42 protein-coding genes and 1 pseudogene (1 of these 43 only partly in view) are annotated in these 41,588 nt (G+C 72.0%); 15 read left to right on the top strand and 28 right to left on the bottom strand.

From position 1 onward, the window contains the following. Positions 1–84: 84 nt before the first annotated feature. The 6 genes from AB0A65_RS11445 to AB0A65_RS11420 form a co-directional block, all read right to left on the bottom strand. A complete protein-coding gene (locus tag AB0A65_RS11445; protein ID WP_359950048.1) occupies positions 85–1,269 on the bottom strand; it encodes a Dyp-type peroxidase in 1,185 nt (394 codons plus the stop codon). 9 nt (positions 1,270–1,278) lie between these two features. After that, on the bottom strand, positions 1,279–1,818 hold the full coding sequence (locus AB0A65_RS11440; protein ID WP_359950046.1) for a copper chaperone PCu(A)C: 540 nt from the start codon (positions 1,816–1,818) through the stop codon (positions 1,279–1,281). Between the two features lie 117 nt (positions 1,819–1,935). Further along, positions 1,936–2,475 carry a hypothetical protein gene (locus AB0A65_RS11435; RefSeq protein WP_359950043.1) on the bottom strand — a complete coding sequence of 180 codons (540 nt, stop codon included), beginning with the start codon at positions 2,473–2,475 and terminating at the stop codon, positions 1,936–1,938. 147 nt (positions 2,476–2,622) lie between these two features. After that, a complete protein-coding gene (locus tag AB0A65_RS11430; RefSeq protein ID WP_359950040.1) occupies positions 2,623–3,267 on the bottom strand; it encodes an ADP-ribosyltransferase in 645 nt (214 codons plus the stop codon). Beyond that, positions 3,260–3,754: a hypothetical protein gene (locus AB0A65_RS11425; RefSeq protein ID WP_359950037.1), complete on the bottom strand. Its 495-nt coding sequence runs from the start codon at positions 3,752–3,754 to the stop codon at positions 3,260–3,262. The genes AB0A65_RS11430 and AB0A65_RS11425 overlap by 8 nt, the downstream gene beginning before the upstream one ends. An 86-nt stretch (positions 3,755–3,840) precedes the next feature. After that, positions 3,841–4,182, bottom strand: coding sequence for a hypothetical protein (locus AB0A65_RS11420; protein ID WP_359950034.1), 342 nt, complete (start codon positions 4,180–4,182; stop codon positions 3,841–3,843). A 241-nt stretch (positions 4,183–4,423) separates the two neighbouring features. Between AB0A65_RS11420 and AB0A65_RS11415 the strand changes: the two are divergent. Further along, positions 4,424–4,879, top strand: a pseudogene (locus tag AB0A65_RS11415) (LysR family transcriptional regulator); the annotation flags it as partial. 152 nt (positions 4,880–5,031) lie between these two features. Here the strand turns inward: AB0A65_RS11415 and AB0A65_RS11410 are convergent. Continuing rightward, a complete protein-coding gene (locus AB0A65_RS11410) occupies positions 5,032–5,475 on the bottom strand; it encodes a hypothetical protein (RefSeq protein ID WP_359950031.1) in 444 nt (147 codons plus the stop codon). A 351-nt stretch (positions 5,476–5,826) separates the two neighbouring features. On the opposite strand from AB0A65_RS11410, the gene AB0A65_RS11405 reads away from it, so the two are divergent. From AB0A65_RS11405 to AB0A65_RS11385, 5 genes are all read left to right on the top strand, one after another. Beyond that, entirely contained in the window at positions 5,827–5,973 is a 147-nt protein-coding gene (locus AB0A65_RS11405) for a hypothetical protein (protein WP_359950028.1), read from the top strand. A 40-nt stretch (positions 5,974–6,013) separates the two neighbouring features. Further along, positions 6,014–6,160: a hypothetical protein gene (locus tag AB0A65_RS11400; RefSeq protein ID WP_359950025.1), complete on the top strand. Its 147-nt coding sequence runs from the start codon at positions 6,014–6,016 to the stop codon at positions 6,158–6,160. A 480-nt stretch (positions 6,161–6,640) separates the two neighbouring features. Next, positions 6,641–8,686, top strand: coding sequence for an AfsR/SARP family transcriptional regulator (locus AB0A65_RS11395; protein ID WP_359950022.1), 2,046 nt, complete (start codon positions 6,641–6,643; stop codon positions 8,684–8,686). 152 nt (positions 8,687–8,838) lie between these two features. Beyond that, positions 8,839–8,982 carry a hypothetical protein gene (locus AB0A65_RS11390; protein ID WP_359950019.1) on the top strand — a complete coding sequence of 48 codons (144 nt, stop codon included), beginning with the start codon at positions 8,839–8,841 and terminating at the stop codon, positions 8,980–8,982. A 177-nt stretch (positions 8,983–9,159) separates the two neighbouring features. Then, on the top strand, positions 9,160–9,537 hold the full coding sequence (locus AB0A65_RS11385) for a hypothetical protein (RefSeq protein WP_359950016.1): 378 nt from the start codon (positions 9,160–9,162) through the stop codon (positions 9,535–9,537). Here the strand turns inward: AB0A65_RS11385 and AB0A65_RS11380 are convergent. Beyond that, a complete protein-coding gene (locus AB0A65_RS11380) occupies positions 9,429–11,936 on the bottom strand; it encodes a glycosyl hydrolase (protein ID WP_359950013.1) in 2,508 nt (835 codons plus the stop codon). The two genes, AB0A65_RS11385 and AB0A65_RS11380, sit on opposite strands and share 109 nt — an antisense overlap. A 91-nt stretch (positions 11,937–12,027) precedes the next feature. Beyond that, on the bottom strand, positions 12,028–12,384 hold the full coding sequence (locus AB0A65_RS11375) for a DoxX family protein (protein WP_359950010.1): 357 nt from the start codon (positions 12,382–12,384) through the stop codon (positions 12,028–12,030). 37 nt (positions 12,385–12,421) lie between these two features. Here AB0A65_RS11375 and AB0A65_RS11370 point away from each other — a divergent pair, with 37 nt between their 5' ends. Continuing rightward, the gene (locus AB0A65_RS11370) at positions 12,422–12,958 is read left to right on the top strand and encodes a TetR/AcrR family transcriptional regulator (RefSeq protein ID WP_359950007.1); all 537 of its coding nucleotides are present in this window, start codon (positions 12,422–12,424) and stop codon (positions 12,956–12,958) included. A gap of 20 nt (positions 12,959–12,978) precedes the next feature. Here the strand turns inward: AB0A65_RS11370 and AB0A65_RS11365 are convergent, their stop codons facing one another. Beyond that, positions 12,979–13,929, bottom strand: coding sequence for a YafY family protein (locus tag AB0A65_RS11365; protein ID WP_359950004.1), 951 nt, complete (start codon positions 13,927–13,929; stop codon positions 12,979–12,981). A 62-nt stretch (positions 13,930–13,991) separates the two neighbouring features. Between AB0A65_RS11365 and AB0A65_RS11360 the strand changes: the two genes are divergently transcribed. After that, the gene (locus tag AB0A65_RS11360) at positions 13,992–16,223 is read left to right on the top strand and encodes an excinuclease ABC subunit UvrA (protein ID WP_359950001.1); all 2,232 of its coding nucleotides are present in this window, start codon (positions 13,992–13,994) and stop codon (positions 16,221–16,223) included. 67 nt (positions 16,224–16,290) lie between these two features. Here the strand turns inward: AB0A65_RS11360 and AB0A65_RS11355 are convergent, their stop codons facing one another. Further along, positions 16,291–17,829, bottom strand: a complete 1,539-nt coding sequence (locus AB0A65_RS11355; RefSeq protein ID WP_359949998.1) for an AraC family transcriptional regulator — start codon at positions 17,827–17,829, stop codon at positions 16,291–16,293. Positions 17,830–18,011: 182 nt separating this feature from the next. Between AB0A65_RS11355 and AB0A65_RS11350 the strand changes: the two genes are divergently transcribed. The 4 genes from AB0A65_RS11350 (at position 18,012) to AB0A65_RS11335 (ending at position 22,998) form a co-directional block, all read left to right on the top strand. Then, a complete protein-coding gene (locus AB0A65_RS11350) occupies positions 18,012–19,883 on the top strand; it encodes a siderophore-interacting protein (protein WP_359949995.1) in 1,872 nt (623 codons plus the stop codon). A gap of 18 nt (positions 19,884–19,901) precedes the next feature. Continuing rightward, on the top strand, positions 19,902–20,888 hold the full coding sequence (locus AB0A65_RS11345) for an ABC transporter substrate-binding protein (RefSeq protein ID WP_359949992.1): 987 nt from the start codon (positions 19,902–19,904) through the stop codon (positions 20,886–20,888). Next, positions 20,885–21,928, top strand: coding sequence for an iron chelate uptake ABC transporter family permease subunit (locus tag AB0A65_RS11340; RefSeq protein ID WP_359949989.1), 1,044 nt, complete (start codon positions 20,885–20,887; stop codon positions 21,926–21,928). Before AB0A65_RS11345 ends, AB0A65_RS11340 begins: the two co-directional genes overlap by 4 nt. 92 nt (positions 21,929–22,020) lie before the next feature. Continuing rightward, positions 22,021–22,998: an iron chelate uptake ABC transporter family permease subunit gene (locus AB0A65_RS11335; protein WP_359949986.1), complete on the top strand. Its 978-nt coding sequence runs from the start codon at positions 22,021–22,023 to the stop codon at positions 22,996–22,998. A gap of 38 nt (positions 22,999–23,036) precedes the next feature. Here AB0A65_RS11335 and AB0A65_RS11330 read toward each other — a convergent pair whose 3' ends face one another. The 6 genes from AB0A65_RS11330 to AB0A65_RS11305 form a co-directional block, all read right to left on the bottom strand. Then, the gene (locus AB0A65_RS11330; protein ID WP_359949983.1) at positions 23,037–24,170 is read right to left on the bottom strand and encodes a hypothetical protein; all 1,134 of its coding nucleotides are present in this window, start codon (positions 24,168–24,170) and stop codon (positions 23,037–23,039) included. 109 nt (positions 24,171–24,279) lie between these two features. Further along, complete coding sequence (locus AB0A65_RS11325) at positions 24,280–25,002, bottom strand: helix-turn-helix domain-containing protein (protein WP_359949980.1); 723 nt, start codon at positions 25,000–25,002, stop codon at positions 24,280–24,282. A gap of 74 nt (positions 25,003–25,076) precedes the next feature. Next, positions 25,077–26,297, bottom strand: coding sequence for an FAD-dependent monooxygenase (locus tag AB0A65_RS11320; protein WP_359949977.1), 1,221 nt, complete (start codon positions 26,295–26,297; stop codon positions 25,077–25,079). A gap of 407 nt (positions 26,298–26,704) precedes the next feature. Beyond that, positions 26,705–27,289: a TIGR03086 family metal-binding protein gene (locus tag AB0A65_RS11315; protein ID WP_359949975.1), complete on the bottom strand. Its 585-nt coding sequence runs from the start codon at positions 27,287–27,289 to the stop codon at positions 26,705–26,707. Between the two features lie 4 nt (positions 27,290–27,293). Further along, complete coding sequence (locus AB0A65_RS11310) at positions 27,294–27,776, bottom strand: SRPBCC family protein (RefSeq protein WP_359949972.1); 483 nt, start codon at positions 27,774–27,776, stop codon at positions 27,294–27,296. Next, positions 27,773–28,141 (bottom strand): metalloregulator ArsR/SmtB family transcription factor, encoded by a 369-nt coding sequence (locus AB0A65_RS11305; RefSeq protein WP_359949969.1) that lies wholly within the window; start codon positions 28,139–28,141, stop codon positions 27,773–27,775. Before AB0A65_RS11305 ends, AB0A65_RS11310 begins: the two co-directional genes overlap by 4 nt. A gap of 205 nt (positions 28,142–28,346) precedes the next feature. On the opposite strand from AB0A65_RS11305, the gene AB0A65_RS11300 reads away from it, so the two are divergent. Next, positions 28,347–29,333 carry an aldo/keto reductase gene (locus tag AB0A65_RS11300; protein ID WP_359949966.1) on the top strand — a complete coding sequence of 329 codons (987 nt, stop codon included), beginning with the start codon at positions 28,347–28,349 and terminating at the stop codon, positions 29,331–29,333. 189 nt (positions 29,334–29,522) lie between these two features. Further along, positions 29,523–30,764, top strand: coding sequence for a DUF418 domain-containing protein (locus tag AB0A65_RS11295; RefSeq protein ID WP_359949963.1), 1,242 nt, complete (start codon positions 29,523–29,525; stop codon positions 30,762–30,764). Between the two features lie 27 nt (positions 30,765–30,791). On the opposite strand, the gene AB0A65_RS11290 is transcribed toward AB0A65_RS11295, so the two are convergent. The 11 genes from AB0A65_RS11290 to AB0A65_RS11240 all read right to left on the bottom strand — a co-directional run bounded on the left by AB0A65_RS11290 (position 30,792) and on the right by AB0A65_RS11240 (position 40,287). After that, complete coding sequence (locus AB0A65_RS11290; protein ID WP_359949960.1) at positions 30,792–31,943, bottom strand: MFS transporter; 1,152 nt, start codon at positions 31,941–31,943, stop codon at positions 30,792–30,794. Positions 31,944–32,024: 81 nt separating this feature from the next. Further along, positions 32,025–33,371 (bottom strand): S41 family peptidase, encoded by a 1,347-nt coding sequence (locus tag AB0A65_RS11285; protein WP_359949957.1) that lies wholly within the window; start codon positions 33,369–33,371, stop codon positions 32,025–32,027. Between the two features lie 158 nt (positions 33,372–33,529). Then, positions 33,530–33,946, bottom strand: a complete 417-nt coding sequence (locus AB0A65_RS11280) for a hypothetical protein (RefSeq protein ID WP_359949954.1) — start codon at positions 33,944–33,946, stop codon at positions 33,530–33,532. 56 nt (positions 33,947–34,002) lie between these two features. Then, positions 34,003–34,902, bottom strand: coding sequence for a hypothetical protein (locus AB0A65_RS11275; protein WP_359949951.1), 900 nt, complete (start codon positions 34,900–34,902; stop codon positions 34,003–34,005). A gap of 193 nt (positions 34,903–35,095) precedes the next feature. Then, on the bottom strand, positions 35,096–36,670 hold the full coding sequence (locus AB0A65_RS11270; RefSeq protein ID WP_359949948.1) for a carboxylesterase family protein: 1,575 nt from the start codon (positions 36,668–36,670) through the stop codon (positions 35,096–35,098). Between the two features lie 69 nt (positions 36,671–36,739). Next, entirely contained in the window at positions 36,740–37,495 is a 756-nt protein-coding gene (locus tag AB0A65_RS11265) for an ABC transporter permease (RefSeq protein WP_359949946.1), read from the bottom strand. Between the two features lie 16 nt (positions 37,496–37,511). Next, a complete protein-coding gene (locus tag AB0A65_RS11260) occupies positions 37,512–38,291 on the bottom strand; it encodes a class I SAM-dependent methyltransferase (protein WP_359949943.1) in 780 nt (259 codons plus the stop codon). A gap of 49 nt (positions 38,292–38,340) precedes the next feature. Next, on the bottom strand, positions 38,341–38,658 hold the full coding sequence (locus AB0A65_RS11255) for an SMR family transporter (RefSeq protein ID WP_359949940.1): 318 nt from the start codon (positions 38,656–38,658) through the stop codon (positions 38,341–38,343). Continuing rightward, positions 38,658–39,014, bottom strand: a complete 357-nt coding sequence (locus AB0A65_RS11250; RefSeq protein WP_359949937.1) for an SMR family transporter — start codon at positions 39,012–39,014, stop codon at positions 38,658–38,660. The genes AB0A65_RS11255 and AB0A65_RS11250 overlap by 1 nt, the downstream gene beginning before the upstream one ends. Next, positions 39,011–39,541 (bottom strand): TetR family transcriptional regulator, encoded by a 531-nt coding sequence (locus tag AB0A65_RS11245; RefSeq protein WP_359949934.1) that lies wholly within the window; start codon positions 39,539–39,541, stop codon positions 39,011–39,013. Before AB0A65_RS11245 ends, AB0A65_RS11250 begins: the two co-directional genes overlap by 4 nt. Positions 39,542–39,654: 113 nt before the next feature. After that, the gene (locus tag AB0A65_RS11240; protein WP_359949931.1) at positions 39,655–40,287 is read right to left on the bottom strand and encodes a TetR family transcriptional regulator; all 633 of its coding nucleotides are present in this window, start codon (positions 40,285–40,287) and stop codon (positions 39,655–39,657) included. Between the two features lie 53 nt (positions 40,288–40,340). Here AB0A65_RS11240 and AB0A65_RS11235 point away from each other — a divergent pair, with 53 nt between their 5' ends. Beyond that, a protein-coding gene (locus AB0A65_RS11235; protein ID WP_359949928.1) for a DHA2 family efflux MFS transporter permease subunit crosses the window boundary here: on the top strand, positions 40,341–41,588 show its 5' portion. The gene runs 201 nt beyond the window's last position; 1,248 of the gene's 1,449 nt are visible here — the first part of the coding sequence; it begins with the start codon at positions 40,341–40,343; the stop codon falls past the right edge of the window.

Genomic DNA, 41,588 nt, shown 5'->3' with positions numbered 1-41,588 from the left:
TTTTTTTGTTGTTTTGTGTTTGTTGTTGGGGTGGGGGGGGGGGGGCGCCCCGGCGGGTGGCGGCGCGCCCCCCCGCCGCCGGGGTCAGGCGATCAGGCCCTGGCCGATCCAGCCGGTCTCGTCGCACCCGGGCGGGAGGACGAACACGGCCGAGCCGATCGGCACGGCGTAGTCGTTGAGCAGGTCGGCCTCGGCGAGGCGCTCCTGGATCGCGGTGAACCGGCCGGTGTCGGCCTGGTAGGAGACGAACACCAGCCCGGTGTCCGACTCCCCTTGCGGCCCCGGCCCGTCGTCGTAGTTGTAGGAGCGGCGCAGGATCGTCGTCCCGGCCTCTTTGGCGCGGCGGACGTGGGCGCCGGTCGGGATGACCAGGAGCCCCGAGTCCTCCCGCGCCTCCAGGTCGGGCTCGTCCGCCTCGCGCTCGCCGGTGAGCGGCGAGCCGTCGGCGAGGCGACGCCCGATGACGCGGTCCTTGCCGGTCTCGTCGAGCTTGTCCCACTGGTCGAGGTCGGTGCGCATCCGGCGCACCACCATGACCGTGCCGCCCTCCAGGGCCCCGGCGTCCGGGCCGAACCAGACCGCCTCGGCGCCTTCGGCGGTGGACGGGTCGGGGTTGCCGGTGCCGTCCATCTGCCCGAGCACGTTCCGGGGCGTGCCCCCTGCGGCCGGGCGCTGCTGGAAGCCGCGCTGCGTCCACCGGACGGCGGCGAAGGACCGGGTGTCCTTGACCAGCATCCGGATCGCGTGGCTCACGGCCAGGTCGCCGTCGCCGCACACCTGGATGAGCAGGTCGCCGCCGGACCAGGCGTCGTCGAGCCGGTCCACGGTGAACTCCGGCAGCGGTGCGGCGCCGTCGGGCACCGCCAGGCCGAGGCGTTCGAGGAGGTCGAGCCCGAACCCGAACGTGACGGTGAGCCTCGCGGGCTCGGCCGCCAGTTGCGGGTCGGCGTCCGCGAGGGCCGCCTCGCCCCGGGTCAGTCTCGCGGCGTCGTCGGTGAGCAGCCGCATGACTGCGGCGAGGCGGTCGGTGCCGACATCGGCATTGACGTCCAGGGCCAGCAGGACGGTGCGGGACTGGGCTTCGCCGGTGATCCCGGCCTGGTGGGGGCCGTGGAAGGCCACGGTGGTCGCGGCCGGGGCCTCGGGTCCGGGGGTGCCGGAGTCCCTGGCGAGGGCCGCCGCCCCGGCGCCGACGGCGCCGAGTGCGGCGACTCCGCCTGCGGCCCCGAGCAGTCCGCGCCGGTTCAGGCGCTTGCGTTTCGGTTCCATCGCAGGGGCCTACATGTCTTCCATACCGCCGGGGACGTACTCCTCGTCGCCGCCCTCGAAGTCCTTCGCGACGGCGGTGACGTCGAGGTCGGAGCCGTCCTCGAAGTGGAGGGTCACGGTGACCTCGTCACCGGCGACGATCGGGGCCGTCAGGCCCATGAGCATGATGTGGTCGCCGCCCGGGGCGAGCTCGTGATCGCCTCCGGCCGGGACGGAGAAGCCGTCTGCCACCGGCTGCATGATCATCTCGCCGCCGGACTCGACGGTCTCGTGCAGCTCGACCGTGCCCAGTTCGGTCTCGGCCGAGACGAGGTGGGCGTCGGTCCCGGAGGCGTTCTCCATGACGCCGAACAGGGCGCTCATGTCCTCCTCGGTGGACAGGACCCAGGCGTCGGTGATCGTCACCGACTCAGCGGCGGTGGCCTCGGCCGTCTCGGCGGCCGCGTCGGTGTCGGGTTCGCTGCCGCAGGCGGCGAGCGCGGCGGCGCTCAGCAGGGCGGCAACGGCGGTACGGGTGGCAACGGGAAGGGTGCGTGGGGACTGGTGCATGTTCGCTCTCTTTTCCAGGTGCGAGCGCACGCGCGCGTCGACGCCGAACGGCGCCTTGCGATGACGGGTGCACGGGCTCGCGGCGCGCGCGTCGAGGGCGCGGCCGACGTCAGAAGGTCAGTGGGAGAAAGCGAACGCGGGCGGACCGCGCCGGACCGCGCTGGAGGCGAGGAGCCGCAGGACCGGCGGCGCGAGCACGCGCTCGGCGCGCGCCCGAACCGTGCGGACGACGGGGGCGGGGCGTGACAGCAGCACCAGGATCGCGGCGGCCGACCACAGGACCAGCAGGTCGAGGAAGGCGGCGAGCGCGGCGTCGCCGCGGGCGAGCCAGATCGCGCTGACGACCATCGCCAGCGCGTGCACCAGGAGCATCACCGGGCCGGGCACGAGGTGCTCGAAGTGTCCGGCGCTGGCGGTGAACCAGACGTGCAGACCGCCTTGGGCGAGCGCGCACGCGGGCAGCAGGACCGCCCAATGCCGTTGCGCGCCACCGAGAAGATAGGCGAACGGGGCGACGGCCAACGCCGCGGCGGCGAAGTGGCCCAAGGAGATCAGCGCTCCCCCGGCGGCGAAGTGCAGACCGACCGAGACGCCGGTGCAGGCGACCGCGAACACGAGGGCGCGGAACCCTCGGATGATCGGTCGGCCGATGTGCACGGAGCGATTCTCGCATGACCGGCCGCCTCCGCGATGTCGGGCATCCGACTCATTTCAGGTGCGCGACCCGGTCGACGGCTCCTCATTCGTCCAGGGCCGTGCGGTATCCCGACGGTTCGAGGCCGTCGGCGCCGAGAACGGCCGGCCTCACCCCAGCTGCGTCATATCGATGTAGGTCGTGTCGCCTTCCTGGCGTCGGTCCGTGATCTTGAAGAGCGCGCCCCGGTCGAAGAGGACTTCCTTCTGATGCGACATGCTCGAATCGCGGCCGACGTCGCGTCCGGTGATCCCGTCGACCTTGAAGATGGCGCCGGGGCGGCGGTCGCCGGAGAAGCCCCCGGTGGCGATGGTCTTGAACCGGTTCGCGACCCCCTCGCTCGTGGAGGTGCTCATGAACGCGGGGTCGGAGTACAGGTCGCCCTTCTTGTACTTGTCGAGCCACGCTCCCCCGGGCAGCCCGCGCCAGGTCGTCCGCTCATCGGGCACCGGACGCTTCTTCAGCGCCTCCGCGACGTCGTTCGCCTGCTTGTCGAGCCTGGCCTTGTCCTCCGCGCTGTACTTCGACTTGTCCGTCGCCCGCAGGTACCGGTTCAGCTCGTCGCTGTCGTCCGTGTAGCGACGGAGCGGGTCGACGGTGCCGTCCTTGTCGTCGCCCTTGCCGCTGTCGCCCCGTTCACGGGTCTTGGGCGACGGCGGCGAGAACCCGCCGTCGTCGAGTGCCTTGGTGAGGATCCTCGCTCCCGCGCCGGAGCCCTCACCGTCGCTGCTGTTGCCGTCTCTGCTCTTACCCATTCATGATCCTGTTGGTAGCCATGCCCATCAGCTGGTCGATGACGATGCCTGCGATGGTCTTGAAGATGGGGATCTGCGCCAGCGAGGCGCCGAACGTGACGGGCGCGGTCGCCAGCGCCCACGCGATCTGCGCCGCCAGGAGCGCCAGCTGCACGATGACCTGGATCTTGAGGGCCAGGATGATCCCGGCCATGATCGTCAGGCCGAGGTTGAGCTGGTTGGCCGGGTCCGCGGCCTTCGCCAGGGCGGCGGGCGACGACTCCTCGGCCTCCCACTCGCTCTGGAAGGCGTCGATGTGGGCGCCGGAGTTGTTCTCCAGGAGCGTCCGCGCCGCGGACTGGAGCCCCTCGACCCGCTCGGCGACCCTGTCGGCCATGCCGGTCCACTCCCCGGCCAGGTTGAACATGGACTCCTCATCGGACTCGGGCCAGTCGTAGCCGAGCATGCCCAGCAGGCTGATGAGCTCTCCGGGCAGTTGCATACCCATCGGGTGCGTTCTCCTTGCAGGGGAATCGATTGCGGTGGTTCAACGTGCGGGGCGCCGCGGCGGCGGCCGGTCCGCGGGTCCGGCGGTCAGCCGGTCGCCCGTCTGGAGCCGAGTTCGGACTGGAGCATGGTGAACGACTGGACGACTTCCTCTTCGGTCGCCTCATGGTCGTCCGCCATGGCGCGCACCGCTTCAGAGAGGCCGGTCAGATCCTCGACGATGCCGGTGAAGCAGTCGGAGACCGCTCCCATGCAGACCTCGTGCGCGATGCCGCCCAAGGTGCCGATGGTGTCGCCGCCGAAGGCGTCCGCGTACTGCCCGACCGCCGCGGTGAACTCGTCCAGCAGCGACTGCACGTCGTCCCTCGCCGCGTCGAGTTCGTCCGCGGACCGGCGCATCGTCGCCGGGTCGACATCGAAGCCCGTCATGGTCATCGGCCTCCGCAGATCACGACGTCCGCGCGAGGCGGAGCGGACCCCTGTGCAGGATTCACAAGGGCTTTCGACAGCTGCAGCGCGATCTGGTCTTCTCGGAACATGCGGACCTCCCGCGCCGCACTTTACCCGAAGAATGCTACCTGCACGTTTCATGCCCGATGGCCGGGTTCCTTGCACCCATTGCACTCTGCCCTCGGACGAGCTGCGCCGGCGGAGGGCCGACGGCCCTCAGGACGAGTCGCTCCAACTCCTCACCGGCCCCGAACACGATCTGGCGGGCGCGAAGTCGGTGGCAATGGCCGAGCTGGCCGGGCACCGGATCTGGATGCCCGGCATCGCCCCCGGCACCGAGTAGGGCGCCTACTACCGCGACCTCGTCGCCGAGTTCGGGCTCACCATCGAGGCGACCGGCCCCAACTTCGGCTCCGACGCACTCCTCGACGCCATCGCCGACACCCCGGCCCTGGCGACCTTCATGAGCGAGCAGACCCGCCTCGTCTGGCCCGTCGGCCACGGCCTGCGACGCATCCCGGTGACCGACTCGGCGCCCGTCTACCCGCAATCGCTCCTGTGGCACCGCGACAACCCCCACCCGGCCCTGACCACCCTCCTCGCCCACCTCGCCACCGCCACGCCCGGCCACGACACCCCCGGCACCTGGACACCAAACTGGGCGACCCCGCACTGACCGACGCCGCACCTCCGAGCCTCACGCGGCGACGTCAAACTGGTACTCGCACACCTCCGGTTCGAGACCGGCATGGCGCCGCGGTGAAGGCGCCTGCCGACGCAGGTCCACCGCGCTGCTGCGCGCCATGCGCGGCGGCCGGGCGGGGTGACTCAGCCGCCGGGGCACTCGGAGTCGCCGCCGCTGCGCGGGATGCACTGGTTCGGATCGAGTTCGTAGGTCGGCGGATCGTCGTGCAGGATTTCACCCGCGATCTCGCGGGCGAAGTCGAGCCGCGACAGGCAGACCACGAACGCGACGGCAATGACCGCGTAGACCAGGCCCGTTTTCAGCATGCCGAGGACGAACGGGAGCAGCACGAGCACGGCGAGCGTGGACAGCACCACGATGAAGACGATCTGCGTCCGCCGTCCCCCGTCGTCGACTTCCTGGCAGGTCTCGTTGTCGAGGCAGAAGCTCGCGAAGAAGTACCACACGAGCAGGCCGAGCGAGAGCACGAACCAGCCGACCGTGCTCAGGACGACGGCGAGGATCTTGCCGCCCTTGCGGTCGGGCCGGTGAGTGAAGCGGGGGGCCTCGGGGAGTCGCGGTTCCATAGGTCGAGTGTCGGGGCGGTGTCAAATCGGCAATGGGACGAAACGGACGTGATCTGTGGAGTCTCCACAATCACGCGTCCGATTCGTGCCGGATCGGGCGGCGGGATTTCGGGGTTCTCTCCAGTCGGACCGGGAGCCGGTCCCGCGGCCCCGCCGCGGTACCGGGGCCGGGGTTAAACGCAGGGCCGTTCAGTACGCCATGCCAGAACGAGTGCCCCTGCGGGGATCGGGGAGGTCCGAGGGCCGCGGGCAGTGATGCACGATCCGTGCAGCTTCCGTGCAACCTGTCGCCACACTCGGATCAAGCCGCCACCAGCGGCGCCACCAGATCCGAACAACCAGGAGACCCCAATGCACCGCACCCGCACCACCGCACTCGCCCTGATCGCCGCCGCCTTCATCGCCGCACTCGCAGCCACACCCGCCAGCGCCAACACCACGACCGCCGCCGACTACACCACCACCGGCGACGAGCCCTGGCCGAAGGGCTCGGGCTGAGCCTGAGTCCATCCAAGTCTTCGAGGGGAGGTGACACTGTATGTACATCAAGCGGATCACGGCGCTCGCGCTGATCGTGGGCGCCCTGCTGGCCGGACTTGCGGCCGCGCCCGCCACGGCCGGCTCGTCCTCGGCCGCCGACTCCACCACCGCCGGGGAAGAACCCTGGCCGCGGGGCTCGGGCTGAGGGCCTCTGCCGGGAGCCGGGGTGCCGGCTGCTGCACCGCACGGACACCGCAGCGGTGCAGCAGCATCCTCGCCATCACAACTCGGACATCACCTCCGGTCTCAATCCGGGGTACACACGCAGGGAGTCAGGATGAACCGTTCGAAGCCCCTTCGTCGGGCAGCGTTCACCACCGCGGTCCTCGCCGCAGCCGTCGCTGCGGCCTCGCTCGCCCTGGCGGGCCCCGCCGCTCCCGCTGGGCCGGAGAGGCACTGCACCCACAGCACCGCTCCGGCGCCGGACTCGTACTCGGGCACCACCACACCCGCGACCTGACCGGCACCTCACCCCGCCGCTCGCGGACCCGCAAGTGGAGCGAACTTCGATATCCTGGATGCGCAATCCGTTGCGCCCCAGACGATCGGAGCGGGCACTGTGGAGTTTCACATTCTGGGGGTACTCCAGGTCCGCCATAACGGCGAGGTAGTACCGATCCGCGGTGTGCATCAGCGCAAAGCCCTGGCCGTACTGCTGCTGGAGGCGGGACGCACGGTGTCGGTGCAGCAGCTGATCGATGCGCTCTGGGAGGGCGAGCCCCCGGCCACGGCCCGACGGCAGGTGCAGAACACCGTCGCGGCGCTGCGCCGGAGCATGGGAGCGGCGGACCCGATCGTGCGGTCCGGAGACGGCTACCAGGTCAACACGGACGCACTCGACTGGCAGGACTTCCGTGCCGAGGTCGCCAAAGCCAAGGTCGCACTCGACCCCGAGGCGTCCTTCGCCCTGCTGCACCAGGCGCTCCAACGGTGGCAGGGCCCGGTCCTGGCCGGGCTCGAATGCCGAGCGATCGACGCCGCGGTGGCGCGCATGGAACAGGAGCGGCTCAGCGCTTTCGAGGACTACGTCGACGCGGCCCTGGCCCTGGGAATCCACGAGCAGGTGCTCGGCGAGCTTCGGGCGCTCGCTGCCGGGCATCCGTTCCGGCCCCGTCTGACCGGGCAGCTCATGCTCGCGCTCTACCGCTCGGGCGACGGCGCTGGCGCCTTGGGGGTGTACAACGATCTGGGCGAGCATCTGGGCGAAGAACTCGGCATCGAACCCGACCGGCGCCTGCGGGACCTGTACGTCGCCATCCTCCGCGAGGACCCCAGCCTCGACCCCCGACCCCAGCCCTCCCCCACGACCACACCCCCCGACACCGGCACCCTCCCACCCGCACCGAACGCGGTCCCGGCGCTTCCGGCCGTCACCGGCCCGACCCGGCGGCCCTGGGCGCGCCCGCTCGCACTCGCGCTCACCGCGCTCCTGATCCTCCTTACGTCCGTCCACAACAGACCTGAAGTAAGTGCGCCCCTGGACCCGCTATGGACCTTGCCCGCCCAGGAAGCGGGCGCCGCCGTGATGCGCGTCGATACTGGATTCCTCATCTGGGACACCAGCGGGATTCGCCTCGAAGTCGACGGCGAGGTGATCTGGTCCATGCCGGTGCACCAGTCGACCGTCGCTGACGTGTTCGTCACCGATGACACCATCGTCCTCGCCTCCCACGCGCCTGGCGAGTCGCCCCAAGACGGATTCCTGTCCGTGATCGACCTGCAAACCGGGGCCGACCTCTGGTGGGACCGTGACCGGCGGCCTGCGATCGTCGACGGGGACACCCTCATCTCCGTCCGCTGCCAGCCTCCCCACGACGACCCGCCGGACCAGTGCACACTGGAGTCGACGCTGCTTCGCAGCGCGACACCGCAATGGTCGGTCCCCATCGAAGCGGGAACCTTCCCGGTCGCGGCCGAATCCGGCCCCTACGACAACCCCTGGGGCCCGAGCACCATCCCCGACCTGCTGACCCTCCAACCCTCGGGATACCGCGACAGCACCGGATTCCGTTTCACCGTCCACGACGCCGCGACCGGCGAAGTCATCAACACGTTCACGCTCCCCAGCGCCCGAGTCTGGCTCAACGAGGGGATGCTGATCGTCTTCGAGGGCGGCAGCCTGGTACTCCAGGGCCCGTGCCCTACGAAGACCTGGGCCTACGAGGTGTACTCCGGGGAGGAACGGTGGTATCAGGTCGACCATTTCACCTCAGACCGCGACGGCTACTGCCGATCACTGCCTCTCCAGGGCACCGACAACCGGCTCGCCACGGTAGAAAGCGGGACGGCGTCGGTCGTGGACCTGCAAAGCGGTGAAACCGAGTGGACGGTGCCCGACCCCTCAACGCCCCTCCTGCTCACCGGTGACATGCTGGTCGCCGCCCATCCCAAAACCGGCAGCATCACCGTGTGGGACGTGGAGAAGCACGAGCAACGATGGACCACCGACATGGGCGAACTGATCGGGGCGCGGGGCTCGACCCTGTGGGTGCTCGACCAGTCCGCCATCGACCCCGACTGTGGCGGCCTCATCGGCTACAACCTCGCCACCGGCGACAACCACTGCCTGCCCGGAACCCTGCAATACCTCACCGACACCGAAGTCGTCACCGCAGACGACGGCACATGGAACGCATGGCCCGCCGACCCCTGGAGCCATCCCGTTCCCTGACCCCTGGCATCGACCGAGCGCGAGATGAGGGCGGCGGCCCCGCGCAGCACGCCGTGATGCAGGATCCGTGCGGCTTCCGTGCAACCCGTCGCCACACTCGGATCAGCCCGCCACCAGCGGCGCCACCAGATCCGAACAACCAGGAGACCCCAATGCACCGCACCCGCATCACCGCACTCGCCCTGATCGCCGCCGCCTTCATCGCCGCCCTCGCAGCCACACCCGCCAGCGCCAACACCACAACCGCCGCCGACTACACCACCGCCGACCAGTTCTGGCCGAAGGGCTCTGGCTGAGCCGGGCCGCCGCGGGGCAGGCCGATGGCGGGCCGGAGGGGAATCGGGGGTGTTGCCCCCCGGTTCGCCTCATGGCGTCCTCCGCCAAGGTTCGAGCGCGTCCGGCGGTTCCGGCGCGAGCGCTGCGGGGGCGGCGAGCATGGCCGCCCCCGAATCACCCAGAGCAGATGAAGCACATTGAGCGACAACAGATTCGACGTCGACATCGAAGCCGTCCTCGATGCGGCGGCCCACCTGCGCAGTGTGCGAGGCGATTTCGACGAGGTCGCCGGCTACACCGCTGACGCCGACCCCGACTGGTGGATGTTGGGCGTCCAGGGGCTCGCCTGGGCGCAGCAGTACGAGCTGTCGGCCGACCGGATCAGGACGATCCTGAACAAGTACGGCCCCGCCACCGGAGTCGAGAAGGACACCGATGGTGACCTGTGGGCCTCGGCCGGGTCGGGTCAGTGGAGTTCGGGGGTGGTGAAGAGGCCGGTTCTGGTGGGTTGGTGGACGAGGTCGAGCTCCTGCATGGTGAAGCGGTGTCCGTGCGCGGTGGCGGCGGCGGTGTAGACGCGCTGCCATGATTCGGAGCGCATGGCGGGTACGGAGGTGCCGCTGATGTGGAGTTCGATGCGGTTCGGTCCCGGGCGGAGGCGGTCGGTGAGGTCGAGTTCGCAGGGGAGGTCCCACAGGACGCCGGCCTCGGTGCCGTTGACGTGGACGACGGCGATCGCGGCGAGCGGTTCGGCGGCCCGGGCCTGGTACGACTGCGGTTGGCGGGCAGTGCGTTCGGGGAGCGGCAGGCCGGCGGTGCCGAGGACGAGCCGGCTGGGGAGGGGGTGGTGGAGGTCGACCGTGGCCGTGTAGACGCCGGTGCCGGTCAGGTCGGCGGGGTCGTGCTCCTCCCAGACGTGCGGGAGCGTGACGGGCGCGGAAACGCCGCCGGGGCCGGTGAACCGCCAGTCGGAGAGGCGGATCGGGTCGGCGGGGCGGGCCGGGGGCGGGGCCGCCGGGCCGGTGCGGGGCGAGGTCGCGACGATCAGGGCCGCGTACGGTGCGAGCGCGATCCGGATGGGGCCGTGGCCGGGGAGGGTGGAGCCGTCGTGGGCGTCCCAGGTCTCCCACGACGCGTAGGGCGTCCGCGGGGTGAGCTCCACTGTGCATGGTTCGGGGCCGGTGTTCGCGGCGAGGTAGAGCTCGGTGCCGCCGAGGCGGCGGTGGACGACGCCGACCTCGGGGCGGTCCACCGCGGCGTCGGGCGGGACGATGCCGTGCAGTGCGGGGATCAGGTCCGCGGCCGTGGTGTGGAGTGCGTCGGGCAGGACGTCGGCGTCGACGACGAGGATCGGGAGGCCCGCGGCGGCCAGGCCGTTCAGGAAGGATTCGTCCTCTTCGGACAGGATCGTGGTCCCCGTGATGACGAGCGCCCGGTGGCGGCGGAGGACCGACTCGGCCGGGGTGCGGGCGTCGACCGCGTCGAAGTCGTAGCCCGCGGCGCGCAGTGCCTTGGGGGTCTCGGTACCGAGGAGGGCAGTGCTGCGGCGGAACAGGTCGAGCTCCTCGCCGGGGCCGAAGGAGGCGTAGGCGTCCTCATAGGGCAGCCAGAGCGCGAGGTCGGCGACGTGCTCGCCCTGGCGCATCGCCCACGACATGCGCTGGAGGTAGCGGAAGAGCGCGGGCGCGGCGGGCCACCAGGCGTTGCGGTCGGTGATCGCGCCCGAGGCGTAGAACGCCCAGCCCGGTTCGGCCGCATCGCGGGGCGAGGAGGGCCAGCCGTGGCCGATGAAGTGGTTGACGCCCGCGAGCAGGTGGTCGTGGGCCTCGCCCTTGAAGTCGATGGGGCGGGCGCGGAACGAGGGCGAGTTGATCCACGTCCAGGTCTCGGAGGAGACGACGGGCGCGCCGAGATGGTGGGCCGCGGAGGAGGCCCATTTCGTGCGCGGCAGGCCGTTCCAGCCCCACCCTTCGCCTTCGATCAGGTCGGCGTGCCGGTAGCCGCTGACGCGGGCGGGCGGCGCGCCGTAGTTCTGGACCCGGAACCGCACGCCGCGCTCGCGCGCCCACGCGTGGACGGGGGCGAGGAACCGGTCTTCGAGGAGCTCGGAGAGGGTCCGGTGGAAGTCGGCGCGGAAGCGCGCCCCGGCGGGGCGGGTGGAGCGCAGGTGGAACAGGCGCGGGAGGGGGTCGTAGCCGCGGCGGGCGCGGAACTCCTCGGCCAGGTCGGGGGTCCAGTCGGCGTGGTAGACCTCAAGGCTGTCGCAGAACACGGCGGTGACGTGCTCGGCACCGGCGGCATCCAGGAGCGGTTCGGCGACCGCGGCCAGATGGTGCTCGATCGCGTTGCGCGAGTAGTGGTCGAGGACGGGGCCCTCGGCGCCGTTCGAGGAGCGCTTCACCTGCTGGCCGGTGCCGCCGGCGGTCGCGACGAGGAGCGTGCGCGGGCCCCGGCCCGGCGGGACGGGGACGGTGCCGCCGTCGAGTCCGAGCGGCGCGAACGCGTCGCCGTGCTCCCCGGGCGCCCCTTCGGCGAGGAAGGCCGCGACGGTCCGGTCGCCCGGCCAGCGGCCCGGCAGGGGGAGGCGGTCCGCGTGCGGGCCGATCGGGCGCTCCTCCCAGCGGAGCCGCTGCGCCGCATGGTCGGGGGTGATGTGGGCGCCGCCGTAGGACCAGCCGCTGCCCAGGGTCAGGTCGAAGCGCAGCCCGAGCGCGCGGGCGCGGCGGGCGGCGTGGCCGACGAGGGCGAGGAACCCGGGTGAGCCGAAATCGTGCGGCTGCTCGGGCGCGAGCGGGTACACGAACGCGGCCTCGACGCCGCCGATCCCGGCGCGCGCCATGGACTCCAGCTGCTCGTCGATGTCGGCCGCGGTGGTCGAGGCGCCGAACCACCACCACCGCACCATGGCCTTGGCCTCGGCCGGGGGTTCGCGGAAGCCCGCCGCGAGGTCGGGTCGGATGCGGTTGACGGTCAAGGGGACTCCTCCGCTCGCTCCAGGGTCCCGGCGCCTGCCGCACCGGGCCCGGTACGACTCTATGCGTTCCGCGTGAGAGCGGTTGCCGGGGTCAGGCGAAGGAGTACAGGAGCGTGAACACGCTCAGCGCGAGCATCCCGGTGGCGTTGAGGAAGAGGTTGCGGCCGAAGTCGCGCGCCCGCACGTGCATGGCGATGGCGACGAGGAAGTAGAGGACCACCGCGGCCGAGGTCAGCGCGCCGAGGTACGGCACCCAGATCCCGGCGACGAGGCCCGCGGCCGCGGCCAGCTTGATCGGGGCGGCGGCCCGCCACCAGCGCCGGGGGAAGCCGACGTCCTCGAAGCACTTGGCCACGAAGGGGACCGGCTTGATGCACAGCAGGGCGTCGCCGAAGGAGACGGCGGCCAGCACGAGGACCGGCCAGAGGGGGTCGGGGAAGGCGTTCACGAAATCACCGTACCATACGGTATGGTACGGTGCCGGTATGACGACTCGCGACCGCTGGATCGACGAAGGACTCGCCGTGCTCGCCGAGCAGGGCGCGGGCGGACTGCGCATCGACCGGATCGCCGCCCGCCTCGGTCTCACCAAAGGCTCCTTCCACCACCACTTCGCGGGCGCGGACGACTACCGGGCGGCACTGCTGGAGCGGCACGAGCACGAGCAGTCCGACGCGCTCGCCGACCTCGCCTCGGCCGCCGCGGACGCGCCGCCCGAGGCCGCCTTCGCGCTCCTCGCCGACCGGGTGGCCGACGTCCTCGACACCGACCGCGAACGCGCGGTCCGCGCCTGGAGCGCCACCGACCCGGCCGCACGCGCCGCCCAGGAGCGCCTCGACACCGCGCGCCTGCGACTCCTCGAACAGTTGTGGGCCAGGCACATCGGCGAGAGCGACCGCTCCCGGTCCGCCGCGCTCCTCCCCCACCTGGTGGTCGCGGGCATCGGCACGGTCCACCCGCGCCCCACCCGGGAGCAGATCCGCGGCGTCTTCGCCCTCCTCGCCGAGCTCGCCCCGGGCTAGCGCCAAGGACCCACACACGTTCACCCGGCCGCGTCGCGCAGGCGCGCGGCGAAGCGCCGGAAGCCCTCCAGGAGCGCGGGCGGGGCCTCGATCGTGAAGTCCGCGTCGAGGAGCGCCAGCGCGGCCAGGGGCCATTCCCAGGAGTCGACGCGCATGGCGACGCGGGTGCGGCCGTCGGCGAGGGCGGTGAGGTCGACGGTGTCGTGCCGGAACGCCTCGGCGACCGGTTCGGCCGGCGCATGAATCGTGAACGCGACCGGTTCGCGGCTGCGGCCGATGCCCTCGGTGAGGTACTCGACGCCGGGCGGCGCGGGCCGGGGCTCGAAGGCGTCGTTGGTGATCCGCAGGTCGGAGATGCGGTCGGTGCGGAAGACCCGCCAGTCGCCGCGGGCGGGGTCCCACGCGAGGAGGTACCAGCGCTGGAGGTGGTGGAGCTGGCGGTGGGGGTGGACGCGGCGGGAGGTGGCCTCGCCGTCCTTGCGGCGGTAGTCGAAGGCGACGGCCAGGCGGCGGGCGATGGCGTCGGCGAGTTCGGCGAGGCTCCCGGCGCTCGTGGCCGGGGCGGAGCTGTCGCCGGTCTCCAGGCTGGCGCGCAGGTGCGCGATGCGGTGGCGCAGGCGCTTGGGCAGGTACTGCTCCACTTTGCCGTAGGCGCGGGTCGCCGCTTCGTCCACGGAGCCTTCGGTGGCGCTGCGGGGCGCGGCGATCGCGGCGAGGCCCAGGAGGACGGCGACGGCCTCGTCGTCTTCAAGCATGAGCGGCGGCATCGCGGCTCCGGCGGTGAGCCGGTAGTGGCCGCCGGGGCCGGGGCGGGTCTCCACGGGGTAGCCGTACTCGCGGAGGCGGTCCACGTCGCGCCGCAGCGTGCGGGGGCTGACGCCGAGCCGGGCGGCGAGGTCGCCGCCGCCGAACGAGCGGCCGGTCTGGAGCGTCGCCAGCAGTGAGAGCATACGGCGGGTGACATCGGGCATGCCTCCATTCTGCCGCGAATCGCGGTCAGGAACCGGCCGCATCTGCGCATAGCGTCGAGGGCATGAACGAGCGAATGATCCGAATCCGCGGTGCCCGGTCGAACAACCTCAAGTCACTGGACCTGGACGTGCCGCGCGGGACGCTGACCGTGTTCGCGGGCGTCTCGGGCTCCGGGAAGTCCTCCCTGGTGTTCGACACGATCGCGGCCGAGGCCGGGCACCAGGTCAACGAGACGTACCCGCCGTTCCTGCGCAACCGGCTCCCGAAGTGGACGAAGCCGGAGGCCGACGAGATCGCGGGGCTGTCGCCGGTGGTCGTGATCGACCAGCGGCGCCTCGGCGGCAACGCCAGGTCCACGGTCGGCACGATCACGGACACGTGGACGTACCTGCGGCTGCTGTACTCGCGGATCGGCTCGCCGCACCTGGGCGAGTCGAACCGGTTCTCCTTCAACGACCCCGCGGGCATGTGCCCGGTGTGCTCGGGCCTCGGCGAGGTCATCGAGTGCGACGTCTCGCTGTTCCTGGACCTCGGGAAGTCGCTGCGCGGGAACGCGATCCTGCTGCCGGGCTTCGTGGAGGACGGCTACTGGCGGTCCAAGTACACCGAGATCGGGTCGTTCGACGCCGATGCGCCGCTGCAGGACTGGTCCGAGGACGAGCGGAACGCGCTGCTGTACGGCGGCGAGTGGGCCGACCGGCTCGCGGTGAAGCCGCCGCCGGAGTACGAGAGCCTCGTGGCGTGGTTCGAGCGGATCTACCTGCGGACCGCCGACAACATCTCCGACCACAAGCAGAAGGCCATCGACACGTTCACGCACTCCGCGGTGTGCCACGAGTGCGGCGGCGAGCGGCTGAACGCGGAGGCGCGGGAGGTCACGGTGCGCGGGCGCACCATCGGCGAGCTGGCGCTGACGGAGGTCGCCGAACTCGCGGACTTCGTCGCGGGCGTGGAGGACGCGTCGGTGGCGCCGGTCGCGGCGGCGCTGGTGGAGCGGCTGCGCGCGATGGACGCGATCGGACTGGGATACCTGCACCTGGGCCGGGCCACGACGAGCCTGTCGGGCGGGGAGTCGCAGCGGGTGAAGACCGTGAAGCACCTGGGCTCCAGCCTGATCGAGATGCTGTACATCTTCGACGAGCCCACGGTGGGGCTCCACCCGCACGACGTGCACGCCATGACCGGGCTGCTGCAACGCCTGCGCGACAAGGGGAACACGGTGCTCGTCGTCGAGCACGACCCGGCCGTGATGGCGGTGGCCGACCAGATCGTGGAGATCGGACCGGACGCGGGCGACCGCGGCGGGCGCGTGGTGTTCCAGGGGCCGTTCACGAAGCTGCGCGAGGCGCGGACGCCCACGGCGCTGGCGCTCGCGACGCGGGCCCCGGCCGCCGCGGCGCCGCGCGAGGCCACCGGGGCGCTCACCGTGGCGAAGGCCGAGCGGAACAACCTCCTAAGTGTCACTGTGGACGTCCCGACGGGGGTGCTGACCGTGCTCACCGGCGTGGCCGGATCGGGCAAGTCGAGCCTCGCGGCCGAACTGGTCGAGCAGCACGGCGCGATCGTGGTCGACCAGCGGCCGGTCGGCGCGAACCGCCGGTCGACGCCGATCACGTACACCGGGATCGCCGCGCCGCTGCGGCGCCTGTTCGCGAAGGCGAGCGGCCTGCCCGCCAAGTACTTCAGCGCGAACTCCGAAGGCGCGTGCCCCGACTGCAAGGGCCTGGGGATCGTGTACACGGACCTGGCGTTCATGGACGGGCAGGAGACCGTGTGCGAGACGTGCGGCGGGCGCCGGTTCACCGAGGAGGCGCTGCGGCACCGCGTCGGCGGGCTCACCATCGCCGACGTGGACGGCCTCACCATCTCGGAGGCGCTGGAGCGGCTCGCGGACCCCGCGATCCGCAAGGGCCTGCACCACCTCGACCGGGTCGGCCTCGGCTACCTGCGGCTGGGCCAGCCGCTGACGACGCTCTCGGGCGGGGAGTGCCAGCGCGTGAAGATCGCGCGGGAGCTGAAGGAGGCGACCGAGCCGTCGCTGTACGTCCTCGACGAGCCGACCACCGGACTGCACCTGCGCGACATCGACACCCTTGCGGCCGTGCTGGACCGGCTCGTGGACGGCGGGCACACCGTGGTCGTCATCGAGCACAACCTCGACGTGATCCGCCGCGCCGACTGGGTCGTGGACCTGGGACCGGGCGCGGGCCGCCACGGCGGACGCGTGCTGTACGAGGGCCCGGTGAAGGGCCTGCGGGGCACGGCGACGGCCGAGGCGCTCGGGCAGGGATAGGCCCTGGTGGGCACCGGCGGCCGCCGGTGCCCACGGGGGCTGGTGACCGGACCCCGGAGCCGCAGGATCAGTGGCGCGTGTCGGCTTGGCGGTCCCGGTACTCCCGCGGCGACATGCCGTGGAAGCGGCTGAAGGCGGCGCTGAACGTGGGCAGGTGGGCGTAGCCGACGCGGCGGGCGACCGCGCTGGGCTTCGCGCCCCCGGTGAGGAGGTCGCGGGCGATCCGCATGCGGGCCGCGTAGCGCCAGCGGGTGAAGGACATGCCGGTCTCGTCGCGGAAGCGGCGGTGGATCTCGGCGGTGAGATCGGGCTCGGCCGCTTCGCCGGGAGTGCCGATGCGGCGCAGGTAAAGCATGGCCGCGTCGCGTGCGCTCGGATGGGTCGGCATCGGGACGGTGAGCGCGCGCTGCTCGGCGAGCTGCTCGGCGAACAGGTCGAGGATGCGGCCGGGGCGGTGGTCGTCCGGTTTCAGGGGGGAGCGGGAGCTGATGGAGCAGAACATCAGGTAGTCGTCCCAGGTGGGCGGGAACCGCGCGTGCAGCGGCTCGGTCAAGGTGAGGTCGCCGGTGCGGGCCGTGCCGACGGGCAGTGAGATGGAGTCCTCGCGGATGCCGGTGGTGTGCTCCAGGTCGGCGGGGATCCAGGTCGCGACGCCGCGGCTTCGTTCGTGGCGGCGGCCGCCGATGTCGAGGTAGCCGCTGCCGCGGTACATCCAGCTGAGCACGTGCACGTGGTTGGCGTGCGGGGGCGTGGCGGTCGCGGGCAGCGGACCGGGCGCGGCGGCGGCACCGCCGCCTCCCACCATGCGCACGAGGTCGTCGGCCTGACGCGCCGCGGCGGCCCGTGCCGAGACCTCGCCGTCAGGCGGTCCGGCGGCGAGCCTCCGGCCGAGCTGGTGCGGGGTCGATCCGTAGTGCTGCTTGAACGCGCGGGTGAGGCCGCTGCGGCTCGCGAAGCCGACGCGGGCGACCACCTGGTCCACGTCGTATCCCGCCGCCAGGAACTCGACGGCCGCGTTCAGGCGGCAGCGCAGTCGCCACTGCTCGAACGTGAGCCCGGTGGCGGCGAGGAAGTCGCGGCGCAGGGAGCGCGGGCTGGAGAGGACCCGGGTCGCCCACTCCGCGACGGTGAGTCGGAGCGCCGGGTTCCGCAGCAGCTCCTCGGCCACGGCCCCGGCGCTCGCGCCTGTCGGCATCACGAGAGCGCCCCGCCGTGTCGAGGGCACTGCGCCTCGCGTCGTCTCGGGCGTTCGCGAACCGCGGATGAGGCCCACGAGGGCGTCCTGGGGGTAGCCGCGGCCGCTGAGCGGCGTGACCTGGAGGTTGAAGTGCTGGATCAGCCAGTCCTGCCAGTCGTCGGGAACCGTGAACCGCCTTGGCTCCGACTGGAGACCGGCCGTTGCGCTCGGGTGCACCAGCAGCGGGAAGGCGACCGTGCCGGGCTCGGTGACGACCTCCCACGGCGTGCCGGGCACCGCCGGAATCCACACGCCTTCGCCTTCGGCGAGGCGGAACTCCAGGTCGTCTCCCATGCGCAGCAACGCCGTACCAGTGCGGACCCAGAGGAGGAGCTGCTCGGCCTGATCCCAGGAGCCGCTCGATCGCACTGCGGGAATCGGCGGCGGTCGGCGAGCGCGCGCCTGCGCGAGATCCGTATCCAGCATGTCCTAACGATATGGCAGCCTGCGCACGCAAATCCAAGTAAGGATAGCCTAATCTTACCAGCGGGCCCCGCCCGCGTCGATCGAGCGCGGCCCCATCAGCCGCGCACCGATCCGAAAGGCACCGCATGCCGAAGACCTCACGCCGCCTCACCGTGCGCCCCTTGACCTTGCGAGAAGTCGAGGTCGTCGGCGTGCTGGACGTGACGCCGGGGATGCGGCGGATCACCCTGGCAGGCGACCAGCTCGGCGCATTCACCTCGGCGAACGGCTTCCCTCAGGCGGCGTTCGACTCGACGGGCTTCGACGACGACATCCGCCTGGTGTTCCGCTACCCCGGGCACGCCGAGCCGGTGCTGCCGGTGCAGCAGGCACAGGGCCTGGACCTGCCGCGGAACCCGCGCCCGCTGTCGCGGATCTACACCGTGCGGCGCTGGGACGCCGAAACCGGCCGGCTGGACGTGGACGTCGTCAAGCACGGCATCGGTGTGGGCACCACCTGGGCCTACCGCGCCCGGGTCGGCGACCGCGTCCACTTCTTCGGCCCGAGCGTGTCGCGCGAACTCCCCCAGGACGCCGACTGGCTCCTGGTCGCCGGCGACGACGCGGCGCTCCCGGCGATCGCCCGCCTGCTCGAAGCGCTGCCCGAGGACGCGAGTGCGCAGGTGTTCATCGAAGTCGCCGAGGAGGCGTACCGGCAGGATTTGCGTGAGCTGCCGGGCGTCCAGGTGACCTGGCTGGTGCGGGACGGTGCCGGGCCGGACGCGGGGTCCCTGCTGGTGGACGCCGTCAGGAAGTGCGAGTGGCGCGAGGGCCGGCCGTTCGCGTGGGTCGCCGGGGAGAACGCGGCGGTCAGGGATCTGCGCCGTCACCTGGTCGAGGACCGCGGGATGCCCAAAGAGGACGTCGAGTTCATCGGGTACTGGCGCCGCGGCGAGGTCGTTGCCTTGGAACAGGACGCGGCGCTGCCCGACCCCGAGAAGACCAGGACGCCCTTCGAGCGGCTCCACGACCTCGCCGAGCTCATCGCACCGATCGCGATCCGCAGCGCCGTCGAACTCGAAGTCCCCGAACTCATCTCGCGCGGCGTCACCGGCGTCGCCGAACTGGCCGCCCGGGCGAACGCCGACGAGCGGGCGCTCGGCAAGCTGCTGCGCTACCTGCACGCTCTGGACATCCTGACCGAGACGAAACCGGGCCACTACGGACTCACGCCGGTGGGCGAGGTCCTGACCCTCGACTTCATGATCGGGTTCCTGCACCCCGCCGGGGTCGCAGGGCGCGAGATGCTCGGCATCCACGGGCTCACCGAGTCGATCCGCACCGGCCGGGAATCGTACGCCTCCGTCACCGGCCGGACCTTCGCGCAACTGCGCACCGAGCAGCACTACGAGGACGGCTACCTGGAGCGCCTCGCGAAGTTCCAGGCCACGCTCGCCGAGCCGATCGCGAAGTCCGATCTGCTCACCGGCGTCGGCCACCTGGTGCTGCACTCCGGCGGCGCCGGAGCCCAGGCGCGCGAGTTCGTCGCCGCCCACCCCGGCCTGCACGTGACGATCTGCGCGCTTCCGGCGCAGGCGGACTGGCTGCGCCGGGACCTGCCCGACACCATCCCCGACGAGCAGCAGCGGGCGCGGGTCGGCGTGGTCGAGCAGTCGGTCTTCGAGCCCAGCCCTCCCGCGGACGCCGTCTTCGTCATCCGGGCGTTCAAGACGCTGCCCGACGCCGACGCCGCCCACGCCCTGCGCCGCGCCGCCGAGAACCTCCGCCCCGGCGGCCGGGTGCTGCTGGTCGAAGACCTCTTCGACACCGACGACCTCGACGAGCACGACGGCGAGGCGGACCTGCTCGCCCTCACCGTGCACGGCTCCGGCCTGCGCACCGCGGCCGAACTCGACGCCGTCATCGCCCGCGCCGGACTCGCCCGCCTCACGACGCACACCGTCGGCTGGGGCACCCCGGTCCACGAACTCGTGCCCGCTGACATTCAGCCCCAATAGAGAAGGAACACCAGCACCATGACCATGCCCACGTTGCGACGACGCGGCACCGCCCTGACCGCCGCGGTCCTGAGCGCCTCCTTCGCCCTCGCCGCCTGCGGCGGCGACGGCGACGACCCCGGCACCGCGAGCGGCGAGACCCGCACCGTCACGGCCGACAACGGCGCCGTCGAGATCCCCGCCGACCCGCAGCGGGTGGTCACCCTCGGCAACACGACGCTGCCGCTCATCGACATGGGCGGCGCACCGGTCGGCGTCACCGAGGTGAGCGACTCCGAACTCGCCCTCATCCCCGAGACGCAGCAGGCCGCCTACGCGGCCGCCGTCAACCTCGGCACCAGCGCCGACCAGGTCGACATGGAGCAGCTCGCCAGCCTCGAACCGGACCTCATCCTGGCCCAGTTCCCCGCCAGCGAGTTCGAACAGGTCCAAGAGGAGCTGGAGGCCGTCGCCCCGACCGTCTTCTGGGGACTCGACGTCGAGTGGAAGGCACTCGCCGACGGCGTCGCCGAGGCGGGCGACGTCACCGAAGGGCTCAGCGAGCAGAAGACCGCGTTCGAGGACAAGATCGCCCAGATCGAGACGACGTACGGGGCGATCATCGCCGACACCGCGTTCGTCAACCTCGACCGCTGGGCGAGCTCCGACCCCGGCACGTTCTCCATCGCCGACTTCGGCTGCGTCGAGATCGCCCAAGGCGACCTCGGCATGGACTTCCCCCGAGCCGCCGAAGGCGAGGACCCCCTCGGCTGGACGTCCCTGCCCTTCGAGCAGCTCGCCGAGCTGTCCCAGTACGACGTGATCACCTACCCCGTCGACGCCGAAGGCGACCCGACCGAGTCGTTCGCACCGGTGGTCGAGACCAACACCTGGCAGGCGCTGCCCGCCGTCGAGTCCGGCCGCGCACTCGGACTCTTCTGCCCCGGCAACAACTCCTACGGGCCCGTCCTGCAATACCTGGACTCCCTCGACAGCGCACTCGCGACCCTCCCCGCCACCACGTGACGACACTCGCGCCGCACCGGCGCGGTCCGGCAGCCGTCAAGGCGGCCGGGCCGCGCCGGCGTCTCACCGGGCTGATCGCCGCGCTCGCCGCGCTGCTCGCCCTGCTGGTGCTCAGCGTCATGATCGGCTCAACGACGATCCCCCCGTCGACGGTGTGGGACGCGCTGTTCCACTCGTCCGCGGACCTCGACCAGTTCGCGATCCGCGACTACCGGCTGCCGCGCACCGTCGTCGGCCTGGTCGTCGGCGTCGCCTTCGGCATATCGGGCGCACTGATCCAGGCGCTCACCCGCAACCCCCTGGCCGACCCCGGCGTCCTCGGCGTCAACGCGGGCGCCTCCTTCGCGGTGACCGTGGCCGTGGGACTGCTCGGCATCCGCGACATGCAGGGCTACATGTGGTTCGCCTTCGCAGGCGCGCTGGCGGTCACCTTCATGGTGCTCGCGCTCGGATCGACCAGGCGCGGCCGGTCTCCCGCGGTGATGGTGCTCGCCGGGGTCTGCGTCGGCGCGGTGCTCGGCGGCGCCCGGGAGGCGCTCCAGCTGACCGACCCGGACGCCTTCGACGCGATGCGGTCCTGGAACGCCGGCTCGATCTCCGGCCGCCCGCTCGACGTGGTCTGGCCGATCCTGCCGTTCGTCGCAGCGGCACTCGTCCTGGCCTTCGCCGTCTCGGGCCCGCTCAACTCGATGGCCCTCGGCGACGACATGGCCGTCGCCCAAGGCGCACGCCTCGCCCGCACCCGCATCCTCGCGATCGTCGCGGTCACCCTGCTCGCCGGCGGCGCCACCGCGATCGCCGGACCCATCGGCTTCGTCGGGCTGATGGTCCCGCATGTGGCCCGCTGGATCACCGGACCGCACCAGCGCTGGATCCTCGCCTACAGCATCCTGCTCGCCCCGAGCCTGCTGCTGGCCTCCGACATCCTCGGCCGGATCGTCGTCGCGCCCGGCGAGCTCCCGGTCGGGATCGTCACCGCGTTCGTCGGCGCCCCGGTGCTGATCGCCATGGCGCGGCGCAGCAAAGCGAGCGCGCTATGACCACTGCTCCCTCCGTTCTGCGCCGACGCCGACCGGACCTCGGGCGGCGCCGAATCGTCGTGCGGCGGGGACGGCTCGGGTTCCGGATCGACTTGCGCAGCACCGTGGTCTGCACCGCGCTGGCGCTCGGGGTGGTCGCGCTCGCGCTGGTGGCGCTCACGACGGGCTCCTACCAGCTCAGCGTCGCCCAGGTAGTCTCCGCGCTCACCGGCGGAGAGACCGGGCTCGTGCGCGAGATCGTGGTCGAATGGCGGCTGCCCCGGGTGGCGGCGACCGTGGCGTTCGGCGCCGCGCTCGGCGTCAGCGGGGCCATGTTCCAGTCCCTGACCCGCAACCCGCTGGCCTCGCCCGACGTCATCGGGTTCTCCTCCGGCTCCTACACCGGCGCGCTCATCGTCATCGTCCTCATCGGAGGCGACTACGCGCAGGTCGCCGGCGGCGCCCTCCTCGGCGGGATCGCGACCGCGCTCCTGGTGTACGCGCTCGCCCGGCGGCGCGGCGCGCAGGGATTCCAGCTCATCATCGTCGGCATCGGCCTCTCCGCGATGCTGGACTCCCTCAACACCTGGATGCTGCTCAAAGCGAAGCTGGAAGTGGCGATGGCCGCCGCCGCATGGGGCGCCGGGTCGCTCAACGGGGTGTCCTGGGACCAGGTCGCGATCGGGGGCGCCTGCATCGCCGGTCTCCTGGCGATCGCGGGCGTGCTCAGCCGCCCGATGCGGCAGCTGGAACTGGGAGACGACACCGCCGTCTCCCAAGGGGTTCCCATCGCCGCGGTCCGGCTCGGCCTGATCGTGGTGGGCGTGGCGTTGACGGCCACGGTCACCGCGGCGTCCGGGCCCATCGCGTTCATCGCCCTGTCGGCACCCCAGATCGCCCGCCGCCTCGCCCGCACCGCCGGCATCACCCTCGCGCCCGCCGCGTTCGTCGGCGCCCTGCTCCTGGGAGCGGCCGACCTCATCGCCCAGCGCATCGCCCCCACGCCGCTGCCCGTCGGCCTCATCACCGTCATCCTCGGCGGCGGCTACCTCGGCTGGCTGCTCTTCGCCGAAGCGAGACGACGCCTGTGAACGCCACCCGTCCCGTCCGCTCCGCGACCCTGGTCGCCTTATGCGCCTTCGATGTAGTCCTGGGCCCTCGCCAACTGGTCCTTCACCGCCTGCTCCTGGGTGTAGATCTCGGTCTGGCCGGGCATGAGCTTCTCGACGTACAGGCGCGCGTACAGCTCCTCGGAGCCGTTGCGCAGGCCCGAGTCCTCGGCGCACCGGGCGAAGTCGAGGGCGATGGCGAACTCGGCGGCCACGGGGTCGCCGGTGTCGAAGTCGTCGGGGAGTTCGGCGACCTCCACGCGCTCGTCGCCCTCGTAGACGATCGACTCGTCGCCGTAGAGGTTCACGGTGATGTACTGGTCGGTGTCCAGCCAGCCCATCTCGTCGAACTCCCATTCGCCGTAGCCGCGGTCGGCGAGGCAGACGAGGAACTCGTCCTCCTCGTCGGCGTAGTCGGCGAGCATCTCGCCGTAGATCTCGCCGTCGCCGACCCCGACGAGGGGGCTCTCGTTGTCGCCGCCGGGAACGGTCCACGCGGAGGTGCCGTCGTCGAACTCCACCTGTTCGGGCTCGCCGTAGATGACCTTGATCGTCTCCAGCTCGCAGCCGCCGTACGGCGGCTGTTCGAGGTCGAGCTCCATGGGGTCCTGGCCGGCGTCCATCGCGTCGCTGAACGCCTGCTGGTACTCGTAGCGCTCGGCGCCCATCCAGGCCTGTTCCCAGGCGGTCGTGTAGTCCTCGCCCTGGGCCTTGAACTCCTCGTGCTCGGCGTCCCAGGCGGGCTCCCAGAAGCCCTGCTCCTCGGCGTGGGCCGCGAGGTAGTCGGCGTCCTCGCGCATCGTCAGGGCCGCATCGGTGTCGGTCCAGGTGACCCACTTGCCGAAGGCGAACTTCTCGGCCTGCTCGACCGTGGGGATGCGGGCGTACGGGGAGGCGAAGCCGGTGAAGCGGTTCGGGATGCCGTTGCCGAAGAGGGCGATCGGATCGTGGACTGTGAAGCCCTCGTCCTGCATGCACATCGACGCGACCCGGGACTCGACCTGGACCAGTTCCCAGCTGAGCGTGGAGATGTTGACGATGCTCTGCTCGATCGCCTCGATGTCCTCGTCGGTGACCTCGATGGGTTCCTCACCGCCGCAGGCGGTCAGGACGAGTGGGAGCGCGAGGAGCGGCAGGAGTGCGGTTCGGCGCATGCGGGTCGGCCCTTCGTCGGAGATGGTTGCGGCGCATCTGTAAAGATGCGCCGCAACCATCCGAAGGTTGCACGCGCGCCTTGAATTCAGGCCTGCCGGGATACGCCGATCATCGGGTGCCCGGGGCGCCTGGGGCGATGAGTTCGAGCAGGTCGGCGTGGATGCGGGTGAACTCGGTGCGGACGGCGGCCGCGGCGGCGGTGAGGGCCTGGTCGTCGGGGTCGCGGGCGGGTTCGAGGAGGAGGTGGACGGTGTCGGCGAGGGCGGCCTCGAACTCGGGGTCGTCGATGAGGCCGGGGGCGTCGGGGGCCGTTGCGGCCGTGCCGAAGCCGAGCATGACGGCGTGGAGGGCGCGGTGCTGGCGGGGCAGCGGGAGGTCGGTGCGGACGAGGCCGTGGGCGCGGAGGACCGGCAGGACCGCCTCCCCCATGGCGGTGGGCGCGGCCCGCGCGAAACGCTCGCGGTCGGCGGGGTCCTGGACGAGGAGGCGGAGGGTCGCGTCGCCCCCGTCCCACTGGCGGCGCAGCCACGGGTTGGCGGCGGTGGTGCGGATCAGCAGCGGCGCGAGCCGGCGGGGCAGGATGCGGCCGGGGTCGGCGTCGATGACGGCGACGGCCGCGTCGATCCAGGCGAGGACCTCGCGGGCGAGCAGGCCGGTGAAGAGGGCTTCCTTGGTGGACCAGTAGAGGTAGACGGTGCCTTTGCCGACGCCGGCGGCGGCGGCGACCTCGGCGATGGTGACCTTGCGGATGCCGTGTTCGAGCGCGAGGGCGCGGGCGGCGTCGAGGATCCGGGCCGCTTTGGCGGAGTCGTGTTCGATCAGCCGGTTCACCGTGGGCCTCCTCCTGTTCGACGGTCGCGACCATGATGGCACGCGGGGCGGGCGGGCCGCCCCGCGTGCGCGGTTCAGGCCCGCGCGATGTCGATCGTCTTGGACTTCGCGGACTTGCTGCCGTGCTGGATCGCCCGGAAGATCCTGCGGCCGGGCGCGGTGCCGGTCATGCGGTTCATGAGCCTGCGGACGCGGAGTTCGCCGCGGTCGGCCGGGACGAAGATCTTGCGCATGTCCATGCCGGTGCCCTGCTGGTACTCGATGAACGGCCGCAGCCGCGCCTCCCACGCGCGCAGTCCCGCCCGCACGTCGCCCGCGTGCCGTTCGAGCATGGTGCCGAGCAGGTCCGGCCCGGCGAGGCCGGTCGCCGCGCCCATGCCGGAGTAGAGCGTGGGGCACCAGGCGGCGTCGCCGACGAGGACGATGCGGCCCTCGCTCCAGCGGTCGAGCCGGACCTGTTCGGGCGTGTCGAAGAGGTGGTCGGGGGCGTCCTCGAAACGGTCGAGGAGCCAGCCGAGGACGGCACCGGTCGGCTCGGGGCCGAAGGCGGCCCGCAGCGAGTCGATCGGCGGGCGCGTGAACTCGGCGTCGATGTCGCCGGAGGCGTAGTTGAGCAGGACGGTGGGCGGCCGGTCGGCGAAGGGGAACACCCAGGCCGAGCGGCCCTGCTCGGCCATGACGAGCCCGTCGGTCTCGCGGTACCCGGGGACGGCTCCAGGCAGGGCGAACGCGGCGAGCATGTAGTCGAGGCGGTGGATGCAGTCCTCGTCGGGGCCGAACGCCATGCGGCGCACCGTGGAGCGCAGGCCGTCGGCGCCGATGACGAGGTCGAAGCGCTCCGTGGAGGATGCCTGCGCGGCCCGGTCCTCGATGTCGACCTCGACCTTCCCGGCGTCCTGGCGGATCGCCGCCGGGACCGTCCCGTACCGGATCTCGACGTCGGCGGGGAGCGCGTTGAAGGCGGCGTCCTCGATGTCCCCGCGCATCACGGGCCGGACCCGGCCGGGCACGGCGTCGGTGAAGTTCATGGCGCGGGTGCGCCGCCCGGCACGGTCGACGTTGTAGGTCGCGAGCGCGTCTGACATGCGGTTCGGCAGCTCGATGCCCATGCGCTCGGCCGCGGCCAGGCCGGTGCCGAAGACGCCGATGAAGTAGCCGCCGCGGCGGCGTTCGGGGGCCTTCTCCAGGACGGTGACGTCCCATCCGGCATGGTGGAGGCGCAGCGCCGAGGCGATGCCGCTGATGCCGAGGCCGACGACCAGGGCCCGCGGGCGCGGAGTGCTGTTCGTGTTCATGACCCGAGACTAGAACCGACTGACCAGATTTGTCATCTGGTCAGTCAAGGATGTGAGGGATACCGCACCTCCGGCCGACAGGAAGCGCGTACGGGACATTTCAGTCTGAAACTCCCCGCAAGAGAAAGGCGAACACATGCGACGCAGATCGCTCCTCGCTGCCGCGCTGGCCGCCCCCAGACCGTCTCCAGCTCCCAGAACGTCACCGTGCCCAGCGGCTCGGACCTCGCCTACAACTGCGCCTACGACGTGTGGGGCAACGGGGACGACCACGGGCCTCCCGGCTTGGGACGGGAGGCCCGTGGTGTCCGAACGCCCAAGGCCCACAGCGCAGGCGACAGGCCGGACGCTGCGTACTCGTAGCGTGTGAGGCCGGTTTCAGCGGCCTCGGCGTGTTCGGGTGCCGTTCAGCCCTCGGGCCGCCACGCCGGGTCGCGGCCGATGAACGCCACCAGCTTGTCCTGCGGGGAGGCGTCATCGGCGACGGGCACGGCCGGGCCGAACTGGCCGCTGTCCCGGAGCAGCTGCTCGATCGGCTTCATGCCTTCCAATGCGGCACGGCAGCGCTCCTCACCCAGTTCCGGTTCGCGGCCGAGCGCTTTGGCGAGGTCCCAGGAGTGCGCCCAGATGTCGGCCGTGTAGAACTGGTCGATTGCCTCGTCGACGGGCTTGTCGCCGGTGTTCGGGTTGCTGAGCACCCGCCCGGCGGGATCGTCGAGGATCGTCTGGATGTCGGCGACGTGGCGCTTCCAGGCGGCGGCCGGGTCGGCGTCGATGTCCAAGGGCTCCAGGTCGATCCCCGCCCCTTTGAGGAAGTCGCGCGGCCATTCGACCAGGTGCTTCACGATGTCCAGGGCCGTCCACTCGGGGACCGGGCTGGAGCGCGACCAGTCGTCGGCGCCCGCGCCTTCCACGAGTGCGGTGAAGCGGGCGGCGTCGTGGGCGTGCCGCCCGGCGGGGTCGTGGGGTGCGTCGGTTCCGTTCTGCGCCATCGGTCTACGCCGCTTCCTGCGCCAGGAGCTCATCGAGTTTCTCGAAGCCCTCGTTGACGCCGACGTCCATGCCGCTCGCGAGCATGCCGTCGCGGGTCTCGAAGTCCTGCGTCACGCTCAGCACCCGCAACCGCGTGCGACCGCCTTCGATCGGCTCGAAGGTCATCGTCTCAAGGAAGACGCCGTCGGGCTCGCCCTCGTAGGTGAAAGTCCAGACGATCCGCTCGTTCGGGCGGACCTCGTGGAAGCTGCCGAAGAAGGCGTAGGCCTCGCCTCCGCTTTCGCCGCCGAACGCCCACTCACCGCCCGTGCGGGCGTCCCAGCGGGTGATCTTCGTGTTCGACCCGCGGGGCCCGGTCCACTGGGAGTAGAGGTCGGGGTCGACGTGGGCCTGGAAGACGCGCTCCGGCGTCGCGTCGAATTCGCGGGTGATCTCGATCGTGGGGACTTTGGCGTCCGCCTTGATCTCGGTCTCGTGCTCGGTCATGATTCCTGCTCCTCGGCTGGTCGCCGGTCCCCGTCGTCCTGGGCGGTGCGGGCCAGGAGGGCGTCGAGGCGGCGGTAGCGTTCCTCTGCTTCGCGGCGATAGCGCTCGATCCACTCCGTCATCGGGTCGAATGCCTCCCTGTTCAGGTGGACGGGCCGGCGCTGGGCGTCCTTGCTGCGGGTCACCAGGCCGGCTTCTTCGAGCACTTTCACATGCTTGGAGATCGCCTGGAAGCTCACGTCGTACGGCTCGGCGAGCTCGCCCACGGTCGCATCGGAGACCGACAGCCGGGAGACGATGTCGCGGCGGGTCGGGTCGGCGAGCGCCGCGAAGGCCCGGTCGAGCTGCTGCGTACTGTCACCCACGGATCGTCCTCAACTAATTGGTTGAATAGAACTGTAGACCCGAGTGCAGATCGTTGTCAACCAGTTGGTTGAAGAAGGTCATGGCCCCGACCGATCCACGGCCGGTGCGATGCGCCGCTCGGCGACGTGCGTGTCGAGGCCTGGATCGGGCTCGATCAGCCTGCGGGTTTGCGTTGGAGTCCACTCCAGGTCATACCGTCGGGGCATGATGCGACGCACCCTTGGAAACAGCGGAATCGAAGTCAGCGGGATCGGCATGGGCTGCTGGGCCATCGGCGGACCCTTCCACAACGACAACGGCCCCAGCGGGTGGGGCGAGGTCGACGACGACGAGTCGACCCGCGCCATCCACCGGGCCCTCGAACTCGGCGTCGACTTCTTCGACACCGCCGACGTCTACGGCGCGGGCCACAGCGAGCGCGTCCTCGGCCGGGCCCTCGCGGGCCGCCGCGACCGGGTCGCGATCGCCACCAAGTGGGGCTGGACCTTCGACGAGGAGACCAAGTACGCCGTCGGCGGGAACGACTCCGCCGCCTATGTGCGCCAAGCGGTCACCGCGTCCTTGGCCCGGCTCGGCACCGACTACGTGGACCTCTATCAGCTCCACATCGGCGACCTCGCGGTCGACCGCGCCGCCGAACTCCTCGGCACCTTGGAGGACCTGGTCGCCGAGGGCAAGATCCGCGCCTACGGCTGGAGCACCGACCTCCCCGACCGCGCCGAGTCCTGGGCCCGCGACGGCGCCCACTGCGCGGCGATCCAGCACGACTTCTCCGTCGTCCACGGCGGGAACCGGGGCGTCCTGGACGTCTGCGAGCGGTACGGCCTCGCCTCGATCAACCGCGGCCCGCTCGCCATGGGCCTCCTCACCGGCAAGTACACCGCCGCCACCCGGGTCGGCGAGCAGGACGTCCGCGGCTCGGGCGTGGAGTGGATGACCCTGTTCGGCAAGGACGGCCGCCCCTCTGCCGAGCATCTCACCCGGATCGAGTCGGTCCGCGAGATCCTCACGAGCGAGGGCCGCACTCTCGCGCAGGGCGCCCTCGGCTGGCTGTGGGCCGTCAGCGGCACCACCGTCCCGATCCCCGGCTGCCGCACGGTCGCCCAGGTCGAGGACAACGCCGGAGCCCTGGACAAGGGCCCGCTCACCGCGGGCCAGGTGAAGGAGATCGAGTCGGTCCTCGCCGCCTGACGGGGCGACGCGGTTCATCATGGCCGGGGCCGACCACTCGATGGTCGGGCTCGCCCCACCTCCCGCGCTGGGGCGAGCCCGACGTCCGGCGGTCGGGTATGCAGGATGGCGTTGGGCCGCTGGGTATTCGATGATCGAGGCGACAGCCGGTCTGCGGGGAGACCGCCACTCCGCAAGGGACGCAGGTATGTGGTGACTCCTCAATCGACCGACAGATCCGGTGCCGAACTCGCCCCCCGAAACCGGGAGGCCGACCCGGGCGGCGGCAGCACGCCGTCCACCCCCGATGCCCGCTCGTCCGCACGGCGGGTCCTCGCGCCGGACCTGGCCCGCGGCTTCATGCTGCTGCTCATCGCCATGGCCTACGCCCCCGTGTACACCACGAGCGGCGAGGCCGGCGGGTACGGGCGGCGCCCCGGCGGGTCGCTGCTCGACCAGTCGGTGAGCTTCGTGTCGACCCTGGTGGTGGAGAACCGGGCCTTCCCGATGTTCGGCATCCTGTTCGGGTACGGCCTGGTCATGCTGGTCGAAGGCGGGCGGCGCAGGGGTTTGAGCGAGCAGGAGAGCCGCCGCATCCTGCGCCGCCGGAGCCTGTGGCTGCTGGTGTTCGGGTCGGTCCACACCGTCCTGGCTTACACCGCCGAGATCCTTGCCGCGTACGGCATCGCGGGTCTGACCATCGGCCTGCTCGTCTTCAAGCCGCACTTCAAGCTCGCGAAGGTCCTGGCGGTCCTCGCCCCGATCTACCTCGCCACCTCGCTGGCCCTCATGGCGGTCCTGGCCGCGGACACCGGGACGCTGGTCCACCCCGGCTACGCCACCGCCGAGGACTGGACGCTGCGGTTCGCCGGGATCGTCGCCGGGCCGCTGGCGAACACGGTCTTCTTCCCGATGTTCGCCTTCGTGGTCATCGGCATCTGGGCCGCCCGCAAGCGCCTCCTCGACCGCCCGGCCGACAACGCGCGCCTGCTGAAGCGGCTGGCCGTCATGGGCGTCTCGGTCTCGCTGGCCGGGGCGGTGCCGCTGGCCCTGGCCGGTGCCGGCGTGATCGAGGTCGGCGATCTCGGGTACGGCGTCCTGAACACGGTCCAGGAGCTCACCGGCGTCTTCGGCGGGATCGGGTACGTGGCCCTGTTCGGCCTGCTGGCGCTCCGGCTCGCGGGCCGCGAAGGCCCGGGGACCCGCCTGCTGGCCGCCGCCGGGCAGCGCTCGCTGAGCGTGTACCTGTTCGTCTCGCTGGCCCTCGCCCTCGTGATGAACCAGGACCTCCTCGGCGTCGGCGACCTGGTCGGCAAGGCCGGTGCCGTCGGCGTGGCACTGGTCGTCTGGTCGATCGGCGTCCTCGGGGCGCGGGCCCTCGCGGCCAAGGGCAGGCAGGGCCCGGCCGAGACGCTGCTGCGCCGACTGGTCTACCGGGACGCGGCCCGCTGAGAGCCGGTGCGCTCGGCCGACGCCGGTCTATTTGCGGGACAGCAGGAGTCCGATGAGAGCGGCGACGACGCCCGCCAGGCCCGCCGCCGCGAAGCCGCCGGCCGGGATCGTCAGGTCGATCGCGAGACCCGCGAGCGGCGCCCCCAGCGCGATGCCCGCGCTCTGCGCCGATGCCTGGAGTCCCGTCGCCTCGCCTCGGACGGAGGCCGGCGCGAGCATGCTCACCGCGTCGGCCACCGTGGCGAGCGTCGGGGCGGTGAGGAGGCCGGCGATGACGGCGGCGAGGCAGAGCCAGCGCCAGTCCGGCGCGAGCCCGAGGGGCATCGTCGCGAGACCGAGCAGGGCGAGCAGCAGCCAGGTCGGCATCGGGCGGGTCATGGCGCCGTAGACGAGTCCGCCGATGACCGAGGTGATGCCGAGGACGGCGACGACGGCGGCGGCGCGGGACACCTGGCCGGTCGCTTCAAGTGCGGCGATGATCGCGAGGTCGATGCCGCCGAGCAGCGTGGTGGTGCCGACCGCCATGGTCAGCACCGCGATCATGCGCGTGTGGAGCCATTCCCGGCGCGGCGGCCGGGGTCCGGCGTGGGCCTCCGACTCGTCGGCGGCGCGCAGCGGCGGGTCGAGGAGGCCGATCAGTGCGCCGCCGACGGCGATCGCGGCCCCGACGCCCCATGCGACCGCGCCCGGCGAGGCGGCCGCCGCCAGGAGGATCACCACCGCGGGGCCCACGAGGTAGGTCAGTTCGCCCTGCACCGCTTCGAGTGCGAACGCCGCCCGCCGCTGGACCGGGGTCGTCATCGCGGCGATCGCCTGCCGGGTCACCGACTGGACCGGGACCATGAGCAGGCCGGCGGCGAGCGCGGCCGGGAGGAGGACGGCGTAGTCCATGAGCGGCACGCACGCCCAGAACAGCGCCTGTGCGATGACGGTGCCCAGCAGCACCGTTCGCAGTCCGCGACGGTCGATCAGGCGGCCGAGCAGCGGACCGCTCACGGCGACACCGGCGGTGAGCGCCGCCGCCACCCCTCCGGCGGCGGCGTAGCTCATGTCGAGTGCGAGCACGACGAACATGACCAGCGCGGTCGTGTTGGCGGTGATGGCGGTGCGGGCCAGCAGCGATGCGCTCATGAGGGCCGCCATCCCCGGAATCGCGAGCACTGCTCGGTATCGGGTCACCGGGCGATGCTAGATCACCCGGGCGGTCGTCCGGCGGGACGTCCGGGGCCACCGCCGGGGCCGGTGCCCGGCGGAAGGGAGTCAGTCCGTCGAGCGGGCGTCCCGTGCCGCGTCGGCCGCGAGGCGGAGCGCGGCCTCCAGTGCGGTCTCGGAGTCGGTGCGGATGTCGGGCCGGACGCCGACGCCTTCCCAGTTGGTGCCGGTGCGCGGGTCGATCGGGGCGCCGATGGGGACGACGATCCAGAAGCCGTCGCCGGCGGGGAACGGCGCGCCCGGGTTGGCGGCGCCGACGGTGTCGGCCCCGACAACGGTGGCGCGCCCGAAGCTCTGGAGCGCGTACGCGAAGCTCTCTGCGGCCGAGGCGGTCCGGTCGCCCACCACGACGAACACCGGCATGTCGGCGAGCGCGGCGAGTTCGGGGACGGGGCGGGTGCGCGAGTGCTCGTCGGGATCGGTGCGCGAGATGAACGTCAGGATCGGCGCGGGTTCGGGTCCGAGCAGGGGGCCGGCGAGCACCTCCACCATGGTCGGCCAGCCGCCCGGGTTCGGGCGCAGGTCGAACACGGCGGCGTCGCACTGGTTCAGCCGTTCGAGGCAGTCGAGGGCTTCGGCGGCGGCGCGGGGGTCGTCGCCGTCGTCGAACAGGTCGGCGGTGACGATGCCGACGCGGCCTTCGCTGCGGAATTCGAGGTGGGAGGCGGGCTCCGGCTCTTCGGAGTCGGGCTTGCGGGCGGGCCAGGGCCGGCCCCAGGTGACCTTGAAGTGGCCGTCGTGGCGGCGCAGGGCGGTGGTGAGTGCCGCGGCGAAGGCTTCGGTGCCGATCCCGGTCTCGGACACGGGGTGCCGCCGGATCTCCTCGGCGTAGGTCGCGGCGTGCTCGATGAAGACGTAGTGGCGTTCGACGAGGTCGGCGAGGGCGATGAGGGCGTCGCCCTGGTCGGTGGCGCTGAGCCAGCGCGCGGCCGGGTGCTCCTCGTCGGCGGCGAGGAAGGGCCGGTCGCGGACGATGTCGAGCGCGGTGGCGAGGGTCGCCCCGAGGTCGACGCCGAGCTCGTCGTCCAGTGCCGCGGCCGCGGCGTCGGTTCGGGCCCATTGGGCCTCGATGAGAGGGAGCTGGCAGCGGGCGAGGTCGGAGAGGCGGACGCGGCGCTCGCGGCCGTCGGTGCCGGGGGCGTCCTCGACGAAGCCGGTCTTGCGCATCTGGGCGACGGTCTGGCTCGCGGCCGAGTGGGTGCCGCCGGTGGCGGCGGCGATCTGCCGGACCGACAGGGACTCGGCCGACATGAGCGCCCGCGTGACGGGGGTGAACGCGGCGCGGTAGTCGAGGCCGAGGTCGGCGTACGCCTGGTCGACGACGCGGTCGAGGTGTCCGACGAGTTGGCGCAGGCGGGTGCCGAGGCCGACGCGGACCGGTTCGGGAAGTGCCATGAGTTGGATTGTAACAGCACTGTCATATTGCGGCCCGCGGGGCCGGCGGCGGGCTCGTCAGATCGACATTATATAAGCGTGCTCTTATATATGGATCAGGGGCCCGGCCGGTACTGGACGGGCGGGCCGCCGGGCGGCGGCCCGCCTTCGGACGGGGGTCAGTAGCCGTAGGTGCTGGCGGGGATCTCGGGCCGGGTCTCCGGGCGCGACCAGAAGATGATGCCCGCGCTGTTGTTCCCGGTCTGGTCGTAGAAGCGGTAGTTCTTCCAGGTGCTGGTGGTGGCGGTCGCCACGAGCCCCTGGTAGGAGCCGTCGACGTAGACGACCTGGGCCGCGTAGCCGTCTTCGCGGAGGTCGCGGACCTGTCCGTTGTAGATGCCGTCGCCGTCGCAGGTGCCGGACGCCTGCCGCTCCTGGGCGATGGTGATGCCGTTGTAGCGGACCTGCATCGTGTTGCCGTTGCCCTGCCCCAGGCAGCGGGCGTCGGCCGGGGCCGCGGCCACGACGACCGCTGTCAGGGTGCCGGCGAGGACGGCGAGCGCGCCGGTCGCGGCTCGTTTCACTGCGGATCTCATGGTCATATGTCTCCCTTTCGGATCGGATTCGGTGCGGAAAGCGCTGCGCGGCCGCCTCAGGACGCGGTGAGTTCGGCCAGGTGCTCGTTGTAGACCTCGACGTAGACCGCGTCGAGGTCGTGCCCTTCGGCGGCGCATCGGCGGTCGGCGTCCGCGACCGCGAGCTCGCGCTCCTGGAGCTCGGCGAGCGCGGCGAGCTGTTCGGCGTCGAGCACGTCCGCGGCGCGGAGGTCCTTCCAGTCGCGGCCGGCGTCGACGAGCGCCTGGCCCTGGGCGGCGAAGGCGTCCGCGAACGGCACCGCGGCCTCCTGGAGCGGCAGGCCCATCTCGTCGCGACCGTCGAAGTCGAATCCCTTGCCGGCCATGCAGTCCGACCAGGCGCGGGCCGCCTCGGCGAGGCGGGGGTCGTCTGCGGTCGCCTCGTGCGCCTGCGCGGTGTAGTCGTCGATCGGGGAGTCGTCGGGGAGGTGCACGGTCCCGTTCTCCGGGAGGCCGAACTCCGCGTAGGACTCCTGGAGGCAGGCGAGTTCGCGGGTCCGGTAGCGGTCGCGGTCGGCCTCGGGCAGCGCCTCCATCCGGGCGCGGAACGCCTCCGCCGCGTCGGCCGTGGCGATCTCGTAGGCCGGGCGGAGGTCGATGGTCGTGGAGTGCCCGAACCCGTACTCGGCCGCGAACTCGTCCGGGGTCAGCCCGAGCCATTCGACGAGCGACGGGGTCTCGGGCGGGCCGAGGTACTCCAGGTCGTCCTCGGCCATGCAGGCGGCCACGAATTCACTCCTGGCCGCCTCGGTCTCGGCCGGGTCGGGGTCCGCGGCGGGAGGCCGGCCCATCTGCTCGATGATGGACGCCTCGACCGCCGTGGGTTCGCGGTCGCCCGGGCCGTTCGCGCACGCGGCGGTCGCGGCCAGCGCGGCGGCGACCGCGCCCATCGCGCAACGCTGCAAGGTGTGTCCCATGGCCTGGAGCCCTTCGTGAAGAACCGACGGGTTCATCCTTCAGGGACGGACGCGGGTTGGCGAGGCGGTGCACCGGCGGAACACCGGCACGGTGCGGTGGAGACGCTGCCCGCGATCACGTGGCAGCCCGGAAGATGAGCGGTCGTCACTCTGACGGTCGCCCGTCTTCCGGGCTCCGATCGTGCGGCTCGTCTCAGAGGCGCGGCAGCCAGAATCCGCAGTGGTGGCCGACGGCGATGTTCACCGGGCCGGTGTGGTCGACCGAGAAGGTAACGCCCCGGCCGTCGCGGTAGGGACGCCAGCCGGGGTCGCCGGTGGCGGCGAAGTCCGTCCACGCTCCGATGAGGGCCTCGGCCAGCTCCGCCCGCCCGCCGGTCGGCGGCTGCGGGGTGGACCCGGGCCAGCGGGAGTCGAAGAACAGGGGGATGTCCGCGCCGTGCGTCGCGCCCTCGGGGAACCCACCGGGCTCCGAGGGGACCGGCTCGGCGAACTCGTAGGTGTGGACGGTTCCGTGCCGGTCGGCCGCTTCGAGCGCCGGCAGCTGCGAGCAGGTGCCGATCATCCCGCCGTAGTCGGTGGCCAGGGTCGCCAGCGCCAGGCTCGGGCTCGGGTAGTCCTCCAGCGGGTACCGGTCGATGATGCGGGCCGCGTCGCGACGTCCGAAGAGGTCCCGGAGGATGTCCGGGTATTCGTCGGCCGTCACGGGGCGGCCGGCGCCGTCGTAGGTGTTGTTGACGGCGAAGCGCGCCTCGTCCTTGGTCGCGCCGTGCAGGAGCGGGATATCGGCCGCGGCGCCTCGGCGCAGCGCGTCAAGGGGCTGCCGGGGCAGGACCTCGGTGCCCGCCACCGGGAACCACGGCAGTTCGTTGATGTGGCGCCGCAGCTGCCCGACCTCTTCGGCGCGGTAGGTGACGAACGATTCCAGAGGGGCGTCGCGGAGGCAGTCGGCCGCGGTCGCGACCTCCGTGCAGCCGGCCTGCTCTGCCATGGCCTCGCCGCGCGCATTGGCCTCGGCGACGTCGAGGACGTCGTTCGAGCAGGTCGCCGACTGCACGATGGCCTTGTGGAACAGGCCCTCCGCGGCCGGGGACGCGAGCTGGGCGCAGGTGGTGAACCCGCCGGCGGACTCGCCCCACAGCGTGATGTTCCCGGGGTCGCCGCCGAACGCGGCGATGTTCTCGCCGACCCATCGCAGCGCCTCCTGCTGGTCGCCCAGCGCGAAGTTCCCGGCGTACGGGTCGTCGATCGCCGGGTGGGAGAGGAATCCCAAGGCGCCCAGCCGGTAGTTGACGGTGACGACGACGACCTCGCCCTGGTCGACGATGCGCGTCGGGTCGTAGGGTGCGCCCTGGCCGCCGATGAGGCCGCCGTGCAGGAACACCATCACCGGCATCGGCGCTCCGGCCTCCAGCGGGGTGTCGACGTTGAGGAACAGGCAGTCCTCGCTCCCGCCGACGGTCTGGCCCTCCTCCCAACCCGGTTGGGGGCACGGCGAGCCCGGCAGGGTGGCGTCGCGGACCTCCGGCCACGGTTCGACCGGTTCCGTCGCCCGCCAGCGCAGGTCACCGATCGGCGGCTGCGCGTACGGGATGCCCTGGAAGGTGCGGGTGGTCTCGGTGGCGGCACCGCGCAGCCACCCGGTCCCGGTCTGGACGAGCGTCCCGTCCTCAGCGGTGGCGGGACCGGCTGCGACAAGCCCGGTCACCGCGGTGGCGAGCGCGGCGAGGGCCGCGATGATCGCCGTACGTCTTGCTCTCGAATGTGTCATGGATGCCATGTTTCGGGCCCGAGCCACCCGAGGACATCGACCGAGGTGCGTATCTCCTTCTACGCTCGATCACGTAATCGGGCCGGAGGCGCCGAGGCGTCCCGCTGCGACCAGTTCGACCGCCACCGCGATCGCGACCGCTTCGGCGGCAAGGAGGGCGATGAGGACCAGGAGCTGCGCCAGGCCGGCCTCAACTGGGCTCGCCCCGCCCAGCAGCAGGCCCACATAGGAGCCCGGGAGCGTCACCAGGCCCACCGTCCGGGTCTGGTCCAGGGCCGGGATGAGCGCGTGTCCGGCCGAGGGCCGGCAGATCTCCAGCGCCGCGGCCCGGTCTCCCAGGCCGAGCGAGAGCGCCGCCTCGTACTCCCCCGCGCGGGCGACCAGCTCGTCCTGCGCCCGTCGCACCGCCTGCGAGGTGGCCACCATCGAACCGCCGATGACGATGCCCGCCACCGGGATCCACGCCAGCGGCGCGACCGGGACCGCACCCGACCCCCACACCAGGGCCAGCACCGGCGCCGCGCCGGCGCCGATCGCGACCGCCGTCCACGGCGCCAGGCGCATCGTCCCGGCGCGGCGGGCCGCGGTGAGCGCCGCGATCGTGAACATCACCAGGATGAACAGGCCCGTCAACGCGAACGAGCGCAGCACCAGCGTGATCACCAGTGACACCGCGGCCAGCTGGACGAGTGCCCGCACCGCCGCGACCACCACCTCCCGGCCCCGGCCCAGACCGCCCCACCGCACGACCACCGCCGCCGTCACGACCAGGACCGCCAGCACCCCCACCAGCGCCGGACCGAACCGCACCGCCGCCTCGCTCACCGCGCACCGCCTCCCGTCAGCGCCGCCGGGCGCGCAGCACTGCGGTGCGCATCGGGAGCGTGAACTCGCCGCTGGCGGTCTCCGGCCCGCCCGCGAGGTGGGAGCGGATGCGCCCCAGCACGGCGGCGCGCTCGCGTTCGGGCATGACGAGCACGCCGGCCCGAGTCGCGAGCGTCGCGGTGAGCGATTCGGCGGTGCGGCGCTGCCCGTGCGCGAACTCGGCCCGCTCCGGCGGGGCGAACAGGTCTGCCCGGTCCGGCACCGGCCGGAGCAGGTCGGCCGTCGCGATCCGCCAGCCGGCGGGCGTGTCCCGCGGGCCGATCACCGCGGGACCGGCGACCGCCGCGAGTCCGGCGACCCATGCGACCTCGTCGTCCACCACGTTCCACAAGCCCGCCAGCACGCCGTTCGGGGCCAGGACCCTGGCGATCTCCGGCCCGGCGGCGGCCATGTCGAACCAGTGCATGGCGTTCCCGGACAGCACCGCGTCGACCGAGGCGTCCGGCAGCGGGATCGACTCCGCACTCCCCCGAAGCGCCCGAACGCCGGGGAGCGAGCCGCGCAGCTCGGCGAGCATCACCGGGTCCGGTTCGACCGCAACGACCTCGACTTCCAGGTCGTGCAGGACGGCGGTCAGCTTGCCGGTGCCGGCGCCGAGGTCGAGCACGCGGGGTCCGGGAGCGGGCGCGAGCGCCCAGCGCACCGCGGTCGGCGCGTAGTCCGGGCGGTGGCGGGCGTACGCGCCGGCCACCGCTCCGAACGACAATGCGTGCTTCGGCCCCTCATCCTGCTCCATGCCGCCACCGTATCGATGCCGTCCGGTCTCGGCCAGACCTCACGGCCGCCTAGTGCGCGCCCAGTTCGACCAGGAGCACTCCGGCGCCCACGAGCGCGATGCCCAGGCCCATGAGCTTCGTGAGGGGTTCCTTGAACAGGATCCGGCTCGCCATGGCGGTCAGCGCGACACCGGAGGCCACCCAGATCCCGTACGCCACACCGATGCCGAGGCCCGCGTCGAGCGCGAGCGTCAGGCCGGTGAACGCGAGGCCGTATCCGGCCACGACCACGGCGTACCACCGCTTGCGGCCGTCGGCCGCCGCCTTCAACGACAGGCTCGCCGCGACCTCGGTGAGGATCGCCGCCACCAGGAACGCCCAAGCCATCACGCGGTCCCTTCCGCTCGGCGGGCCGCGGCCCGCTCGGCGCCGAGTTCGATCGTCACGACTCCGGCGATGATGAGGGCGATGCCGGCGCCCATGGTCGCGGTGAGCGGCTCGCCGTAGAGGATCGCGCCGAACACCGCGGTGAGGACCACGCCCATCGCGCCCCACACTCCGTACGCGACGCCGAGCGGCATGCCCGCCTTCAAGACCGCGCCGAGGAACGTGAACGCCGCGACGAAACCGACGGCCACGACCACGTACAGCAGCGGCCGCTCGATCGCGGCCTTCAGCGAGAGCGAGGCGGTCACCTCGCTGACGATCGCGCCGGCCAGCAGCAACCAGGGTCGCGCGCTCATGAGCCACCCTCCATCAGGGACCGGGCGAGGTCGCGAAGCGCCTCGCGCTCATGCGCATCGGGGGGGAGATTGTCCATCGCGTCGGCGAACCACAGTCCGTCGGCGATGAGCCGCACTGCCGCGAGCCGGGCCCGTTCGGGAGCCGGAAGGCGGTCGGGGACCGCGAGCCAGGGCCGCATCCGCTCGACCCAGCGCGCGGTGAGCCGCTCGCACAGGCGCGGGTCGGCGAACATCACGAGATCGCTCAGGTCGGCCTCGCCCTTGAGCGCCCATTCCAGGTACGCACCGATCCTGTCCGCGGGCGCGGCCGACTCGGCCGGGCCGTCGAGCTGCGCGGCGACCTCGCGCTCCCAGTCGTCGACCACGCGGTCGACCAGGGCGAGCATCAACGCCTCCTTGGTCGGGAAGTGGTACATCAGGCCCGGCTTGGTCAGCCCGGCGTGCTTCGCGGCCGACTCCAGGGACAGGGACTCGCCCGCCCGGAGCATCGCTATCGCGCCGTCGAGGATCTGCAGTCTCGCACTCATGCAATTTACTTTACCTTCCGGAAGGTAGGTAATCACAAGCAGACGTGACGCTCACCGCTTCCTCATTCGAGAGCGGCCGGCCGCCAGAGCATCGCGGTAGCGCTCGACCGCGGTCAGGACTCCCCGCCGGGACGGGCGGGATCGTCGCGATCAGACGTCTCCAGCAGTGCGTCCAGGGCCGGGAGCAGCAGTCGCCGGAGGTCGCCGATGTCGGCTTCGGCGAGAGCGGGGATGTCGAGCAGGTAGCGGGCGGTCACGACGCCGAGCATCGAGGCGTTCAGCAGCGCCGCTTTGAGAGCGGCGTCCTGGTCGCCGAGGTTCGCCGCCAACCGGGTCTGGACCGGGACCATCACGTCGTCGCGCAGGACCTTGAGCGCGGCGGGGTGGGTGAGACTGCTCCGCAGCAGCGCCTCCGCCTGCGCCCGCAGCTCCGGGTCCTCGAACGGGGCGAAGGCGTGGTCCAGCGCCGCCTCGGACAGCCCGTCGATGTCGGCATCGAGCAGCGAATCGGTCGGCACGGTCTGCTCGGTCGCGGCCGCGAACAGCCGCTCTTTGCTCGCGAAGTGCTGCATCACGAGGGCCGGGTCCACCCCTGCCCGCTGCGCGACGGCGCGGATCGTCGTCCGGTCGTAGCCGGTCTCGGCAAACACCGTCGTCGCCGCCTTCAGGATCGCCGCCTCGCTTCGACGGCGACGCTCCGCCCGGGTCGGCTGAGCCCCTGTCGCTGCTTCATGTGCCTCGGTCATCGGTTCACTCTACAGGCATTGACCGAAGCTCGATTTCGGTCTACGTTCGTTGAGTGAATTCTCTCGAACCTTCCACCACTCCCCCGAGGACGCGGCCGCGCGCCAACGTCGCGCTTGCGGTGCTCGTGTCGGCGCAGTTGCTGCTCAACATCGACGCGACGATCGTCAACGTGGCCCTGCCCGCGATGCGCGCCGAACTCGGCCTCACCGCCGCGAGCCTGCAATGGGTCGTCACCGGTTACCTGCTCGCCTTCGGCGGCCTGCTGCTGCTGGGCGGCCGCCTCGCCGATCGACTCGGGCGGCGGCGGGTGTTCCTGGTCGGGATGGCCGTCTTCGCGATCGGATCGGCCGTCGCGGGCCTGGCGCAGGCGGGCCCGGCCCTCATCACCGGCCGCGTCCTCCAGGGGATCGCGTCCGCCGCACTGTCACCCGCTGCGCTCGCGCTGGTGGTGACCCTGTTCCCGGCGGGCAGGGAACGCGACCGCGCGTTCGGGTTCTGGGGCGCCGCCTCGGCCGCGGGCACCGCACTGGGCCTGGTCCTGGGCGGGGTGCTGACGCAGTTCCTGTCCTGGCAGTGGATCTTCTGGGTCAACCTCCCGCTGGCCGCGGTCATCATCCTCGTCGGCCGGCGAGTGCTCCCCGAGCACCGGGAAACGATCACGGTCCGTCTCGACCTCACCGGCGCGATCCTGGCCACGTCCGGGCTCGCCACGGCGCTCTACGGCGTGGTCACCGTCGCCGAATCCGGCTGGTCCAGCGCACCGGCGGTCACCGCCCTGGTCGTCGGCGCCGCGCTGCTCGCCGGCTTCGCCCATTCGCAGTGGACCCGGCCCGAGCCGCTGGTTCCGGCGCGCCTGCTGCGGCAACGGGCCTTCCTCGGCGCGAACCTGGTCGGCGCGACCGTCTGCGTCGCGATCAACGCGGCCTACTTCTTCGTCACCCTCTTCCTCAGCGAGGTCCTGCGGTACGGCCCGCTCGCCATCGGGCTGGCGTTCCTGCCACTGGCCCTCGCCGTCGCGGTGTCCTCCCACTTCACGGCCCGCTGGATCGGCCGCACGGGCGCGCGCACGCTCCTCCTCGCGTCCACGGTCCTCATAGCCGCCGGAATGGGGCTGCTGACGCAGATCGACCCGGATCAGGGGTACGCCGTCGTCGTGCTTCCAGCACTGCTCGTGCTCGGCCTGGGCCTCGGCATCGCGCTGGTCGCCTTGACGGCCAGCGCCGTCGGCGGCGCGCCCGCCGAGGACAGCGGCGTCGCCGCCGCGGTCTTCAGCACCTCGCTGCAAGTGGGCGGCGCGGTC

Origin of the sequence: Glycomyces sp. NPDC047010 (genome assembly GCF_040644205.1) — a bacterium.
In the GTDB taxonomy this organism is placed as follows: Bacteria; Actinomycetota; Actinomycetes; order Mycobacteriales; family Micromonosporaceae; genus Glycomyces.
The sequence above is the reverse complement of the archived record's forward strand: the minus strand, read 5'-3'. Positions and strand labels throughout refer to the sequence as shown.

Excerpts from the sequence above, each read along its gene's own strand:
- AB0A65_RS11445 (WP_359950048.1), bottom strand. The coding sequence starts at position 1,269 with ATGGAACCGAAACGCAAGCGCCTGAACCGGCGCGGACTGCTCGGGGCC.
- AB0A65_RS11440 (WP_359950046.1), bottom strand. The coding sequence starts at position 1,818 with ATGCACCAGTCCCCACGCACCCTTCCCGTTGCCACCCGTACCGCCGTT.
- AB0A65_RS11430 (WP_359950040.1), bottom strand. The coding sequence starts at position 3,267 with ATGGGTAAGAGCAGAGACGGCAACAGCAGCGACGGTGAGGGCTCCGGC.
- AB0A65_RS11425 (WP_359950037.1), bottom strand. The coding sequence starts at position 3,754 with ATGGGTATGCAACTGCCCGGAGAGCTCATCAGCCTGCTGGGCATGCTC.
- AB0A65_RS11420 (WP_359950034.1), bottom strand. The coding sequence starts at position 4,182 with ATGACGGGCTTCGATGTCGACCCGGCGACGATGCGCCGGTCCGCGGAC.
- AB0A65_RS11410 (WP_359950031.1), bottom strand. The coding sequence starts at position 5,475 with ATGGAACCGCGACTCCCCGAGGCCCCCCGCTTCACTCACCGGCCCGAC.
- AB0A65_RS11405 (WP_359950028.1), top strand. The coding sequence starts at position 5,827 with ATGCACCGCACCCGCACCACCGCACTCGCCCTGATCGCCGCCGCCTTC.
- AB0A65_RS11400 (WP_359950025.1), top strand. The coding sequence starts at position 6,014 with ATGTACATCAAGCGGATCACGGCGCTCGCGCTGATCGTGGGCGCCCTG.
- AB0A65_RS11390 (WP_359950019.1), top strand. The coding sequence starts at position 8,839 with ATGCACCGCACCCGCATCACCGCACTCGCCCTGATCGCCGCCGCCTTC.
- AB0A65_RS11370 (WP_359950007.1), top strand. The coding sequence starts at position 12,422 with ATGACGACTCGCGACCGCTGGATCGACGAAGGACTCGCCGTGCTCGCC.
- AB0A65_RS11365 (WP_359950004.1), bottom strand. The coding sequence starts at position 13,929 with ATGCCCGATGTCACCCGCCGTATGCTCTCACTGCTGGCGACGCTCCAG.
- AB0A65_RS11360 (WP_359950001.1), top strand. The coding sequence starts at position 13,992 with ATGAACGAGCGAATGATCCGAATCCGCGGTGCCCGGTCGAACAACCTC.
- AB0A65_RS11350 (WP_359949995.1), top strand. The coding sequence starts at position 18,012 with ATGCCGAAGACCTCACGCCGCCTCACCGTGCGCCCCTTGACCTTGCGA.
- AB0A65_RS11345 (WP_359949992.1), top strand. The coding sequence starts at position 19,902 with ATGACCATGCCCACGTTGCGACGACGCGGCACCGCCCTGACCGCCGCG.
- AB0A65_RS11330 (WP_359949983.1), bottom strand. The coding sequence starts at position 24,170 with ATGCGCCGAACCGCACTCCTGCCGCTCCTCGCGCTCCCACTCGTCCTG.
- AB0A65_RS11320 (WP_359949977.1), bottom strand. The coding sequence starts at position 26,297 with ATGAACACGAACAGCACTCCGCGCCCGCGGGCCCTGGTCGTCGGCCTC.
- AB0A65_RS11315 (WP_359949975.1), bottom strand. The coding sequence starts at position 27,289 with ATGGCGCAGAACGGAACCGACGCACCCCACGACCCCGCCGGGCGGCAC.
- AB0A65_RS11310 (WP_359949972.1), bottom strand. The coding sequence starts at position 27,776 with ATGACCGAGCACGAGACCGAGATCAAGGCGGACGCCAAAGTCCCCACG.
- AB0A65_RS11300 (WP_359949966.1), top strand. The coding sequence starts at position 28,347 with ATGATGCGACGCACCCTTGGAAACAGCGGAATCGAAGTCAGCGGGATC.
- AB0A65_RS11285 (WP_359949957.1), bottom strand. The coding sequence starts at position 33,371 with ATGGCACTTCCCGAACCGGTCCGCGTCGGCCTCGGCACCCGCCTGCGC.
- AB0A65_RS11280 (WP_359949954.1), bottom strand. The coding sequence starts at position 33,946 with ATGAGATCCGCAGTGAAACGAGCCGCGACCGGCGCGCTCGCCGTCCTC.
- AB0A65_RS11275 (WP_359949951.1), bottom strand. The coding sequence starts at position 34,902 with ATGGGACACACCTTGCAGCGTTGCGCGATGGGCGCGGTCGCCGCCGCG.
- AB0A65_RS11270 (WP_359949948.1), bottom strand. The coding sequence starts at position 36,670 with ATGACACATTCGAGAGCAAGACGTACGGCGATCATCGCGGCCCTCGCC.
- AB0A65_RS11260 (WP_359949943.1), bottom strand. The coding sequence starts at position 38,291 with ATGGAGCAGGATGAGGGGCCGAAGCACGCATTGTCGTTCGGAGCGGTG.
- AB0A65_RS11255 (WP_359949940.1), bottom strand. The coding sequence starts at position 38,658 with ATGGCTTGGGCGTTCCTGGTGGCGGCGATCCTCACCGAGGTCGCGGCG.
- AB0A65_RS11250 (WP_359949937.1), bottom strand. The coding sequence starts at position 39,014 with ATGAGCGCGCGACCCTGGTTGCTGCTGGCCGGCGCGATCGTCAGCGAG.
- AB0A65_RS11245 (WP_359949934.1), bottom strand. The coding sequence starts at position 39,541 with ATGAGTGCGAGACTGCAGATCCTCGACGGCGCGATAGCGATGCTCCGG.
- AB0A65_RS11240 (WP_359949931.1), bottom strand. The coding sequence starts at position 40,287 with ATGACCGAGGCACATGAAGCAGCGACAGGGGCTCAGCCGACCCGGGCG.